The 57,671-nt window shown below is 54.8% G+C and carries 53 protein-coding genes (1 of these 53 running past the window's edge); 17 read left to right on the plus strand and 36 right to left on the minus strand.

The annotated features are described in order from the left end of the window. Positions 1 to 286: 286 nt before the first annotated feature. Positions 287 to 850 (minus strand): D-glycero-beta-D-manno-heptose 1,7-bisphosphate 7-phosphatase, encoded by a 564-nt coding sequence (gene gmhB, locus HII27_RS19295; RefSeq protein ID WP_185669200.1) that lies wholly within the window; start codon positions 848 to 850, stop codon positions 287 to 289. Between the two features lie 188 nt (positions 851 to 1,038). On the opposite strand from gmhB, the gene metN reads away from it, so the two are divergent. From metN to proS, 6 genes are all read left to right on the plus strand, one after another. Beyond that, positions 1,039 to 2,070 (plus strand): methionine ABC transporter ATP-binding protein MetN, encoded by a 1,032-nt coding sequence (gene metN, locus HII27_RS19300; RefSeq protein ID WP_185669201.1) that lies wholly within the window; start codon positions 1,039 to 1,041, stop codon positions 2,068 to 2,070. Continuing rightward, complete coding sequence (locus tag HII27_RS19305) at positions 2,063 to 2,716, plus strand: methionine ABC transporter permease MetI (RefSeq protein ID WP_185669202.1); 654 nt, start codon at positions 2,063 to 2,065, stop codon at positions 2,714 to 2,716. Before metN ends, HII27_RS19305 begins: the two co-directional genes overlap by 8 nt. A 39-nt stretch (positions 2,717 to 2,755) precedes the next feature. Continuing rightward, entirely contained in the window at positions 2,756 to 3,571 is an 816-nt protein-coding gene (gene metQ / locus HII27_RS19310; protein WP_035891986.1) for a methionine ABC transporter substrate-binding lipoprotein MetQ, read from the plus strand. Between the two features lie 111 nt (positions 3,572 to 3,682). Beyond that, a complete protein-coding gene (rcsF, locus tag HII27_RS19315; protein ID WP_185669203.1) occupies positions 3,683 to 4,087 on the plus strand; it encodes an Rcs stress response system protein RcsF in 405 nt (134 codons plus the stop codon). Beyond that, positions 4,084 to 4,791 (plus strand): tRNA (N6-threonylcarbamoyladenosine(37)-N6)-methyltransferase TrmO, encoded by a 708-nt coding sequence (gene tsaA / locus HII27_RS19320; protein ID WP_185669204.1) that lies wholly within the window; start codon positions 4,084 to 4,086, stop codon positions 4,789 to 4,791. Before rcsF ends, tsaA begins: the two co-directional genes overlap by 4 nt. 113 nt (positions 4,792 to 4,904) lie before the next feature. Continuing rightward, complete coding sequence (gene proS, locus HII27_RS19325; protein ID WP_185669205.1) at positions 4,905 to 6,623, plus strand: proline--tRNA ligase; 1,719 nt, start codon at positions 4,905 to 4,907, stop codon at positions 6,621 to 6,623. Between the two features lie 108 nt (positions 6,624 to 6,731). On the opposite strand, the gene nlpE is transcribed toward proS, so the two are convergent. The 3 genes from nlpE to HII27_RS19340 are packed head-to-tail and all read right to left on the minus strand — an operon-like array spanning position 6,732 to position 8,425. Then, on the minus strand, positions 6,732 to 7,433 hold the full coding sequence (gene nlpE, locus HII27_RS19330; protein WP_185669206.1) for an envelope stress response activation lipoprotein NlpE: 702 nt from the start codon (positions 7,431 to 7,433) through the stop codon (positions 6,732 to 6,734). A gap of 36 nt (positions 7,434 to 7,469) precedes the next feature. Next, positions 7,470 to 7,883 carry an alternative ribosome rescue aminoacyl-tRNA hydrolase ArfB gene (gene arfB, locus HII27_RS19335; RefSeq protein WP_185669207.1) on the minus strand — a complete coding sequence of 138 codons (414 nt, stop codon included), beginning with the start codon at positions 7,881 to 7,883 and terminating at the stop codon, positions 7,470 to 7,472. After that, complete coding sequence (locus HII27_RS19340) at positions 7,880 to 8,425, minus strand: YaeQ family protein (RefSeq protein ID WP_185669208.1); 546 nt, start codon at positions 8,423 to 8,425, stop codon at positions 7,880 to 7,882. The genes arfB and HII27_RS19340 overlap by 4 nt, the downstream gene beginning before the upstream one ends. 176 nt (positions 8,426 to 8,601) lie before the next feature. On the opposite strand from HII27_RS19340, the gene HII27_RS19345 reads away from it, so the two are divergent. Continuing rightward, a complete protein-coding gene (locus HII27_RS19345) occupies positions 8,602 to 8,802 on the plus strand; it encodes a YaeP family protein (RefSeq protein ID WP_035891979.1) in 201 nt (66 codons plus the stop codon). Further along, positions 8,789 to 9,049 (plus strand): Rho-binding antiterminator, encoded by a 261-nt coding sequence (gene rof, locus HII27_RS19350; RefSeq protein ID WP_035891978.1) that lies wholly within the window; start codon positions 8,789 to 8,791, stop codon positions 9,047 to 9,049. The genes HII27_RS19345 and rof overlap by 14 nt, the downstream gene beginning before the upstream one ends. 1 nt (position 9,050) lies before the next feature. Here the strand turns inward: rof and tilS are convergent, their stop codons facing one another. The 20 genes from tilS to rpsB all read right to left on the minus strand — a co-directional run bounded on the left by tilS (position 9,051) and on the right by rpsB (position 32,832). Beyond that, positions 9,051 to 10,367 carry a tRNA lysidine(34) synthetase TilS gene (tilS, locus tag HII27_RS19355; protein ID WP_185669259.1) on the minus strand — a complete coding sequence of 439 codons (1,317 nt, stop codon included), beginning with the start codon at positions 10,365 to 10,367 and terminating at the stop codon, positions 9,051 to 9,053. Between the two features lie 63 nt (positions 10,368 to 10,430). Beyond that, a complete protein-coding gene (locus tag HII27_RS19360; protein WP_185669209.1) occupies positions 10,431 to 10,820 on the minus strand; it encodes a VOC family protein in 390 nt (129 codons plus the stop codon). A 62-nt stretch (positions 10,821 to 10,882) separates the two neighbouring features. Next, positions 10,883 to 13,021 carry a lysine decarboxylase LdcC gene (ldcC, locus tag HII27_RS19365; RefSeq protein ID WP_185669210.1) on the minus strand — a complete coding sequence of 713 codons (2,139 nt, stop codon included), beginning with the start codon at positions 13,019 to 13,021 and terminating at the stop codon, positions 10,883 to 10,885. Positions 13,022 to 13,126: 105 nt separating this feature from the next. Next, positions 13,127 to 14,086 carry an acetyl-CoA carboxylase carboxyl transferase subunit alpha gene (accA, locus tag HII27_RS19370; RefSeq protein ID WP_185669211.1) on the minus strand — a complete coding sequence of 320 codons (960 nt, stop codon included), beginning with the start codon at positions 14,084 to 14,086 and terminating at the stop codon, positions 13,127 to 13,129. Between the two features lie 12 nt (positions 14,087 to 14,098). Beyond that, entirely contained in the window at positions 14,099 to 17,581 is a 3,483-nt protein-coding gene (dnaE, locus tag HII27_RS19375; protein ID WP_185669212.1) for a DNA polymerase III subunit alpha, read from the minus strand. 36 nt (positions 17,582 to 17,617) lie between these two features. Continuing rightward, positions 17,618 to 18,214, minus strand: coding sequence for a ribonuclease HII (rnhB, locus tag HII27_RS19380; protein ID WP_035891972.1), 597 nt, complete (start codon positions 18,212 to 18,214; stop codon positions 17,618 to 17,620). Continuing rightward, entirely contained in the window at positions 18,211 to 19,359 is a 1,149-nt protein-coding gene (gene lpxB, locus HII27_RS19385; protein ID WP_185669213.1) for a lipid-A-disaccharide synthase, read from the minus strand. Before lpxB ends, rnhB begins: the two co-directional genes overlap by 4 nt. Further along, entirely contained in the window at positions 19,359 to 20,147 is a 789-nt protein-coding gene (gene lpxA / locus HII27_RS19390) for an acyl-ACP--UDP-N-acetylglucosamine O-acyltransferase (RefSeq protein ID WP_185669214.1), read from the minus strand. Before lpxA ends, lpxB begins: the two co-directional genes overlap by 1 nt. Before the next feature lie 3 nt (positions 20,148 to 20,150). Continuing rightward, positions 20,151 to 20,606 carry a 3-hydroxyacyl-ACP dehydratase FabZ gene (fabZ, locus tag HII27_RS19395; protein WP_004145858.1) on the minus strand — a complete coding sequence of 152 codons (456 nt, stop codon included), beginning with the start codon at positions 20,604 to 20,606 and terminating at the stop codon, positions 20,151 to 20,153. Between the two features lie 103 nt (positions 20,607 to 20,709). Continuing rightward, positions 20,710 to 21,735, minus strand: coding sequence for a UDP-3-O-(3-hydroxymyristoyl)glucosamine N-acyltransferase (lpxD, locus tag HII27_RS19400; RefSeq protein WP_185669215.1), 1,026 nt, complete (start codon positions 21,733 to 21,735; stop codon positions 20,710 to 20,712). A 3-nt stretch (positions 21,736 to 21,738) separates the two neighbouring features. Continuing rightward, positions 21,739 to 22,224, minus strand: a complete 486-nt coding sequence (gene skp / locus HII27_RS19405) for a molecular chaperone Skp (protein WP_035891968.1) — start codon at positions 22,222 to 22,224, stop codon at positions 21,739 to 21,741. A 126-nt stretch (positions 22,225 to 22,350) separates the two neighbouring features. After that, positions 22,351 to 24,765, minus strand: coding sequence for an outer membrane protein assembly factor BamA (bamA, locus tag HII27_RS19410; RefSeq protein ID WP_185669216.1), 2,415 nt, complete (start codon positions 24,763 to 24,765; stop codon positions 22,351 to 22,353). A gap of 31 nt (positions 24,766 to 24,796) precedes the next feature. Continuing rightward, on the minus strand, positions 24,797 to 26,149 hold the full coding sequence (gene rseP / locus HII27_RS19415; protein WP_185669217.1) for a sigma E protease regulator RseP: 1,353 nt from the start codon (positions 26,147 to 26,149) through the stop codon (positions 24,797 to 24,799). 11 nt (positions 26,150 to 26,160) lie between these two features. Next, positions 26,161 to 27,018, minus strand: a complete 858-nt coding sequence (cdsA, locus tag HII27_RS19420) for a phosphatidate cytidylyltransferase (protein WP_185669218.1) — start codon at positions 27,016 to 27,018, stop codon at positions 26,161 to 26,163. Positions 27,019 to 27,030: 12 nt separating this feature from the next. After that, positions 27,031 to 27,789 (minus strand): (2E,6E)-farnesyl-diphosphate-specific ditrans,polycis-undecaprenyl-diphosphate synthase, encoded by a 759-nt coding sequence (ispU, locus tag HII27_RS19425; protein WP_185669219.1) that lies wholly within the window; start codon positions 27,787 to 27,789, stop codon positions 27,031 to 27,033. Between the two features lie 237 nt (positions 27,790 to 28,026). Further along, the gene (gene ispC / locus HII27_RS19430) at positions 28,027 to 29,223 is read right to left on the minus strand and encodes a 1-deoxy-D-xylulose-5-phosphate reductoisomerase (protein WP_185669220.1); all 1,197 of its coding nucleotides are present in this window, start codon (positions 29,221 to 29,223) and stop codon (positions 28,027 to 28,029) included. 169 nt (positions 29,224 to 29,392) lie between these two features. Beyond that, positions 29,393 to 29,950 carry a ribosome recycling factor gene (gene frr, locus HII27_RS19435; protein WP_035891962.1) on the minus strand — a complete coding sequence of 186 codons (558 nt, stop codon included), beginning with the start codon at positions 29,948 to 29,950 and terminating at the stop codon, positions 29,393 to 29,395. 276 nt (positions 29,951 to 30,226) lie between these two features. Further along, entirely contained in the window at positions 30,227 to 30,952 is a 726-nt protein-coding gene (pyrH, locus tag HII27_RS19440; RefSeq protein ID WP_185669221.1) for a UMP kinase, read from the minus strand. 166 nt (positions 30,953 to 31,118) lie between these two features. Continuing rightward, positions 31,119 to 31,970, minus strand: coding sequence for a translation elongation factor Ts (tsf, locus tag HII27_RS19445; RefSeq protein ID WP_185669222.1), 852 nt, complete (start codon positions 31,968 to 31,970; stop codon positions 31,119 to 31,121). Between the two features lie 136 nt (positions 31,971 to 32,106). Beyond that, positions 32,107 to 32,832 (minus strand): 30S ribosomal protein S2, encoded by a 726-nt coding sequence (rpsB, locus tag HII27_RS19450; protein WP_185669223.1) that lies wholly within the window; start codon positions 32,830 to 32,832, stop codon positions 32,107 to 32,109. A 330-nt stretch (positions 32,833 to 33,162) separates the two neighbouring features. Between rpsB and map the strand changes: the two genes are divergently transcribed. The 4 genes from map (at position 33,163) to HII27_RS19470 (ending at position 38,044) form a co-directional block, all read left to right on the plus strand. Further along, on the plus strand, positions 33,163 to 33,957 hold the full coding sequence (gene map, locus HII27_RS19455) for a type I methionyl aminopeptidase (RefSeq protein ID WP_035891958.1): 795 nt from the start codon (positions 33,163 to 33,165) through the stop codon (positions 33,955 to 33,957). 63 nt (positions 33,958 to 34,020) lie between these two features. Continuing rightward, positions 34,021 to 36,693 (plus strand): bifunctional uridylyltransferase/uridylyl-removing protein GlnD, encoded by a 2,673-nt coding sequence (glnD, locus tag HII27_RS19460; protein WP_223883250.1) that lies wholly within the window; start codon positions 34,021 to 34,023, stop codon positions 36,691 to 36,693. A 34-nt stretch (positions 36,694 to 36,727) separates the two neighbouring features. Beyond that, positions 36,728 to 37,552 (plus strand): 2,3,4,5-tetrahydropyridine-2,6-dicarboxylate N-succinyltransferase, encoded by an 825-nt coding sequence (dapD, locus tag HII27_RS19465; RefSeq protein WP_004872026.1) that lies wholly within the window; start codon positions 36,728 to 36,730, stop codon positions 37,550 to 37,552. 108 nt (positions 37,553 to 37,660) lie between these two features. Next, positions 37,661 to 38,044 carry a DUF3461 family protein gene (locus tag HII27_RS19470; RefSeq protein WP_035891957.1) on the plus strand — a complete coding sequence of 128 codons (384 nt, stop codon included), beginning with the start codon at positions 37,661 to 37,663 and terminating at the stop codon, positions 38,042 to 38,044. A 114-nt stretch (positions 38,045 to 38,158) separates the two neighbouring features. Here HII27_RS19470 and cdaR read toward each other — a convergent pair whose 3' ends face one another. From cdaR to dgt, 3 genes are all read right to left on the minus strand, one after another. Next, positions 38,159 to 39,316 carry a DNA-binding transcriptional regulator CdaR gene (cdaR, locus tag HII27_RS19475; RefSeq protein ID WP_185669224.1) on the minus strand — a complete coding sequence of 386 codons (1,158 nt, stop codon included), beginning with the start codon at positions 39,314 to 39,316 and terminating at the stop codon, positions 38,159 to 38,161. Between the two features lie 158 nt (positions 39,317 to 39,474). Further along, a complete protein-coding gene (gene degP / locus HII27_RS19480; protein WP_185669225.1) occupies positions 39,475 to 40,923 on the minus strand; it encodes a serine endoprotease DegP in 1,449 nt (482 codons plus the stop codon). A gap of 135 nt (positions 40,924 to 41,058) precedes the next feature. After that, the gene (dgt, locus tag HII27_RS19485; protein WP_185669226.1) at positions 41,059 to 42,573 is read right to left on the minus strand and encodes a dGTPase; all 1,515 of its coding nucleotides are present in this window, start codon (positions 42,571 to 42,573) and stop codon (positions 41,059 to 41,061) included. Between the two features lie 97 nt (positions 42,574 to 42,670). Between dgt and mtnN the strand changes: the two genes are divergently transcribed. The 3 genes from mtnN to HII27_RS19500 are packed head-to-tail and all read left to right on the plus strand — an operon-like array spanning position 42,671 to position 44,800. Beyond that, the gene (gene mtnN / locus HII27_RS19490; protein ID WP_185669227.1) at positions 42,671 to 43,369 is read left to right on the plus strand and encodes a 5'-methylthioadenosine/S-adenosylhomocysteine nucleosidase; all 699 of its coding nucleotides are present in this window, start codon (positions 42,671 to 42,673) and stop codon (positions 43,367 to 43,369) included. Next, positions 43,362 to 44,162 carry a vitamin B12 ABC transporter substrate-binding protein BtuF gene (btuF, locus tag HII27_RS19495; RefSeq protein ID WP_185669228.1) on the plus strand — a complete coding sequence of 267 codons (801 nt, stop codon included), beginning with the start codon at positions 43,362 to 43,364 and terminating at the stop codon, positions 44,160 to 44,162. Before mtnN ends, btuF begins: the two co-directional genes overlap by 8 nt. Before the next feature lie 14 nt (positions 44,163 to 44,176). Then, on the plus strand, positions 44,177 to 44,800 hold the full coding sequence (locus tag HII27_RS19500) for a TRIC cation channel family protein (RefSeq protein ID WP_185669229.1): 624 nt from the start codon (positions 44,177 to 44,179) through the stop codon (positions 44,798 to 44,800). A 136-nt stretch (positions 44,801 to 44,936) separates the two neighbouring features. On the opposite strand, the gene erpA is transcribed toward HII27_RS19500, so the two are convergent. From erpA to tkt, 6 genes are all read right to left on the minus strand, one after another. Continuing rightward, positions 44,937 to 45,281 (minus strand): iron-sulfur cluster insertion protein ErpA, encoded by a 345-nt coding sequence (gene erpA / locus HII27_RS19505; RefSeq protein WP_035891950.1) that lies wholly within the window; start codon positions 45,279 to 45,281, stop codon positions 44,937 to 44,939. Between the two features lie 82 nt (positions 45,282 to 45,363). Next, positions 45,364 to 46,782 carry a H(+)/Cl(-) exchange transporter ClcA gene (gene clcA, locus HII27_RS19510; RefSeq protein ID WP_185669230.1) on the minus strand — a complete coding sequence of 473 codons (1,419 nt, stop codon included), beginning with the start codon at positions 46,780 to 46,782 and terminating at the stop codon, positions 45,364 to 45,366. Positions 46,783 to 47,062: 280 nt separating this feature from the next. Next, positions 47,063 to 48,430: a PTS ascorbate transporter subunit IIC gene (locus HII27_RS19515; protein ID WP_185669231.1), complete on the minus strand. Its 1,368-nt coding sequence runs from the start codon at positions 48,428 to 48,430 to the stop codon at positions 47,063 to 47,065. 40 nt (positions 48,431 to 48,470) lie between these two features. After that, positions 48,471 to 48,743 carry a PTS sugar transporter subunit IIB gene (locus HII27_RS19520; RefSeq protein ID WP_185669232.1) on the minus strand — a complete coding sequence of 91 codons (273 nt, stop codon included), beginning with the start codon at positions 48,741 to 48,743 and terminating at the stop codon, positions 48,471 to 48,473. 33 nt (positions 48,744 to 48,776) lie between these two features. Then, positions 48,777 to 49,241 carry a PTS sugar transporter subunit IIA gene (locus HII27_RS19525; protein WP_185669233.1) on the minus strand — a complete coding sequence of 155 codons (465 nt, stop codon included), beginning with the start codon at positions 49,239 to 49,241 and terminating at the stop codon, positions 48,777 to 48,779. 38 nt (positions 49,242 to 49,279) lie between these two features. Further along, positions 49,280 to 51,271 carry a transketolase gene (gene tkt, locus HII27_RS19530; protein ID WP_185669234.1) on the minus strand — a complete coding sequence of 664 codons (1,992 nt, stop codon included), beginning with the start codon at positions 51,269 to 51,271 and terminating at the stop codon, positions 49,280 to 49,282. Between the two features lie 463 nt (positions 51,272 to 51,734). On the opposite strand from tkt, the gene HII27_RS19535 reads away from it, so the two are divergent. Continuing rightward, the gene (locus HII27_RS19535; protein ID WP_106925532.1) at positions 51,735 to 52,469 is read left to right on the plus strand and encodes a GntR family transcriptional regulator; all 735 of its coding nucleotides are present in this window, start codon (positions 51,735 to 51,737) and stop codon (positions 52,467 to 52,469) included. A gap of 162 nt (positions 52,470 to 52,631) precedes the next feature. After that, entirely contained in the window at positions 52,632 to 53,912 is a 1,281-nt protein-coding gene (hemL, locus tag HII27_RS19540; protein WP_185669235.1) for a glutamate-1-semialdehyde 2,1-aminomutase, read from the plus strand. 123 nt (positions 53,913 to 54,035) lie between these two features. Here hemL and fhuB read toward each other — a convergent pair whose 3' ends face one another. The 3 genes in view from fhuB to fhuC are tightly spaced (each overlapping or abutting the next) and all read right to left on the minus strand, a layout consistent with a single transcriptional unit that may run on beyond the window. Continuing rightward, on the minus strand, positions 54,036 to 56,018 hold the full coding sequence (fhuB, locus tag HII27_RS19545; protein WP_185669236.1) for a Fe(3+)-hydroxamate ABC transporter permease FhuB: 1,983 nt from the start codon (positions 56,016 to 56,018) through the stop codon (positions 54,036 to 54,038). Beyond that, positions 56,015 to 56,905 (minus strand): Fe(3+)-hydroxamate ABC transporter substrate-binding protein FhuD, encoded by an 891-nt coding sequence (gene fhuD, locus HII27_RS19550; RefSeq protein WP_185669237.1) that lies wholly within the window; start codon positions 56,903 to 56,905, stop codon positions 56,015 to 56,017. Before fhuD ends, fhuB begins: the two co-directional genes overlap by 4 nt. Beyond that, positions 56,905 to 57,671: the 3' portion of a Fe3+-hydroxamate ABC transporter ATP-binding protein FhuC gene (gene fhuC / locus HII27_RS19555; RefSeq protein ID WP_185669238.1), read on the minus strand. The gene runs 31 nt beyond the window's last position; only the last 767 of its 798 coding nucleotides appear in the window; the start codon falls outside the window, past its right edge; its stop codon occupies positions 56,905 to 56,907. Before fhuC ends, fhuD begins: the two co-directional genes overlap by 1 nt.

Raw genomic sequence — 57,671 nt, forward strand, 5'->3', positions numbered from 1 at the left:
GTATCTTCGAGTGCCCACACAGATTGTCTGATAAATTGTTAAAGAGCAGTGCAACACGGCTTTCGCTCACTGTTGCGAGGTGGCGTATATTACGCCTTCCTCTTTCAGAGTCAAGCGTTTAATTTCGCTTTTCTCTGTCAAGATTCTCAGGAGAATCTCGCTGACCCGGCGGCTTGTTTGCCGTTGTTCCGTCTCAGTGGGGCCGCATTATAGGGAGTTAATTCAGGCTGACAAGAGGAAAAATGCATTTTTCTTTCAACCGCTCACCTTTTCGCCTTTTTGCCGCTTATTTCTGCTTCTTGATAGCTGCAGGCAGGTCTGCAAGGCTATTAATCACCCAATCCGCGGCTTTTTCCGCTTCTTCGGTGACAGGTTTCCCCGTACGCACCAGCACTTTAGTACCCACGTTCGCCGCAGTAGCTGCCTGCATGTCTTCTACTTTGTCACCGACCATATAAGAAGAAGCCATATCAATGTGCAGAAACTCCTGCGCTGATTTGAACATTCCCGGATGCGGTTTACGGCAATCACACACCTGGCGGTACTCTTCTACGGTTCCCTGCGGGTGATGCGGGCAATAGTAGATGCCGTCGAGATCGACACCGCGGTCTGCGAGAGACCAGTCCATCCATTCCGTCAGCGTTTCAAACTGTGCTTCGGTAAACTTCCCGCGAGCAATACCAGACTGGTTAGTGACCAGCACCAGCGCATAGCCCATCTCTTTTAATGCGCGCATGGCGTCGATAACGCCATCAATAAACTCAAATTCATCGATTTCATGAACGTAGCCATGATCGACATTAATCGTGCCATCACGATCGAGAAAAATAGCGGGTACAGACTTTGCCACCGTGTTGCTCCTGAATAAGGCATGTATTCTTAGTATCGCATGTTTCGACAGGCAAGAAAGCGTCGATCGCATAAATCAGATTGATTTAGCCGTCTAGATGCCTTAACATCCGTTTTGTTGACGGTCATCGCCCGTCTCTGGCAGAAGAAAATGCCACGGATAACTCCTAACCGATAATAAATAATCTAATGATTAAACTTTCGAATATCACCAAGGTGTTCCAGCAGGGCCACCGCACCATTCAGGCGCTGAACAACGTTAGCCTGCACGTGCCTGCGGGACAAATTTATGGCGTCATTGGCGCATCCGGTGCAGGTAAAAGTACGCTGATTCGCTGCGTCAACCTGCTTGAACGCCCGACTGAAGGCAGCGTTCAGGTTGGCGGCCAGGAACTTACCGCACTGTCCGAAGCGGCGCTGACCAAAGCGCGTCGCCAGATTGGCATGATCTTCCAGCACTTTAACCTGCTCTCTTCACGCACGGTGTTTGGCAACGTTGCGCTGCCGCTGGAACTCGATAACACGCCTAAAGATGAAGTAAAACGTCGCGTCACTGAGCTGCTGGACCTCGTCGGTCTGGGCGACAAGCATGATAGCTACCCGGCGAACCTGTCCGGTGGGCAAAAACAGCGCGTGGCGATTGCCCGTGCGCTGGCCAGCAACCCGAAGGTTCTGCTGTGTGATGAAGCCACCAGCGCGCTGGATCCGGCAACCACTCGCTCCATCCTCGAGCTGCTGAAAGACATTAACCGTCGCCTGGGCCTGACGATTCTGCTCATCACCCACGAAATGGATGTGGTAAAGCGCATCTGCGACTGTGTAGCGGTTATCAGCAACGGCGAGCTTATTGAGCAGGATACGGTGAGCGAAGTCTTCTCTCATCCGAAGACCCCGCTGGCACAGCAGTTTATTCAGTCCACGCTGCATCTGGATATTCCAGAAGATTACCAGGCGCGTCTGAAAGAAGCGCAGACTGCCGATAGCGTACCGATGCTGCGCATGGAGTTTACCGGCCATTCGGTAGATGCTCCGCTGCTGTCGGAAACCACACGTCGCTTTAACGTGAACAACAACATTATTAGCGCGCAGATGGATTACGCGGGCGGCGTGAAGTTCGGCATTATGCTGACGGAGATGCACGGCACGCCTGAAGATACGCAAGCAGCCATCGCCTGGCTGCAGCAACACCATGTAAAAGTAGAGGTACTGGGTTATGTCTGAGGCCATGATGTGGTTACTGGCGCGCGGCGTCTGGGAAACGCTGGCGATGACATTCGTGTCGGGCTTTTTCGGTTTCGTGATTGGTCTGCCGGTCGGCGTGCTTTTATATACCACGCGTCCGGGGCAAATCATTGAGAATGGCAAGCTCTACCGCATTCTCTCTGCGCTGGTGAATATCTTCCGTTCCATCCCGTTCATTATCCTGCTGGTATGGATGATTCCATTTACCCGCATTATTGTCGGTACCTCTATCGGCCTGCAGGCCGCGATCGTTCCGCTAACGGTCGGTGCGGCACCGTTTATTGCACGTATGGTAGAAAACGCCCTGCTGGAAATCCCGACCGGGCTGATTGAAGCTTCCCGCGCAATGGGCGCCACACCGATGCAGATCGTGCGTAAAGTCCTGCTGCCAGAAGCGCTGCCAGGCCTGGTGAACGCGGCAACCATCACGCTGATTACGCTGGTTGGCTACTCCGCGATGGGCGGTGCCGTCGGTGCCGGCGGTCTGGGCCAGATTGGCTATCAGTATGGCTACATTGGATATAATGCTGTAGTGATGAATACAGTACTGGTATTGCTGGTCGTTCTGGTTTATTTAATTCAAGTATCTGGCGATCGTATCGTTCGGGCAGTCACTCATAAATAGCGTTACACACAACACAACTCAAAGTTTAAGGATATAAGCATGGCGTTCAATTTTAAAACCTTTGCGGCAGTTGGAGCCCTGATTGGTTCTCTGGCACTTGTTGGTTGCGGCCAGGACGAGAAAGATCCAAACCACATTAAAGTCGGCGTGATCGTCGGTGCAGAACAGCAGGTTGCTGAAGTTGCGCAGAAAGTCGCGAAAGAAAAATATGGCCTGGACGTTGAGCTGGTTACCTTCAACGATTACGTTCTGCCAAACGAAGCGCTGAGCAAAGGCGACATCGACGCCAACGCCTTCCAGCACAAACCATACCTGGATCAGCAGATCAAAGACCGTGGCTACAAACTGGTTTCCGTTGGTAATACCTTCGTTTACCCAATTGCAGGCTACTCCAAGAAAATCAAATCTCTGGATGAACTGCAGCCGGGCTCCCAGATTGCAGTGCCAAACGACCCGACTAACCTCGGCCGCTCCCTGCTGCTGCTGCAGCAAGTGGGCCTGATCAAACTGAAAGATGACGTGGGTCTGCTGCCAACCGCGCTGGATATCACTGAGAACCCGAAAAACCTGAAGATTGTTGAGCTGGAAGCACCACAGCTGCCACGTTCCCTGGACGATGCGCAAATTGCTCTGGCCGTTATCAACACCACTTACGCCAGCCAGATCAACCTGACCCCGGCGAAAGACGGTATCTTCGTTGAAGGTAAAGACTCTCCGTACGTGAACCTGATCGTGACCCGCGAAGATAACAAAGACGCTGAAAACGTGAAGAAATTCGTTCAGGCTTACCAGTCTGACGAAGTGTACGAAGCAGCGAACAAAATCTTTAACGGCGGCGCTGTTAAAGGCTGGTAATCGCATTACCGCTAAGCAGTATCTTTCAAGACGGGCGCATGCCCGTCTTGTCATTTATGCAAGCACCTGATTCAATAGCCCCTCTGGTCTACCCTTTATAGAGGAATTACTATGCGTGCTTTACCGGTCTGTTTATTAGCGCTCCTGTTAGGTGGCTGTTCCATGCTAAACAGATCTCCTGTTGAACCTATTCAAAGCACTGCGACCCCCGCAAAAACGGAGACCGCGAAACCTAAAGCGCCCCGCGCTACGCCGGTGAGAATTATCACCAACGCTGAAGATCTGGTCGGTAAACCATTCCGCGATCTGGGCGAAGTCTCCGGTGATTCATGCCAGGCCACTAATCAGGATTCACCACCGAATATTCCAACTGCACGCAAACGCATGCAGATTAACGCCTCTAAAATGAAAGCCAATGCGGTGCTGCTGCACAGCTGCGAAGTCACCAGCGGTGCGCCTGGCTGCTACCGTCAGGCAGTATGCGTCGGTTCAGCCCTTAACGTCAGCGCACAATGAGCCCATTCGTTTTTGAACAAATAGGCGTTATCCGTTCTCCTTATAAAGAGAAGTTTGCCGTACCTCGCCAGCCGGGGCTGGTCAAAAGCTGCAGCGGTGAGCTGCACCTGCTGCCCCCCTACAACCAGGCCGATGCCGTACGCGGCCTGGAAGCGTTCAGCCATCTGTGGGTGCTGTTCGTTTTCCATCAGACGATGGAAGGCGGCTGGCGCCCCACGGTACGACCGCCTCGCCTCGGCGGAAATGCACGGATGGGTGTATTCGCCACCCGCTCAACCTTCCGTCCGAACCCTATCGGAATGTCGCTGGTTGAGCTGCGCGGCGTTCGCTGCCAGAAAGAACACGTGATTCTTGAACTCGGCGGGCTCGATTTAGTGGACGGTACACCGGTAGTCGATATTAAACCCTACCTGCCGTTCGCCGAGTCGCTTCCTGACGCGCGCGCCAGCTACGCTCAGGATGCGCCGCAGGCCGATGTTGAGGTCACTTTCAGCGATGAGATTGCCCAGCAGCTTATCGGTCTGGAAAAACGCTATCCGCATTTACGTCGTTTTATTGCCGAAGTGCTGGCCCAGGACCCGCGTCCGGCCTATCGTAAGAACGAGGAAGAGGGAAAAACCTACGCCGTCTGGCTGCTGGACTTTAACGTCCGCTGGCGCGTAACACCGTCAGGATTTGAGGTCTTTGCCCTGGAAGCCCGGTAATTTCTCCGCGCTCTCTTTTGACATCCCTTTCTCGCTGGTAAACTAAATCACTTTTGTTTTTGTGCCAGGCTCGACTTGAGCCTGTTCGATCGTTCAACTGGAACCGTAACAACATGCGTACTAGCCAATACCTGCTCTCCACTCTGAAGGAGACACCTGCCGACGCCGAGGTTATCAGCCACCAGCTGATGCTGCGCGCCGGGATGATCCGCAAGCTGGCCTCCGGGTTATACACCTGGCTGCCGACCGGCGTGCGCGTCCTGAAAAAAGTCGAAAACATCGTGCGTGAAGAGATGAACAACGCCGGTGCGATCGAGGTGTTAATGCCGGTAGTTCAGCCTTCTGAACTGTGGGAAGAGAGCGGCCGTTGGGAACAGTACGGCCCGGAACTTCTGCGTATTGCAGACCGTGGCGATCGTTCATTCGTACTGGGTCCAACCCACGAAGAAGTTATCACCGACCTGATTCGTAACGAGCTGAGCTCTTACAAACAGCTGCCGCTGAACTTCTATCAGATCCAGACCAAATTCCGTGACGAAGTGCGTCCACGTTTCGGCGTGATGCGTTCCCGCGAGTTCCTGATGAAAGATGCTTACTCTTTCCATACCTCTCAGGAATCCCTGCAGGAAACCTACGACGCGATGTATGCGGCCTACAGCAAGATCTTCAGCCGTATGGGTCTGGATTTCCGTGCAGTACAGGCTGATACCGGTTCTATCGGCGGCAGCGCTTCCCACGAATTCCAGGTGCTGGCGCAGAGCGGCGAAGACGATGTGATCTTCTCTGACTCTTCCGACTTCGCGGCAAACATCGAGTTTGCTGAAGCCGTGGCACCGAAAGAGCCTCGCGCAGCGGCTACCCAGGAAATGACCCTGGTTGATACGCCAAACGCGAAAACCATCGCCGAGCTGGTTGAGCAGTTCAATCTGCCAATCGAGAAAACCGTGAAAACCCTGCTGGTGAAAGCGGTAGAAGGCAGTAAGTCCCCGCTGGTTGCCCTGCTGGTTCGCGGCGATCATGAACTGAACGAAGTGAAAGCGGAAAAACTGCCACAGGTAGCCAGCCCGCTGACCTTCGCCACAGAAGAAGAGATTCGTGCACTGGTGAAAGCCGGTCCTGGCTCTCTCGGCCCAATCAACATGCCAATTCCGGTCATTATCGACCGTACCGTTGCCGTGATGAGCGATTTCGCAGCCGGCGCTAACATCGACGGTAAACACTACTTCGGTATCAACTGGGATCGCGACGTGGCGACGCCAGAAGTGGCTGATATTCGTAACGTGGTTGCCGGTGACCCAAGCCCAGACGGTAAAGGTACGCTGCTGATTAAACGTGGTATCGAAGTGGGCCACATCTTCCAGTTGGGTACCAAGTACTCCGAAGCGATGAAAGCCTCCGTACAGGGCGAAGACGGCCGTAACCAGACCCTGACCATGGGCTGCTACGGTATCGGTGTGACTCGTGTGGTTGCCGCTGCTATTGAGCAGAACTTTGACGACCGCGGCATCGTATGGCCAGACGCCATTGCGCCGTTCCAGGTTGCCATTCTGCCAATGAACATGCACAAGTCCTACCGCGTTCAGGAGCTGGCTGAGAAGCTGTACGCTGAGCTGCGCGCGCAGGGTATCGAAGTGCTGATGGACGACCGTAAAGAGCGTCCAGGCGTGATGTTCGCCGATATGGAGCTGATCGGTATTCCTCATACCATCGTGCTGGGCGACCGTAACCTCGACAACGACGATATCGAATACAAATACCGTCGTAACGGCGAGAAGCAGCTGATTAAAACCGGCGACATCGTGGATTACCTGGTGAAAGCCATTAAGGGCTAATCCGCTCGATGCCTTCCCGGCGTCGGCGTTACCGCCTCGTCCTGGCGACAAAAAAGCCTCGCATTTGCGAGGCTTTTTATTTGTGCTTATCCCGGTCTATAAATACCGTTATTTCGCGCTGGTACAGTCTTTACCCGGGGCAAACGTCCCGGCTTTGTCGGTCGCCAGCGTTTTCACCATCGCACCGGTATCAGGATTCGGTTCAACGGTAAAGTGCCCTTCGACCACCAGCAGAATCGGCTTGCTGTCGCTACCCTGTGCGGCGGCGTAATCACGTTCCAGCTGCGCGTTATTGGCTACCGCCACGCGCTGCCCCGTAGCGCAGTCGGTGAAGGTGGCCGCATCGGCCATATAGAAGTACATTCCGCGCATCGCCATCGGCGTGGTTGGCAGGCTAGCTTTCACCGGTTCCAGCGTGTAGTTAAGCTTTGACTCGATCGGATTACCTTCGCGGTCAAGCATCTCCAGCTTTTCGCCCTTCGCGCGATAGTAAGACTTCTCGCCTTCGCTGTCGGTCAGCACCAGCTTATCGGCGGTGCGCGCCCAGGTACCGTAGGAGCCAAATGATGACGGCTCGCGGCTCACGCCCTGGTAGCGTTCGTTCATCACCCAGGTACCGTCCTTCTCGAGGAACAGCGAGGTTTCAATGCCTTCGCAATCAGCGCAAGGGATCACCCCGCGCCAGCTTTGCTGCATCGGCGTCAACTCTGCCGCCTGAGTCGGTTTCAGGGTCTTCACTTCCGAATGATTGCATCCGAAAAGCCCAAACAGCATCCCCGTAGCCGCAATGGCCAATATCGCTTTTTTCACCCTCAATTCCTTATTCTTATTACATCCACGTCCGGCTTAATAGCGAACTTTACCGCGCAAGTTTTTTACTGAAGACTTTTGCGCTTTCGACGTTAGCCGCCGCTCCTTCGATGCCCGGGTTGGGCGTGTTGGTCGTCGGCTTTTTTGTTCTGCGGTCAGCGTCTGGATAACCGAAACCAGGCGAGCGATCGCCGCTTCACGGTTCATTTCCTGACTGCGGTACTCCTGCGCCTTAATAATAATCACACCATCGGCAGAAATTAAGTGGTGGCTGGCTTCGAGCAGGCGCTCTTTATAATACTCTGGCAGGCTGGAGGCCCGGATGTCAAAACGCAGGTGAATTGCCGTTGAGGTCTTATTCACGTGCTGACCGCCAGCTCCCTGCGCCCGGATGGCGGTAATCGTCAACTCCGTGTCCGGAATACTCACCTGCCGGGAGATAACAATCATGCCGGCAGTTGCCACGGCGTCAGATGAATTTCCAGATTATTCTGAGCGTCAGAAAGCCAGATCGCGCCTTCCTGAATCGTCGCCTGTAGCGTCATAGTACGCTCGGCAAAGGCACTCAGCTTCGCCAGCTGTTCGTCGTCGAGGTACCAGATCGTCAGGTTTTTAAAGCCCGCCATCTTGTTCTGGTTCTGCTGCCACCAGATTTCCGCAGCACGACTATTGTAGGTGAACAACGCCACCTCCTGAGACAAACTGCAGGCTTTTTTAATCCGACGATCGTCCGGCAGACCCAGTTCAATCCACAGATCGATGCCAAGGTGATCGTTACGTAACCACACTTCCGGCTCGTCTTCAGAAGAGAGCCCACGGGTAAACTGCAGACGTTCATTCGCGTACTTAATCCACGCCAGCAGGCGCAGCATCATGCGCTCCTGGGTTTCGGAAGGATGGCGAGCCAGCGTTAACGACGCGTCCAGAAACTGGTTGCGGTCGAGATCCGCGACATTCACCACCGCTTTATAAATTGTTGCTTTCAGCGCCATGACTTCACTCCTGCGAAAAATGGGGGTCATTGTAGCGAAATCAGGGCCAAAAGGCTGTCCTGAATTGCATCCGCCGTCACTCATCCCGCTGATAATGCTTAAATGAGTATGATATAGTCACCTTGCTAAACAGAGATTATCTTCATAGGCTTATTGAAGCGCAGACAGGAGGGCACGTGGGCAACTATTGTGAGTTGATTCGTCAACGCTACGCAGAGATTGCGAGCGGTGATTTGGGGTATATCCCGGATGCGCTAGGTTGTGTACTGAAAGTGTTGAACGATGTTGCGGCGGATAATGCCATTTCCGAATCAATCAGGGAAAAAGCCGCGTATGCGGCGGCAAACTTACTGGTGAGCGATTATGTCGATGAATGATACTTATCAACCCATCAATTGTGATGACTATGACAATCTTGAGCTCGCCTGCCAGCACCACCTCGTCCTGTCACTGGAGCTGAAAGACGGCGAAGTGCTGCAAGCCAAGGCTCATGATCTTTTATCGCGTAAAAACGTGGAATATCTGGTCGTCGATAGCGCGGGTGAACTGCGCGAACTGCGCCTCGACCGTATTACCAGCTTCAGCCACCCCGAAATCGGGACCGTGGTCGTTAGCGAATCATGATTCAATCACGGGCGGCGTCGCTGCCCGTTTTATCCCACCTCAGCGCAATGCCCTCACCTGCTTCACACGCCCCGTCGACCGTCACAAAGCCACCGGCAGCCGCAATAAGCGTTTCACCATAAAACAACAACGGCGTGGTATCGCGCAGCCAGGGCGGCACGCCCAGTTCCTGCCAGATTTTCTTTAGCTTACGGCCGCCATGACGCCCGACAATATGCAGCATCCCAGGCGCTTTAAACCGCACGGAAACCGGTTCATCTGCCTGCGGTGGGCGAATATCGCCTCCGGCGATGCAGTGCAGTTCACCGAGTTCCCCCGGCAGCGCCAGCGGCATTGTTCGGTCAGCCCATTCCAGCACCGATTCCGTTTGCCCCTCAAGCGCCTTCACCCACCACAGCTGCTGCTGATAGCGGCGAATCTCGAAGTTGCCCAGACGCAGGCAAGGCGTCGCGTCTTCCCGCGCCAGCGCTACCTCCTGCCATACCCGCGCGAGCATCTCACGCGAAGGCATCGGCGCACCGTGCCACGCCAGCCAGCGGCGCAAAATCGCCGCCCGTTTTGGCGCGCTCATTGCCATCATCGGTTCGATGGTCAACGTCCCGGCATCCGTACGCAGCCGTGCAAGCTCATCCGCCAGCAGTTCATCAAGCAACTGTTCCTGTTCACCGCAGAGCGCCGCGCTTCTGGCCGCCGCTTCGGCAAAGTGGGGCCAGCGGCCATTGAGTAACGGCAGGACGCGTAGACGCAGGAAATTGCGGTCATAGGCGTCGTCCTGATTGCTCTCGTCTTCAATCCACCTCAGCGCATGCGTCTGCGCCCAGTGCAGCAACGCCGCACGGGTTTCATGTAACAGCGGACGAATTAACTGCGTGTCACCAAACGCGGCATGCGTTGGCATCGCCGAAAGTCCGGCGGGCCCGCTGCCGCGTTTAAGCGCTAACAACAGGGTTTCACTTTGATCGTCCAGATGCTGTGCGGTGACCAACACTTCGCCCGGCATAAGCACCTCACGAAACGCCTGATAGCGCGCGGTTCTGGCTTCCGCTTCCAGGCCAATGCCACTCTGCGCCAGTTTCACCCGCTCCACCAGCAGCGGCACCTGCCATTGCGCGCAGACCTGCTGACAGTGTTTTACCCAGCTATCGGCGTTCTGGCTAATACCGTGGTGAATATGGATCGCGCGCAGCGATACCGTTGGCTCCTGCCGTCGCCAGCAGACCAATTGGTGCAACAGCACCGTTGAGTCGAGGCCACCGCTGAACGCCACCAGAAACTGGCGGTGCGGTGAGAGACGTTGCGCGATCGAAGATGATGTCATGGCGGTGTCGTAATGGGAGATATAGCCCGGCACGTTACCGAGCCGGGCGCTCAGTGGCAAGCCTTACTGCTGGTAGAGCTCCAGCGGCAGACCGTCTGGATCATTGAAAAAGGTAAAACGCTTATCGGTAAACGGGTCGATACGGATCTCTTCACAAGCCACGCCGTGCGCCTCAAGGTGCGCCACCGCCGCATCAATGTCATCGACGCTAAACGCCAGATGACGCAGACCGCAGGCTTCCGGACGGCTTGGACGCGCTGGCGGAAACGGGAAGGAGAACAGCTCAATCACATACTGACCGTTTAGCGCCAGGTCGCCTTTCCATGAATCACGCGCTTCCCGATAGGCTTCGCTTTGCAGCGTAAAGCCCAGAATGTCGCAGTAAAAGGACTTACTCTTAGCGTAATCGGCCGCAATAATGGCAATGTGATGAATCTGTTTTAATCCCAGCATTGTTTGTCTCCGTTAACCGTTTATCAGCACGTTACTCGTGCAGGCCGTTATCACGCAACCCCTCAATGGTTTTTTAGGACTCTCACACGGTAGACGCCATTTTCATCGCGTTTTGCACCGTGAATATCGGTTTCAAAGCCCGGATAATGTCGCCCAACGGAGCAGAGCATCAGCAGGAAATCGAGCACCGAACGGCTCTCTTCGGTGATCATCTCACCCGGCATCAGCAGCGGAACACCCGGCGGGTACGGCAGGATCATATTGGCCGAAATACGCCCGACCAGATCTTCCAGCGCCACCATTTCCACCTCGCCTTTGATCTGTTTCTGCCACGCCCGATGCGGCGTGAGCTTCATCTCCGGCAGCACGTCAAAGGCACGCAGCATCAAGCGCGGGAGATCGTGCTGGCGAATCAGGCGGTGGATCCCCTGCGCCAGATCCTGAATACGCATATTGCGATAGAAGTCCGGATCTTCGGCGTAGAGATCCGGCAGCATATTTTTGACCCGCAGGTTAAGATCGTAGGCGCGCTTAAACTCGGTGAGCCCACGCAGCAGCCCCATCGCGCGAGTTTTATCGATCCCAATGCTAAATAAGAACAGCAGGTTGTACGGCCCGGTTTTTTCCACCACTACGCCGTGCTCATCGAGGTATTTCGCCACCAGCGCGGCGGGGATCCCTTCGTCGCTCATATTGCCTTGTTCATCCATCCCTGGCGTCAGGATCGTCACCTTCACCGGGTCGAGGAACATATGATCGGCGTCAGCATCGCTAAAGCCGTGCCATTCTTCACCAGGTGACACCGGCCAGCATTCTGCTTCGTCGATGGCTTCCGGCTGCCAGATATCAAAGAACCAGCTGTCCGACTCTTCGCGCAGGCGCTGAACCTCTTTACGAAAATGCAGCGCGCGTTCCACCGAGCGGTTGATCAGTCGTTTACCGGGGTTACCGCGCAGCATGGCCGCCGCCGTCTCTATCGAGGCAACGATCGGGTAGCTTGGCGAGGTGGAGGTGTGCATCATGAAGGCTTCGTTGAAGGTGTCTTCGTCGTAGTCACCCTTAATGTGGATTAAAGAAGCCTGCGACAGCGCCGCCAGCATCTTGTGCGTGGACTGGGTTTCGAAGAAAACCTTGCCCGGCACCCGCTCGCCGCTCATGCCGCTTTTGCCCTGATAGATCGGGTGGAAATGGGTATAGGGCACCCAGGCCGAGTCGAAGTGAATCGACGGTACATCCAGCGTCTGTTTAATCCAGTTGGTGTTATACAGCAGGCCGTCGTAGGTGGAGTTAGTGATCACCGCGTGCACCGGCCACTCGGCGCCATCGGTGCTGTTCACCTTCTGCTGCAGGCTGTCGCGGGTAAACTCGCGCTTCGGAATGCCGCCAAGGATCCCCAGCGCATTGCGCGTCGGCTTCAGCCATAGCGGCACAACGTCGTTCATCATCAGCAGATGTGCCAGCGACTTATGGCAGTTGCGGTCAATCAGCAGCGTACTGCCGCTCGGTGCGGCGTACATACCGACGATTTTGTTCGAGGTTGAAGTGCCGTTGGTCACCATGTAGCTCTGCTCGGCGCCAAAGGTGCGGGCGATATACTCTTCGGCTTCAAGGTGCGGCCCGGTGTGATCCAGCAGTGAGCCCAGTTCGGTGACGGAAATCGACACGTCAGCCTTCAGGGTATTGGCACCGAAGAAATCATAGAACAGGCAGCCCACCGGGCTTTTCTGGTAGGCCGTCCCCCCCATATGCCCCGGCGTGCAGAAAGTGTATTTACCTTCCGTGACATAGGTAAACAGCGCTTTGGTGAACGGCGGCGTGATGTTATCGAGGTATTCGTCGGTGTACTGCCGAATGCGCGTGGCGATATCGTCGGCCTGACCCAGCGCATACTCAAAGAACCACAGTGCCATGCGCATGTCGTGCGCACTAACGTCCATCGTCGAGTGGTTATTGATAAAAGCGTAGAGCGGCAGATATTCATTAAGCTGATTAATCTCGCCGCAGAGATCGACGCTGTATTCGTCCCAGTCAAAAATCACCCCGCAGATACGCGGGTTGTGTTCGATAAACTTCAGCAGGTCGGCACTGTTCTGTGGCCAGATAATTTTGAAGCCTTGCGCCAGCAGCGCACCTTCCAGCTCCTTAATCGGTTCGTCTTTGTAGTAGACGCCGTGCGGGCCCATAATGGCGATAATATTCATGCGTTCCTCCTGGAAATCCTTTACCTATCATAGCGCAGGTAGAACGCAGACAATAAAAAAGGGCCACAAACTGTGGCCCTTTTCAGCAAGGTCTTAACGAAATCGTTAGGCGTAGCCGTAGCTCATCAGGCGCTGATAGCGACGGTTCAGCAGATCTTCTTTGCTCAGCACGTCGAGATCCGCAAGGTCAGCCAGCAGCTGTGCCTTCAGGGATGCCGCCATGGCTTCTGGGTTACGGTGTGCGCCACCCAGCGGTTCAGGAACGATAGAGTCGATAAGCTTCAGCTCTTTCAGACGTGGCGCAACGATGCCCATAGCTTCTGCTGCCAGCGGTGCTTTGTCGGCGCTCTTCCACAGAATGGACGCACAGCCTTCCGGAGAGATAACGGAATAGGTGCTGTACTGCAGCATATTCACTTTATCGCCCACACCGATAGCCAGCGCGCCGCCGGAGCCGCCTTCGCCGATAACGGTACAGATAACCGGTACGCTCAGACGAGACATTTCACGCAGGTTGCGTGCGATAGCTTCGGACTGACCGCGCTCTTCCGCGCCCACGCCAGGGTAAGCACCCGGGGTGTCGATGAAGGTGATGATAGGCATGTTGAAGCGCTCTGCCATCTCCATCAGACGCAGGGCTTTACGGTAGCCTTCAGGTGCCGGCATACCGAAGTTACGGCGAATCTTCTCTTTGGTTTCGCGACCTTTCTGATGACCAATGATCATCACCGGACGACCGTCCAGACGTGCGATACCGCCAACGATAGCTTTATCGTCAGCATAGGCGCGATCGCCCGCCAGTTCGTCAAATTCATCAAACGCCAGGCGGACATAATCCAGGGTGTACGGGCGCTGCGGATGGCGCGCCAGTTGGGCTACCTGCCATGCGCCGAGATCGGCAAAGATTTTGCGCGTCAGCTCTACGCTTTTTTCACGCAGACGATGCACTTCTTCGTCGATATTAATATCCAGTTTCTCATCCTGACGGCTAACCGCAGTCAGAGAATCGATTTTCGCTTCCAGCTCTGCAATCGGCTGTTCAAAATCAAGGAAATTCAGACTCATAGTATTCCTGTATTAGTCAAACTCCAGTTCCACCTGCTCCGAACCGATGAGGCCACGCAAATCGTTGAGTAAACGATCGCTCGGAGAGACACGCCAGGTTGCACCGAAACGCAACCGCGCACGTGCATCCGCCCTCTGATAGTAGAGATGTACTGGAATGGTTCCCGAACGATGGGGTTCCAGAGACTGACGGAGTCGGTTTAAAAGCTGGTCATCAATTTGCCTGTCCGTCAGCGAGATAGCAAGCCCGCGAGCGTATTTTTCCCGGGCTTCGTCAATGTCCATCACTTCGCGGGCCATCATTTTAAGGCCGCCGCTGAAGTCATCAAAGCTGACCTGTCCGCTGACGATAAGTATGCGGTCGTTTTCCAGCAGATGCTGGTATTTTTCCAGGGCTTCGGTGAATAACATCACTTCTAGCCGTCCAGATCGGTCATCCAGGGTGCAGATACCGATACGATTGCCTCTCTTGGTGACCATAACCCTTGAAGCAATCACGAGCCCCGCAGCCGTGGTCACTTTACCACGTTCTGTCGGATGCATGTCTTTCAGGCGATAGCCGCCGACATAGCGCTCAATTTCTTTGAGATACTGGTTAATCGGATGACCCGTTAAGTATAAGCCTAACGTTTCCCGCTCACCTTCCAGTACCGTGTGTTCAGGCCAGGGTTGGCAGTTCGCATAGGACTGCTCAATTTGCTCTGGCTCTTCGGCCAACACGCCGAACATATCTGCCTGACCAATAGCTTCCGCTTTCGCGTGCTGGTCAGCTGCTTTTAACGCATCGCCCAGCGAATTCATCAGCGCGGCGCGGTGTGGGCCAAGGCGGTCAAACGCCCCGGACATGATCAATTTTTCCAGCACCCGGCGGTTGAGCTTTTTGGTATCGGTGCGCGCGCAAAGGTCAAACAGCTCGCGGAAGTAGCCGCCGTTATTACGCGCTTCGATGATCGCTTCAATTGGGCCTTCACCCACGCCCTTAATCGCGCCGATACCATACACGATTTCCCCGTCATGATTAACGTGGAAATGATATAAACCGGAATTGATATCCGGCGGAAGGATTTTTAGCCCCATTCGCCAGCATTCATCCACCAGACCAACCACCTTCTCGGTGTTATCCATATCGGCGGTCATTACCGCTGCCATAAACTCAGCGGGATAGTGCGCTTTCAACCACAGCGTCTGATAGGAGACTAAAGCATACGCAGCGGAGTGCGATTTGTTAAACCCGTAACCGGCGAATTTCTCTACCAGGTCGAAGATTTTCATCGCCAGTTCGCCATCAACACCGCGACTTTTCGCCCCTTCTTCAAAGGTGCCGCGCTGCTTGGCCATTTCTTCCGGCTTTTTCTTACCCATTGCACGACGCAGCATATCCGCGCCGCCGAGGGTATAGCCGGAAAGCTCCTGGGCAATCTGCATGACCTGTTCCTGATACAGGATAATGCCATACGTGGGTTCCAGCACCGGCTTCAGGCATTCATGCTGCCACTGTACGTCCGGGTAAGAGATCTCTTCACGCCCGTGCTTACGGTCGATAAAGTTATCTACCATCCCCGACTGCAGCGGACCCGGGCGGAACAGGGCCACCAGTGCGATCATATCTTCGAAGCAGTCAGGCTGCAGACGTTTAATCAGGTCTTTCATGCCGCGGGATTCAAGCTGGAAGACCGCGGTGGTCTCCGAGCGCTGCAGCATATCAAAGCTTTTCTTATCGTCGAGCGGAATGGCCGCGATATCCAGCGGCGGCTCGCCGTTACGCTCACGCCGGGCGTTGATCATCTCCAGCGCCCAGTTGATGATGGTGAGCGTACGCAGGCCGAGGAAGTCGAACTTCACCAGACCGGCATATTCGACATCGTTCTTATCGAACTGGGTAACCGGGTGCAGACCCTGCTCATCGCAGTACAGCGGCGCAAAGTCGGTAATTTTGGTCGGTGCGATCACCACGCCACCGGCGTGTTTACCGGCGTTTCGGGTGACACCTTCAAGCTTACGCGCCATATCAATCAGCGCGCGAACCTCTTCATCCGCCTCGTAAATTTCCGGCAACTGTGGTTCAGCTTCAAAGGCTTTCGCCAGCGTCATTCCCGGGTCGGGCGGCACCAGCTTAGAGATACGGTCAACGAAGCCGTACGGGTGGCCCAGAACGCGGCCTACGTCGCGGATAACCGCTTTCGCTGCCATGGTACCGAAGGTGATGATCTGCGATACCGCATCACGGCCGTACATCTCCGCCACGTGCTCGATAACCTGGTCACGTTTCTCCATGCAGAAGTCGACGTCGAAGTCGGGCATTGAGACACGTTCCGGGTTAAGGAAGCGTTCGAACAGCAGGTCAAACTCCAGCGGATCGAGGTCGGTAATTTTCAGCGCATAGGCCACTAAAGAACCGGCACCGGAACCACGCCCCGGCCCAACCGGCACGCCGTTATCTTTTGACCACTGGATAAACTCCATCACGATCAGGAAGTAGCCGGGGAAGCCCATCTGGTTGATAACTTTAAGTTCTATCTCCAGACGTTCATCGTACGGCGGGCGCTTCTCTTCGCGCACTTTCGGGTCGGGGAACAGAAATGCCAGACGCTCTTCCAGCCCCTCGCGTGATTTGACGACGAGGAAGTCCTCAGTGGTCATATCGCCGGTCGGGAACTGCGGCAGGAAGTACTCGCCCAGACGCACCGTGACGTTACAACGTTTGGCGATTTCAACGGTGTTTTCCAGCGCTTCTGGGATGTCTGAGAACAGCTCGCACATCTCGTCTTCGCTGCGCATATACTGTTGCGCGGAGTAGTTACGCGGACGTTTCGGATCGTCGAGGGTAAAACCATCGTGGATGGCGACGCGGATTTCATGTGCGTCGAAGTCGCCCGGCTCGAGGAAGCGCACATCGTTGGTCGCCACCACCGGCAGGCCGCGCGTTTCCGCCAGCTCTACCGCCGCATGCAGGTAAGATTCTTCATCCTGGCGGCCGGTACGAATCAGCTCGAGGAAATAGCAGTTTGGGAAATGTTCTTCATAAAAATCAACGCACTGATCCACCAGCGCCATATTGCCACGCAGCAGGCTGCGTCCGACGTCGCCCATACGGCCGCCGGAGAGCAAAATCAGCCCCTCTTTCAGCTCAACCAGCCAGTCACGATCGATGATCGGGCCCGCCGCACCGTAGCCGCGCTGGTAGGCTTTGGAGATGAGCAGCGTCAGGTTCTGGTAGCCGGTATTATTGGCCGCCAGCACCGTTAAATGGGTAAGTTCGTCGCCGAACAGTTCGCTCTGAACGTTAAAATCCGCGCCGACGATCGGCTTGATCCCGGCGCCGTGGCCCGCTCCGTAGAACTTCACCAGGCCGCACAGGTTAGTAAAATCGGTGATCGCCAGCGCAGGCATGCCAAGCGCGGCCGCCTTTTTCACCAGCGGCCCGGTTTTTGCCAGCCCATCGATCATGGAGTAGTCGCTATGCACCCGCAGGTGCACGAAACGTGGTTCAGCCATCTTTAGATTCCGGTTTACTTATTCACGACACACGAATCAGGACGCAAGTCCCAGTGCACGTTTGACGGGAGCGAAGCTGCGTCGATGATGCTCGGTAGCGCCATATTGCGCCAGCGCTTCCAGATGGAAGGCGGTTGGATAGCCCTTATGCTGGGCAAAACCGTACTGCGGGAACACTTTATCCAGCTCGGTCATTTCGGCGTCTCGCGTGACTTTAGCGAGAATAGACGCGGCGCTGATTTCTGCCACTCGGCTATCGCCTTTCACTACCGCCATAGACGGCATTGGCAGCGCCGGGCAACGGTTGCCGTCGATCAGCACATATTCCGGCGGGATAGAGAGCCCGGCAACAGCGCGCTGCATCGCCAGCATGGTGGCATGCAGGATATTCAGTTCGTCGATCTCATGCGGCTCCGCACGGCCAAGGCTCCAGCACAGCGCTTTCTCTTTGATTTCATCAAACAGCGCCAGGCGGCGTTTTTCGCTCAGCTTTTTGGAGTCGTTCAGGCCGACAATCGGACGCGCAGGGTCGAGGATGACCGCTGCCGTCACCACCGCGCCAATCAGCGGGCCGCGGCCCACTTCATCCACACCCGCAACTAAATGGGTATGGGGATATTCAAATTCAATCATTGTGCAAGCTCCAGTACCGCATCTGCCGCCTGTTCATCCGCATTGCAGCGAATTTGCAGGTGCAGGTCGCGGAACGTATCGTGCATCGCGTGGCTGGTCTTACCGTTTGCCAGCAGCGGCTGCAGCGCGTCGGCTAACGCCTGCGGCTGGCAGTCGTCCTGCAACAGCTCTTTCACCAGCTCGCGGCCGGCGAGCAGATTTGGCAGAGAGACGTAGTCGGTTTTCACCAGGCGCTGCGCCAGCCAGAAGGTGAACGGCTTCATACGATAGCCGACGACCATCGGGCATTTCGCCAGCATGCACTCTAGCGCCGCCGTCCCGGAGGCCAGCAGCGCGGCATCGCTGGCGATCATCGCTTCACGCGCCATACCATCCAGCATATGGATGGAGAGATCCGGTGCCACTTCGGCCTTGATACGTTCAAACTGTTCGCGACGCTTTGCATTCACCAGCGGGACCACAACCTCAAGGTCAGGATACTGCTGACGCAAAAGCTGCGCGGTTTTTAAAAAGTCAGCGCTGAGCATTTCCACTTCAGCACCGCGGCTACCGGGTAACAGCGCCAGGCAGTGCACGTCGTGGGCAATGCCCAGCGTATCCCGCGCGGCATTTTTATCCGGATCGAGCGGCATGGCATCCGCCATGGTATGACCGATAAAGCGGCACGGGACGTTAAATTTGTCATAAAACGCTTTTTCAAAAGGCAGAAATGCGAGCACCAGGTCGGTGGCTCTGCCAATTTTGAAGACGCGTTTCTGTCGCCAGGCCCAGACGGACGGGCTGACGTAGTGAATGGTTTTGATCCCCTGCTTCTTAAGGTTGCCCTCAAGAGTGATATTGAAATCGGGGGCATCAATGCCGACAAAGACGTCGGGCTTGAGATCGGTAAAGCGTTTGGTCAGATCGGCGCGGATGTGCAGCAGACGACGCAGTCGCCCCAGCACTTCAACGATGCCCATCACCGCCAGCTCTTCCATTTCGTACCAGGCTTCGCAACCTTCAGCCTGCATGCGTGGGCCCGCAACGCCAACAAAACGGGCGTTGGGAACTCGCGCCTTGAGGGCGCGAATCAGCCCTGCACCAAGAATATCGCCGGAGGTTTCTCCGGCGACCAGGGCAATCGTTAGCGGACGCTGCTCAGACATTAACGAATCAGGCCACGCGTAGAGCGGGCGAAGAAATCGCTAAATGGCTGAACTTCCGGATACTGCTTCGCCAGTTCGGCGATTTCCGGTTTCACTTCGTCCAACGTTTTGCCACTGCGGTACAACGCTTTATAGGCGTTGCGGATCGCGGTGATTGCTTCGCGGCTAAAGCCGCGGCGCTTCAGGCCTTCGATGTTGACGCCAAACGGCGTCGCGTGGTTGCCCTGAGCAATAACGTACGGTGGAACGTCCTGAGCAACGCCAGAACAGCCACCAACCATCACGTGCGCACCAATAATGCAGAACTGGTGCACGGCGGTCATGCCGCCGATGATAACGAAATCATCAAGCGAGACGTGGCCCGCGAGCGTGGCGTTATTGGCCAGGATGCAACGGTTACCTACAGTGCAATCGTGCGCCACGTGGGCGTTGATCATCAGCAGGTTATCGCTGCCCACCTTCGTCAATCCACCGCCCTGTACCGTGCCACGGTGAATGGTGACGCTTTCGCGAATGCGGTTGCGATCGCCAATTTCCACGCGAGTTGGTTCACCAGCATATTTCAGGTCCTGGTTAACTTCCCCGATAGAGGCGAACTGATAGATCTCGTTATCACGCCCAATAGTGGTATGGCCGTTAACAACAACGTGAGACTTCAGTACGGTGCCTTCGCCGATAACGACGTTTGGCCCCACAATACAAAACGGGCCAATGTGGGCATTAGCGCCGATAACGGCACCGTCTTCCACAATGGCGGTAGGATGGATAAAGGCGGTTTTATCAATCACGGATCAGGCCTCCCGGCTACGCGCACACATCATCGTCGCTTCACAAACCACTTTACCGTCTACCAGCGCAACGCCTTTAAAGCGAGTCAGGCCACGGCGAGTTTTCTCGAAGGTGACTTCCATAATCATCTGATCGCCAGGCACAACAGGACGCTTGAAGCGCGCTTCGTCGATGCCAGCAAAGTAGTACAGCTCGCCCGGCTCCAGTTTACCAACGCTTTTAAACGCCAGAATACCTGTTGCCTGTGCCATTGCTTCCAGAATCAGCACGCCCGGTAAAATCGGTTTGCCAGGGAAGTGGCCCTGGAAAAACGGCTCATTTACGGAAACATTTTTCACTGCGCGCAGAAAACGACCTTCTTCAAAATCCAGCACGCGGTCTACCAGTAAGAACGGGTAACGGTGCGGCAGAAGTTCTAAAATCTCTTCAATGTGCAGAGTATGAGTGTCAGTTGTCAAAATACTCTTCCTGTCAAAATATACTAAGGGGCAATAATAACACGGCCTGCCGGATTACAAGAATGCCGACAGGCCGGAAAGTATTATGCGATACAGATGAAAATTAGTCTTGATTATCAAGCTTGCGTTCTACTGCTTTGAGACGCTTGCTCATTTCATCAATATTCATCACCAGTGCGGCAGTTTTGCGCCATGCCTTATTAGGCTGGAGCGGAATACCCGACGAGTAAACGCCTGGTTCGGTAATAGGACGCATGACCATGCCCATACCGGTTACTGTCACTTTGTCGCAAATTTCCATATGACCGTTGATGACGCTGGCACCGCCAATCATGCAATAACGACCAATTTTCAGGCTACCGGCCATGATAACACCGCCTGCAACCGCGGTATTGTCGCCAATCACCACGTTGTGCGCAATCTGGCACTGGTTATCAATGATAACACCATTGCCGATCTGCGTGTCATCAAGCGCACCGCGGTCGATCGTCGTACAGGCGCCGATCTCTACGCGATCGCCAATAATGACGCGACCAAGCTGAGGGATCTTCACCCAGTTGCCACGATCGTTGGCATAGCCGAAACCATCCGCACCGATCACGGTGCTGGATTGGATAAGGCAATTCTCACCGATCTCGACTTCGTGGTAAATGGTGACGTTAGCCCACAGACGTGAACCCGCGCCAATTTTCGTTTTTTTACCAACGAAACACCCCGCCCCAATCACAACGTTATCGCCCAGCACAACGTCTGACTCAATCACCGCATTCGCGCCGATGGAGACGTTGTTACCGAGTACCGCAGACGGACTAATGACCGCGCTCGGGGCGATAGCTTGCGCCGGCTGTGGCGTGGTATCTAAAATTTGAGCCATGCGTGCGTAAGTCAGGTAGGGATTCTTCACTACCAGCGCAGCGCCTTTGGCAAAAGGCAGTAAATCTTGCGTCAGGACAATCGCCGACGCTTCGCACGCAGACAGGTGATCACGGTACTTAGGGTTAACCAGAAACGTGATTTGACCCGCTTTAGCGGATTGCATGGACGCGACAGCGGTGATGACGATATCGCCATCACCGTGTAATTCCGCATCCAACTGCTGAGCTAAGTCAGCCAGTCGAATTGAAGGCATTACTTATTTAACCTGTTTCAGTACATCAGCGGTGATGTCTTTCACATCGCTGCTGTTGAATGCAACGGCGTTAGCATCAACAACCAGGTCAATGCTCTGGCTGGCAGCAACGGATTTCACAGCAGTCTGGATACGAGTAACCAGTTTGCCACGTTCTTCGTTGGTGCGACGCTGACGGTCCTGTTCAAAGGACTGTGCTTTCTGGGAGAAAGTCTGACGCTGGGAAGTGATGTCTTTTTCCAGCTTGGTGCGATCGGCACCTGCTTTCATAGACTGCAGACGCTGCATTTTAGACTGCAGGTCACCTTCCATGCGCTGAAGTTCGCCAGCACGGCCTTTGAATTCGTTTTCCAGGGTGCTGGAAACGCCAGTTTTCTGTGCAACTTGCTGGAACAGGCTACCCATATTAACAATTGCAATTTTGTCTGCAGCTTGAGCAGATGCAGCCATTGCTAAACCCAGACCTGCAGCGACTAACCACTTTTTCACAATAATACTCCTTACCATCCCATATGTACCCGAGGGTACTGTTCTTTTGGTGGCCGAAGCCACCTTGACGCTATCGCCTAATGCCAGCAAAACTACACTGAACTTGCATTCCTTTGCAAAGAGCAATTACCAGGTTTTACCAATGTTAAACTGGAACTGCTCGGATTTGTCTCCCTCGTATTTCTTATACGGCTGGGCGTAGGAGAAGACCAACGGCCCTAATGGGGACATCCATTGTAATGCGATACCCGCGGACATACGGATATTGCTCGGATCGCTGTAGTCTGGAACGCCCGCATTTTTCATAGCAGTCGTGTTCTGCCAGTTGGTATCCCAGACGGTACCCGCATCCCAGAAGAATGAAGTACGCACCGAGTTCGCGTATTTATCGCTGATAAACGGCGTTGGGACGATCAGCTCAAGGCTGGCCACACCCATGGCGTTACCACCGACCGCATCGTCAGAGTTACAGTAAGTGCCGCTCTGCTGATCGCAGTTATCCAACCCTGGCCCACCGTTATAGACCGCTTTCGGACCAATGGTGTTGGACTGGAAGCCACGCACGGTACTGGAACCACCGGCATAGAAGTTCTCATAGAACGGTAGTTCTTTACCGCCTAAACCATCACCGTAGCCCCACTTGGTACGACCCAGAACCACCCACTTGTGATCGTCATCCAGCGGGAAGTAGGATGCCGTATCCAGCGTAACTTTATAGAACTCGTTATCGGAGCCCGGGATAGTGACTTTACCGTTCAGGTTGACGCGCGAGCCGTCCGTCGGGAAATACCCGCGGTCGAGTCGGTTATAGGTCCAACCGTAGTTAAAGGTGAAGTCATCTGCCGTAAACCCGTTATTGTCGCTAGTCGTCCCCGGGTTCTGACCGATTGAATTCAGATAACGCCACATCGCCACCTGCGGTTCCATATTGGACAGGTCGTTGTGGACGTAGCCCAGACCCGCACGCAGTGAGTTGTATTCGTTAATCGGGAAGCCCAGCGTACCGTCTACACCATAACTTTTGTTGGTATAGGACGACAGGTCAGCATCATCCGCTTTAAAGTCATTGTAGAAGAGACGGCCACCAAGGCTAACACCATCCACCGTAAAGTACGGGTTGGTCACAGAAAGTTCGGTATAGGTCTGGTAGTCGTTCTTGGTACCGTTGATACCGACAGAGTAACCGGTACCTAACCAGTTATCCTGCTGAACGCCTGCCTGGAAGCTCACGCCGCTTTCCGTACCGTAGCCCACACCGAAGTTGAAGCTACCGGTATTACGCTCTTTCACCTTGTAAACCACATCCACCTGATCCGGGCTGCCCGGCACGCGTTGGGTTTCGGTGTCGACGGTTTCAAAATAGCCCAGACGGTTCAGACGATCTTTACCCTGGTCGACTAAATCGCCGCCCAGCCACGCCCCTTCCATCTGGCGCATTTCGCGACGCAGAACGGAATCTTTCGAGGTGTCGTTGCCTTCAAAGCGAATGTTACGCACGTAGAAACGGTTACCCGCATCAACGTTGATATGCAGCTTAACGGTTTTATCCGTGTCGTTGATTTCAGGCTGAGACTGTACGCGTGGATACGCGTAGCCGTAGCGACCAAGAAGTTTCTTAATGTTATCTTCCATTTTGGTCACTTTCGCGCCGTTATAGAGCTCACCTGGTTCAATCTTGGTCAGGCCTTCAATTTCAGCCGAATGCCCCGCCAGGTTACCCGTCACCTGCACGCCAGACAGTTTGTACTGGTCGCCTTCGGTGATGTTAACGGTGATGTAGATGCCTTTTTTGTCCGGCGTCAGGCTCACCTGCGTGGAATCGATGTTGAAACGGGCGTAACCGCGATCCAGGTAGTAGCTGCGCAGGGTTTCAAGGTCGCCCGCCAGCTTCTGTTTCTGGTATTTACGATCGCCGACCACGTTCCACCACGGCACTTCGTCGCGCAGCTGGAAGGTTGAGATCAGATCTTCGGTACTGAACGCATGGTTACCGACGATGTTGATCTGTTGAATCTGGGCGGAAACCCCTTCCTGGAAGACCAGCTTCAGGTCGACACGGTTACGCGGCAGTGGCGTAACAACCGCCTTCACGCTCGCGCTGTACTTACCGACGCTGTAGTAGAAATCTTCCAGTCCTTTTTCGATATCGGACAGGGTTGTACGGTCGAGAGATTCACCAACACGGACACCTGAAGCCTCAAGGTTCTGCTTCAGCATGTCATCTTTCACCGACTTGTTGCCGGAGAAGGTGATGCTGGCGATCGTTGGGCGTTCTTTGACCTGCACCAGTAACACATCGCCGTCTCTCAGAACGCGAACGTCCTCAAAGTTGCCCGTGGCAAACAGGGCGCGAATAGTGTTACTGATATCATCATCAGAGACGGTATCGCCAGGACGTACTGGCATACTGAGAAGGGCCGCACCAACAGCGACACGCTGCAAGCCTTCGAAATGAATGTCCTTCACTACGAACCCGTCAGCACCGTATACGGTTGCGCTGCTAAACAGCAGCGACGCTATAAGCAACTTTTTCATCGCCATCGTTATTATGCGTTCTTCCTAACTAACTCTCTTACAACCGAGAGAAATCATTGAAAAGTGCAAGCCCCATTAACATCATCAGCAGGATCGAGCCGATGCGGTAACTAAAGTCTTGAACTCGCTCGGATACCGGGCCGCCTTTCAGCTTCTCAATCGCTAAAAACAGCAAGTGTCCCCCATCTAATACAGGGAGCGGGAACAGGTTGATTATGCCTAAATTCACGCTGATGAGTGCAAGAAACATCAGGTAGTAAATCAGCCCATACTCCGCAGACATCCCAGCCCCCTGGGCGATCGAAATCGGCCCACTGAGGTTGTTCAGTTTGACGTCACCGGTGATCAATTTTCCCAGCATACTGACGGTCAGCTTCATCAACTGCCCGGTTTTTTCCGTGGCTTCGACGATAGCGCTGAACGGCCCATACTGGCGCACTGTTTTATATTCCTCAGGCAGCGGGATAACCTTTGGTACTACCCCTGCAAACCCTTCTGTTTTTCCGCTACCGTGTTTTGTATCCGGTATCAGAGTTAAAGACAAGAGACTCCCCTGCCTTTCGATCTCTAGCGGTAATGCCTTGCCTGGATTGTCGCGCACCAGCGTGACAAACGTCATCCACTGCGTCAGCGGTTGACCGTTGACTGTAACGATCCGATCCCCTGCTTGTAAACCGGCTTTACGCGCCGCAGAGTCAGATTGCACTTCCGCCAGCACCGGTTCAATTTGCGCACCACGAGGATGAATACCGAGCGTCGTGACCGGGTCTTGCTTATCCGGCTCGAACGCCCAATGACGCAGATTAAGGATTTTATCCTGCCGCTGGTCGCTGCCGAAAGGGGCAACGGTGAGGGTGGTACTGTCATCACCAATTTTCGCCACTAACGCCATGCGCACAGCATCCCAGTCAGGCGTTTCGATACCGTCGACGGCTTTTAGTTCCGTGCCTGGTGCAATTTGTGCTTCTGCGGCGATGGAGTTGGCGGTTATTTCGCCAACTACCGGACGAACAGCCGGGACGCCGATAATAAACACCAGCCAATAGGCGAAGATAGCAAAGAGGAAGTTGGCGATAGGCCCGGCAGCAATAACGGCAGCACGCTGGCCGACCGTTTTGTGATTAAACGCCATATGGCGCATCTCGGGTGCCACCGCGTCAACACGCTCATCAAGCATTTTGACGTAGCCGCCAAGCGGGATAAGGGCGATAACAAATTCGGTGCCGCGTTTGTCCACGCGGCGCCAGAGCGCTTTACCAAAGCCTATGGAAAAGCGCTCTACACGGATACCACAGCGCCGAGCGACCCAGAAATGACCAAATTCATGTACGGTGATCAATATCCCTAGCGCGATAATAAACGCGGCAAGGTTCCAGAGAATGCTCAGCATAAGTCCATCCGTTAAATCGTCCTGAAAACTAGCAGCAGCAAGCAGGCGAAGACCGGAACCGCCGCCGTCAGGCTGTCAATGCGATCAAGGATGCCACCGTGACCGGGGATCAGATGACCGCTATCTTTGATACCAGCTTCACGTTTGAACATGCTCTCAGTGAGATCGCCCAAAACGGAGGCCAGCGCTGCCACGATGGAACAGGTTAACAGTGTGGATGGGGCGACGTCCAGATTTGCCCACAGGCCATAGGCCCAGGAAATGATTGCCGCCGTGACCAGGCCGCCGAAGAATCCTTGCCAGGTTTTCCCCGGAGAAACTTTCGGTGCCAGCTTATGTTTGCCAAACAGCTTGCCAAACATATAGGCGCCAGAGTCCGCGCCCCAAACCAGAATCATGACGTAAAGCAGCCACAGTGCGCCGCTGTAGTGGTTTTCATCATAATGCCAGGAACGCAGTGCCAGCATGCCCCAGAAGAAAGGAACGATAGTGACGATGCCAAAAATCAGGCGCAGCGCTTTGGATTGGCGCCAGATAGCGGCGGAGCCAGGATAAGAAAGCACCAGCAGTAAGGCCACCACCCACCAAATTAGGGAGGCCCACAGCGAGGTTTCTACCACCGGCTGATGGATATTATGGTGATATTCCGGAATTAAGAAGAGCATCACCGCTAGCAACAGGCCACAGAGTACCGCCAGCCACACGCGTTGTGTCCGCGAGGTGAAACCGCTTAATTGCCCCCATTCCCATGCCGCCAGCATACACACCACCAGCGTGACAATAGCGAAGCCGCCGGGCGGCAGCAGAAATAGGGCTGCAATAACAACCGGTATTAAGATTAATGCAGAAATCAGGCGATACTTCAGCAAAAGCTACCCCCATCAGGCCTTGTCGCCACCAGGCTCGGTGCCACCGAAACGTCGTTCGCGATTGGCGAAAGCATGCAGCGCACCTTCAAAGTCTTGTTCATCGAAATCGGGCCAAAGAACATCAGTAAAGTAAAGTTCAGCATAGGCGATTTGCCAGATAAGAAAATTACTGATTCGATGCTCTCCCCCGGTCCTAATCACTAAATCAACGGGAGCCAGTTCATGCATGCAGATCTGCTGAGACAGCAGCTCTTCACTAATTTGATCGGGGCGGAGCTCCCCTTCCTGAACCTGTTCGGCTAAGCGCTGAACTCCCTGAACAATATCCCATCGGCCGCCATAGTTAGCCGCGATGTTCAATGTTAACCCCGTATTATTTTCCGTCAGCGCTTCGGCTTTGCGGATTCGCTCCTGCAGGCGCGAATTAAACCGACGGGTATCGCCAATGATCCGCAACCGAACGTTATGACGGTGCAGACTTTTCACTTCGCTGTCCAGCGCCCAGACGAACAGCTCCATCAACGCACTCACCTCTTGCTCAGGGCGATTCCAGTTTTCACTGCTGAATGCGTATAGCGTTAATGCTTCTATACCGTTGCTAGCCGCGTAGGATACGGCACGGCGCACGGATTTCGCCCCGGCTTTGTGGCCAAAGGCGCGAATCTTACCTTGCTTTTTCGCCCAGCGACCATTGCCATCCATAATGATCGCCACATGACGGCAACCGTGGGCTGGCTGATTCTCGCTGGTTGGTTGATTAGCAGACAACATAACGCGTTTTTAATCCATGAAAAGGGATGAGCGGTACCCCGGAATACAGCTATACACTTCATCCTCCAGGCAAACCCGGATGATTTTACGTATCTTTGTCTCGCAAAAAAGCCGTGCTAAATCACGGCTCTCCCAACCCCCCGGCGAAAACGCACGGCAATTGGGTGGCGCAGACTATATCACTGAAGCCAGATGCTAACAAATGCCGTGACGGGTTGTATGCTGATTCGGCTCTCATTACCTGACGAAAAGTTTCGTCTGGGTAGCCGCCTCTTCGCGTGCCCTGGCATCAATCGCCAGCACCTCTTCCACACTTTGCGGTTCCCGGTGGTTAAGATGATTGAGCACCGCCAGATTGACGTTGGCAATATCGGTAAAGCGGATTTGGCCGTCAAGGAACGCCGCTACTGAGACTTCGTTCGCCGCGTTCAGCGCCGTTGTTGCCGCCTGCCCCTGCTCGAAAGCCTCCATCGCCAGCTTCAGACAAGGGTAGCGAGCATAATCCGGTTCGGAGAAGCTTAATGCGCCCATCTTGCAGAAATCTAACGGCTTCGCGCCGGAAACGACGCGATGAGGCCACGCCATAGTATTGGCGATCGGCGTCCGCATATCAGGCTCACCCAGTTGCGCCAGTACGCTGCCGTCCTGGTACCGCACCATTGAGTGAATCACCGACTGAGGATGAATCAGTACTTCCATCTGCTTAGCTGAAGCATTAAACAGCCAGCGGGCTTCGATGTATTCCAGACCTTTATTCATCATAGTGGCCGAGTCGACGGAGATTTTACGCCCCATCGACCAGTTCGGATGACGGCAAGCCTGATCCGGCGTCATTGCGCCGAGATCGCTGATTGGCGCCTCACGGAACGGGCCACCTGACCCGGTAAGCAGAATGGATGACACCCCATGCTGCTCAAGGTCAGCGTACCCTAAGTCGGACTGAAAACTTTGCGGTAAACTCTGAAAGATGGCGTTATGCTCGCTATCAACCGGCAGGAGCTGCGCGCGATGCGCTTTTACCGCCTCCAGGAACAGACGTCCACAGGTCACCAGTGACTCTTTGTTCGCCAGCAGGATGGTTTTGCCTGCGCGAATAGCCGAGAGCGTCGGCAGCAGCCCCGCAGCACCAACGATAGCCGCCATCACCTGATCGACCTCATCCAGAGCCGCAACATCACACGCCGCCTGCTGCCCACAAAGCACTTCCGTACGGCTGCCGTGCTCACGCAGCGCCAGTTTCACCGCATCGGCGCTCTTCGCGTCATCCATTACCGCATAGCGAGGGGCAAACTCCAGGCACTGTTCAACCATCCGCTCGACGTTTTTACCTGCCACCAGCGCCGTTACCGCAAAACGTTCACGGTTGTGACGCACCACGTCCAGCGTGTTGCAACCAATAGAGCCCGTTGAGCCCAGGACAGTTAATTGCTTCATGAGATATTCCGGATAGATAGATTTACTCTATGGATTTCAAGCGGTAGGAAGGCGGCAAGTGAGCGCAGCCAACGCACCTGCGGCTTGAAAGACGACGAGTAAAATGCAAAACGCCGCCAGCAAAGCACTAATGCTTCCTGTACGGCGTTCATCGCACAACTTACACAGCTTAGAACTGCATCAGTTCCGCTTCTTTCTCAGCCAGCGCCGCTTCAATTTTCTTGATAGCAACGTCAGTCAGTTTTTGTACGTCTTCCTGAGAACGGCGATCGTCATCTTCGCTGATCTCTTTGTCTTTCAGCAGCGCCTTCACTTTATCGTTCGCATCACGACGAACGTTACGCACAGAAACGCGCGCCTGTTCAGCTTCGCCACGGACAATTTTAGTCAGGTCTTTACGACGCTCTTCGGTCAGCGGAGGCAGCGGAACGCGAATGTCGGTGCCCGCGGAGCTTGGGTTCAGACCGAGGTCAGACGCCATAATCGCTTTCTCAACAGCAGGACCCATAGAGCGGTCGAATACGTTGATTTTCAGGGTACGGGTATCTTCTACGGTGACGCTTGCCAGCTGACGCAGCGGGGTAGCGGTGCCGTAATACTCAACGACAATGCCGTCCAGCAGGCTAGGAGAAGCACGACCCGTGCGAATTTTGCTGATTTGGTTTTTGAATGCTTCTACGCATTTGTCCATGCGTACTTCAGCATCTTTTCTGATATCGCTAATCACGTTACGAATCCTTGAAAACTAGTCTCAGTCGACCAGACAATGACACATTGCAGAGAATGCGCTAAGTATAGTCTCGTTTAAATCATGCCACAGAATATACTCGTCGTCTTTCAAGCTGCGGGGGCGTTGGCTGCATTCGCTCACCCGAATCACTTACTAAAGTAAGCTCATCGGGATTCCCTCACTTGCCGCCTTCCCGCGGCTCGAAATCCATAGAGTATGAATCAATTCTGCCGGATAAACGCGAATCTTACCCGGAAATGGCCGCAACGGAAATTATTCCGTAATTAAAGTGCCTTCTTTTTCGCCCATCACCACACGACGCAGTGCGCCTGGTTTATTCATGTTGAATACGCGAATTGGCAATTTGTGGTCACGAGCCAGCGTAAAGGCCGCCAGATCCATGACTTTCAGTTCTTTATCCAGCACTTCGGTGTAGGTCAGCTGCTCATACATGGTGGCAGACGGATCTTTTGCTGGGTCAGCGGTGAACACGCCGTCAACTTTGGTTGCTTTCAGAACCACGTCGGCTTCGATTTCGATGCCGCGCAGGCAGGCTGCAGAGTCCGTGGTAAAGAACGGGTTGCCGGTACCGGCGGACAGAATCACGACGCGGTTGTTACGCAGCAGGCTGATAGCCTCTGCCCAGCTGTAGTTGTCGCAAACGCCATTCAGCGGAATCGCTGACATCAGGCGGGCGTTCACATAGGCGCGATGCAGTGCGTCACGCATTGCCAGGCCGTTCATTACCGTTGCCAGCATGCCCATGTGGTCGCCCACAACGCGGTTCATACCCGCTTTCGCCAGACCCGCACCGCGGAACAGGTTGCCACCACCAATGACGACACCCACCTGGATGCCCAGCTCAACAAGTTCTTTAATCTCTTGCGCCATGCGGTCAAGAATACTTGCGTCAATACCGAAGCCTTCAGTCCCCTGCAATGCTTCACCGCTAAGCTTGAGCAGAATACGTTTGTAGACAGGTTTTGCGTTGGTAGCCATTTTCTTTCCTGGAGTGTCACGATTGGGATGGTAAAAATTCTGGTGACATCATGCGTTCCTTGCCAGAGCGTCCCTATAGGAGCTGGCTGATTCTCACATGACGATTTTGTGCGTTAACCTTTAGCGCACAAAAGAGAGCCGCCCTCAGGCGGCTCCTTTACAGCAATTAAGACTGCTTGGACATTGCAGCAACTTCTGCTGCGAAGTCAGTCTCAACTTTCTCGATGCCTTCGCCCACTTCGAAGCGGATGAAGCCAGTTACGTCAGCGTTGTGCTCTTTCAGCAGCTGACCAACAGACTTGCTTGGATCCATAACGAATGGCTGGCCAGTCAGAGAAACTTCGCCGGTGAATTTCTTCATGCGGCCTTCAACCATTTTCTCTGCGATTTCTTTTGGCTTACCAGACTGCATCGCGATGTCCAGCTGTACCTGGTATTCTTTCTCTACCACTTCAGCGGATACGTCTTCTGGTTTAACGAATTCTGGCTTGCTTGCAGCAACGTGCATTGCCAGCTGTTTAACCAGCTCTTCGTCAGCGCCTTTAGCCGCAACCAGAACACCGATACGTGCGCCGTGCTGGTAGTTGCCCAGAACTTCGCCTTCCAGGGAAGCAACGCGACGGATGTTGATGTTCTCACCGATTTTAGCAACCAGCGCAACGCGTTCTTCTTCGAACTGTGCTTTCAGAACGTCAACGTCGGTGATGTTACCAGCAACAGCTGCGTCCAGAACTTTGTCAGCAAATGCCTGGAAACCGGAGTCTTTAGCAACGAAGTCAGTCTGGCAGTTAACTTCCAGAATGAAGGCGATGTTGCCATTGATTTTGGTTTTGATCACGCCGTCAGCAGCAACGTTGCCTGCTTTTTTCGCTGCTTTGATAGCACCGGATTTACGCATGTTTTCGATTGCCAGCTCGATGTCGCCATTAGCTTCAGTCAGGGCTTTTTTGCAATCCATCATGCCTGCGCCAGTACGCTCACGCAGCTCTTTTACCAGGGAAGCGGTAATTTCAGCCATTCTAAAATCCTCGGAAGATTTGATCTGCCCGGCGATAAACCGCACAGATTTAAAAGTGAAAAAGGGGGCCATAAACAGGCCCCCTAACCAAACGTGTTACTACCTGGTTTATAAGGGCTCTTTCGAGCGTGCCTTATTACTCAGCTTCTACGAAGCTTTCTTCCGCCTGGGAAGCCAGATCAGAAGAACGGCCTTCACGAACGGTAGCAGCAACTGCGCTCAGGTACAGGGTCACAGCACGGATTGCATCGTCGTTACCAGGGATAACGAAGTCAACGCCATCTGGATCAGAGTTGGTATCAACGATAGAGAATACTGGGATACCCAGGTTGTTCGCTTCTTTGATAGCAATGTGTTCATGGTCAGCATCGATAACGAACAGTGCGTCCGGCAGGCCGCCCATGTCTTTAATACCGCCCAGGCTGTTTTCCAGTTTCGCCAGCTCACGAGTACGCATCAGCGCTTCTTTCTTGGTCAGCTTGTCGAAAGTACCGTCCTGAGACTGAGTTTCCAGATCTTTCAGACGTTTGATGGACTGACGAACGGTTTTCCAGTTAGTCAGCATACCGCCCAGCCAGCGATGGTTCACGAAGAACTGGTCGCAGCTGTTAGCAGCTTCTTTCACAGCTTCGCTTGCAGCGCGCTTAGTACCAACGAAAAGGATTTTACCTTTACGAGCGGAGATCTTGTTCAGTTCAGCCAGAGCTTCGTTGAACATTGGTACAGTTTTCTCAAGGTTGATGATGTGAACTTTGTTACGAGCGCCGAAGATGAAAGGCTTCATTTTCGGGTTCCAGTAACGGGTCTGGTGACCGAAGTGAACACCAGCCTTGAGCATGTCGCGCATGGAAACAGTTGCCATGGTTAAAACCTCTATAGATTAAGTTGGGGTTATGCCTCCACGTATCCCATATTACCGACCCCGAAGGGCACCCCGGAATATGTGCCGATACGTGTGTGTTATTTACACAAAGTGAGATTTGTCGCTTCCGGACAAAACAATGAACGGAAGTTCGGCGCGCTTTATACCATAAAAACGATGCCGACACCAACAGTTGTTATCATTGCGCAGGGCACGAAAGGCGAAGTTCAGAATGATTCTCAATTTGGCACAGGGCACTTCTGGCTGTTAACATTGACATTACTAACACTCAATTATTGTCGAAAAAATCGACACTGATGGACATATTCCATGGCGATTTCTATTAAGACCCCTGAAGATATTGAAAAAATGCGCGTTGCCGGCCGTCTGGCCGCCGAAGTGCTGGAAATGATCGAACCGTACGTGAAGCCTGGCGTGACTACCGGCGAACTGGATCGCATCTGCAATGACTATATCGTCAACGAGCAGAAAGCGGTCTCCGCCTGCCTGAACTACCACGGTTTCCCGAAATCCGTCTGCATCTCCATTAATGAAGTGGTATGTCACGGTATCCCGGATGACGAAAAACACCTGAAAGACGGCGATATCGTCAACATCGACGTCACGGTCATCAAAGACGAATTCCACGGTGACACCTCAAAAATGTTTATCGTCGGTAAACCCACCATTCTGGGCGAGCGTCTGTGCCGCGTGACTCAGGAAAGCCTCTACGTCGCGCTGAAAATGGTGAAACCGGGCGTGAACCTGCGCGAAATCGGCGCCGCTATCCAGAAGTTTGTGGAAGCGGAAGGTTTCTCCGTCGTGCGCGAATACTGCGGTCACGGCATTGGCCGCGGCTTCCATGAAGAGCCGCAGGTACTGCACTACGACTCTCGCGAAACCGACGTGGTGCTGAAGCAGGGCATGACCTTCACCATCGAACCGATGGTGAACGCGGGTAAGAAAGAGATCCGCACCATGAAAGACGGCTGGACGGTAAAAACCAAAGACCGAAGCTTGTCTGCGCAGTACGAGCATACTATTGTGGTGACAGACAACGGCTGCGAAATACTGACGTTACGCAAGGATGACACCATCCCGGCGATAATCTCGCACAACGAATAACGAAGAGCCGGCGAATGCCGGCTTTTTTAATGGGTGATAGTTTTTTCTTATGGGCGGCGCGCGATGAGTAACTCCATACCAGAACTGGCTTGTACAATCCTCCCTGCTCTGCCCGGTCAGCCGGAGAACCCCGTCAGTTGGCCCGAAAGCAGCCTGAACTGCGCCGATATCAAAATGCATCTCGATGAATTCCAGCGCTGGCTGGGGGTCGCTTTTGATGAAGGCATCTCTGCCGAGGTGTTGATTGAAGCGCGTACCGAGTTTATCGACCAACTGCTGCAGCGGCTGTGGCTGCTGTACGGCTTTGGCGAAGTGGATGACGCTGCGCTGGTTGCCGTTGGCGGCTACGGTCGCGGCGAGCTGCACCCGCTTTCCGACGTTGACCTGCTGATTCTGAGCCGTAAAAAGCTGCCCGATGAGCAGGCGCAAAAAATTGGCGAACTGCTGACGCTGCTGTGGGACATCAAGCTGGAAGTGGGCCACAGCGTACGTACGCTGGAAGAGTGCCTGTTGGAAGGCTTATCAGACTTAACTGTCGCCACCAACCTGATTGAATCACGCCTGCTGATTGGCGACGTGGCGCTGTTCCTTGAGCTGCAGAAACATATCTTCAGCGAGGGCTTCTGGCCGTCAGAGAACTTTTTCCCGGCCAAAGTCGCCGAGCAGGAAACGCGCCACCAGCGCTATCACGGCACCAGTTACAACCTCGAACCGGACATTAAAAGCAGCCCCGGCGGCCTACGCGACATCCACACCATTCAGTGGGTCGCCCGCCGTCACTTTGGCGCCACCTCGCTCGACGAAATGGTGAGCTTTGGCTTCCTGACCGAAGCGGAGCGTAATGAGCTGAACGAGTGCTTGCACCTGCTATGGCGCATCCGTTTCGCCCTGCATCTTGAACTCAACCGCTATGATAACCGTCTGCTGTTCGACCGCCAGCTTAGCGTGGCCCACCGTCTGAAGTACGAAGGCGAAGGCAACCAGCCAATCGAACACATGATGAAGGACTTCTATCGCGTCACTCGCCGCGTCGGCGAGCTGAATCACATGTTGCTACAGCTGTTCGATGAGGCGATCCTCGCGCTCACCGAAGATGAAAAGCCGCGGGCGATTGACGATGACTTCCAGCTGCGCGGCACGCTTATCGATCTGCGCGACGATACCCTGTTCATCCGCGAGCCGCAGGCCATTCTGCGCATGTTCCACATCATGGTGCGTAACAGCAGCATTACCGGTATTTACTCGACCACGCTACGCCATCTACGTCATGCGCGTCGCCACCTCAGCCAGCCACTGTGCTATATCCCGGAAGCGCGTGAGCTGTTCCTGAGCATGCTTCGCCACCAGGGCGCCGTCAGCCGTGGCCTGCTGCCGATGCACCGTCACAGCGTGCTGTGGGCCTATATGCCACAGTGGTCCTATATCGTCGGTCAGATGCAGTTTGACCTGTTCCATGCCTACACCGTGGATGAACATACGATTCGCGTGATGCTGAAGCTTGAGAGCTTTGCCCACGAAGAGACGCGACCGCGCCATCCGCTGTGCGTCGACCTCTGGCCGCGGCTGAATCATCCGGAACTTATCCTGATTGCCGCCCTGTTCCACGATATCGCCAAAGGGCGCGGCGGCGACCACTCCATTCTCGGTGCACAGGATGTCCTGAAGTTCGCCGAGCTGCACGGCCTGAACTCGCGGGAAACCCAACTGGTCGCCTGGCTGGTACGTCAGCATCTGTTGATGTCGGTCACCGCACAGCGCCGCGATATTCAGGACCCAGAAGTCATTAAACAGTTTGCCGAAGAGGTGCAGACCGAGCATCGCCTGCGCTTCCTGGTGTGCCTGACGGTTGCCGATATCTGCGCCACCAACGAAACCCTGTGGAATAGTTGGAAGCAGAGCCTGCTGCGCGAACTCTACTTCGCCACCGAGAAACAGTTGCGTCGTGGGATGCAGAACACGCCGGATATGCGCGAGCGCGTTCGTCACCATCAGATGCAGGCGCTGGCGCTGCTGCGCATGGACAACATCAACGAAGAAGCGCTGCACCAAATCTGGAACCGCTGCCGCGCCAACTACTTTGTGCGCCATACGCCGAACCAGCTTGCGTGGCATGCCCGCCATTTGCTCAAGCACGACCTGACGCAACCGATGATCCTGCTCAGCCCGCAGGCCACCCGCGGCGGTACGGAGATCTTTATCTGGAGCCCGGACCGCCCCTACCTGTTCGCCGCCGTGTGCGCCGAGCTTGACCGCCGCAACCTCAGCGTCCATGACGCACAGATTTTCACCACCCGCGACGGCATGGCGATGGACTCGTTTATCGTCCTTGAGCCAGACGGCAGCCCGCTCTCCGGCGACCGCCACGAAGCCATCCGCTTTGGGCTGGAGCAGGCGATCACCCAGCGCAGCTGGCAGCCACCGCAGCCACGTCGTCAGGCAGCAAAACTGCGCCACTTCTCGGTCGATACCGAGGTCAATTTCCTGCCGACCCACACCGACCGGAAATCGTTCCTCGAGCTTATCGCGCTCGACCAACCCGGCCTGCTTGCTCGCGTCGGCCAGGTGTTTGCCGACCTCGGGATCTCGCTCCACGGGGCGAGAATTACGACAATTGGTGAACGAGTAGAAGATTTATTTATAATCGCCACCGCCGACCGGCGTGCACTTAATAATGTGCTCCAGCAAGAAGTGCAACAACGGTTGACAGCAGCCCTCAATCCAAACGATAAAGGGTGACGTATTTTTTTTAAGTAAATGGAAAGAGTAAACAATGCAGCAATTACAGAACGTTATTGAGTCCGCTTTTGAGCGTCGCGCCGACATCACGCCGGCAAATGTGGATACCGTAACCCGCGAAGCGGTTAACCAGGTGATTTCCCTGCTGGATTCCGGCGCGCTGCGTGTCGCTGAAAAGATTGACGGTCAGTGGGTGACTCACCAATGGCTGAAGAAAGCGGTTCTGCTCTCTTTCCGTATTAACGATAACCAGGTTATCGACGGTGCGGAAAGCCGCTACTTCGATAAAGTACCAATGAAATTCGCTGACTACGACGAAGCGCGTTTCCAGAAAGAAGGTTTCCGCGTGGTGCCACCGGCAGCCGTTCGTCAGGGCGCATTCATCGCTCGCAACACCGTGCTGATGCCATCCTACGTGAACATCGGTGCTTACGTTGACGAAGGCTCTATGGTAGATACCTGGGCGACCGTGGGTTCTTGCGCGCAGATCGGTAAAAACGTTCACCTGTCCGGCGGCGTCGGCATCGGTGGCGTACTGGAGCCGCTGCAGGCGAACCCAACCATCATCGAAGACAACTGCTTCATCGGCGCACGCTCCGAAGTGGTTGAAGGCGTTATCGTGGAAGAAGGCTCTGTTATCTCCATGGGCGTATACCTGGGCCAGAGCACCAAAATCTACGACCGCGAAACCGGTGAAGTATTCTATGGCCGCGTACCGGCAGGCTCCGTTGTCGTTTCCGGCAACCTGCCATCCAAAGATGGCAAGTACAGCCTGTACTGTGCGGTGATTGTGAAAAAAGTAGACGCCAAAACCCGTGGTAAAGTGGGCATCAACGAGCTACTGCGTACTATCGATTAATAAGATGCGAAAAAGCGGGGGCAACCCCGCTTTTTTTTATTCGTAAGCTGGCGGAAATAGATTTTTTCGTTAATTATTCAATAGTTAATTTAGATCAGGGGTACCGCTATGTACGATAATTTGAAAAGCCTGGGGATCACCAATCCCGATGAAATCGATCGTTACAGCCTCCGGCAGGAAGCCAACAACGATATCCTGAAAATCTATTTCCAGAAGGATAAGGGTGAGTTTTTCGCCAAGAGCGTGAAGTTCAAATACCCACGCCAGCGTAAAACGATTGCCGGCGATGGTCAGGGCTTCAAAGAAGTGCAGGAGATCAGCCCAAACCTGCGCTACGTGATTGATGAGCTGGACCAGATTTGCCAGCGCGATCGCACCGAAGTCGATCTTAAGCGTAAGATCCTCGACGATCTGCGCCATCTCGAAAGCGTCGTGACCAACAAGATCAGCGAGATTGAAGCCGATCTGGAGAAGTTAACGCGCAATAAGTAGATTTTGTGCGGTTTGTCTTCCCGGTGCGGCCTGATGCCCTCACCCGGGCCCTCTCCCACAGGAGAGGGAGCAAACCCTAAAAACGGCAACTTAACGTTGCCGTTTTGCTTTTACCTACCGTTGTTCATCCAACTGCAACGCAATATACAGCAGTAAACGATCGTCAAAATTGCCCAAATCCAGCCCGGTCAATTCTGAGATTCGATTGAGCCGATACTCCAGCGTATTGCGGTGAATAAACAGCGCCTTTGAGGTTGCCAGTGGCTGCACGTTATGGCGAAACCAGGCCGTCAACGTACGACGCAGCAGGCCGTTGTTATCCATCGCCTTCAGACGCATCAGCGGACGCGACAGCTCATTGGCCTGCCAGCCACCGCGCAGGCTGTCGAGCAGCACCGGCAGCATCAAATCCTGGTAAAAATAGCTGCGGCTCTCCGGCATACGCTGCTTACCCACCATCATGGTGGTGCGCGCCGTACGGTAGGAACGGGCGATGCTGCCCGGCCCGGTAAAATAGTTGCCCAGCGCCACGCGAAAACGCAGATGCCCGTTCTCTTTCATGCGGGAGATCAGCTGTTCCACGCGCTTCTGGTGATCTTCCGCGTCCCAACGGCCAAACTGATTGAGCGCCGGTTTCAGCACTACCATCTCGGTCAGCGAGACTATCGCAATCAGGTTGTTACGCTCCGGCGTCGTCAGCGCATTTTGCAGCTGCTGAAGCTCCGCCATCGCACTATCAACGCCCAGTTGTCCGCTGTCGACCTCCACCACCGCCGCGACGCGTGGCTGATTAAGGTCAATGCCCAGTCGCTGCGCCCATTCAGTCAGCGCCGGCGTGTTCTCCTCGGCCTGAATCAGGTTCATCACCAGCTCTTCACGCAGTCGGCTATCCTGCGCCAACAGATGCATCAGGCGCGATTGCTCAAGCATCATCTCTGCGGTCATGCACACCAGTTCGCCATATTTGCGCAGCGTTTCCGGTTCACCGGTCAGACCGATAACACCAACGATCTCACCTTCCAGGCGCAATGGCAGGTTGATCCCCTGACGCACACCGTGCAGATGACGGGCAACGGCATCATCGATATCCACCACGCGCCCTTGTGAGAGTACCAGCAGCGCGCCTTCGTGCAATTCCCCAATACGTTCACGATCGCCGCTGCCGATAATGCGCCCGCGGGCATCCATTACGTTGATATTGGTATCGATAATGCGCATCGTGCGCGCCACGATATCCTGCGCCATTTTAGTATCAAGATGCCAGCTAGCCATGAACCCCTCCTGTGAGCAGGTTACATGATAGGAAAGATGCAAAATCGCCGCACTGTGCAAATGCACAAAGCACGGTTGAGATCTATGGAGTTGTGGGGTGCTTCACATTACGAAGGGAAAAACCCTTTCCCCGGGCGGGGAAAGGGTTGAGGTCTCGATTACTGCATCAGCAGATAGATGGAGCTATCGCCACGCTGGATATTCAGCGCCAGTACCGAAGGTTTGCTATCGAGGATTTTACGCAGCTCAGCGATGTTTTTAACCGCCTGCTGGTTGGCGCCGACGATAATATCCCCTTTCTTCAGGCCAATCTGCGCCGCCGGAGAACCCGCTTTTACGGTATTCACCACGACACCTTTGTCCTGACCTTTGTTGCTCATTTCAGCCCCTTCGATACCGCTGAAGATTGAGCTGGAGTCAACCTGAGTCTGGCTGCTCTGCTGCAGTTCCAGATCCACCGTTACCGGCTTACCGTCACGCAGCAGGCCGAGGCTGATTTTGCTGCCTACCGGCATGGTGCCAACCTGCGCACGCAGCGCGGCGAAGCTGCTGATTGCCTTGCCGTTCAGTGAGGTGATCACGTCACCGGCTTTGATCCCGGCTTTCGCCGCCGAAGAGTTCGGCATCACCTGGCTTACGAAGGCACCGCGCTGGGCGTCGACTTTCATCGCTTTCGCCAGTTCGGAGTTCAGCTCGGTACCCATGATACCCAGCTCACCGCGTTTCACCTGGCCGAATTTCACCATCTGGTCGGTCAGGTTTTTCACCATGTTGCTCGGGATGGCGAAACCGATACCGATGTTACCGCCGTCCGGTGCGAGGATCGCGGTATTAATACCGATAAGCTCACCGTTCAGGTTCACCAGCGCGCCGCCGGAGTTACCGCGGTTAATTGCCGCATCGGTCTGGATAAAGTTTTCGTAGTTTTCAACGTTCAGGCCGCTACGACCCAGCGCGGAGACGATACCGGAGGTCACGGTTTCACCCAGGCCGAACGGGTTACCGATAGCCACGGTGTAGTCGCCGACGCGCAGGGCGTCAGAGTCCGCCAGCTTAATCGCCGTCAGGTTTTTCGGATCCTGAATCTGAATCAGCGCAATGTCAGAACGCGGGTCTTTACCAACCACTTTCGCGTCAAACTTACGGCCGTCGCTCAGCTGAACCTTAATGGTATTGGCATTATCCACCACATGGTTGTTGGTCACGACGTAACCTTTCGCCGCGTCAATCACCACCCCGGAGCCGAGGGCCATAAATTTCTGCTGCTGCTGTGGCTGATTGCCACCGTTACCGCCATCCGGGCCTGCACCGCCCTGGCAGAACGGAGAGCTCTGGAACGGAGAACCGTCCTGGCAGAACGGCGAGTTGTCGCCAAAGAACTGCTGGAAGTTACGTCCCATACGCGGCGTGTTTACCGTTGTGCTGCCCTCAACATTAATGCTGACGACAGACGGCATAACCTTTTCCAGCATCGGTGCCAGACTTGGCATTGGCTGTGCGGCGGATGCGGAAGAAGATGCCGTCTCGGCCGCGCTAGCGGACAACGGAGACAGAGCCAGACTTAAACTAAGAGCCAGTGCACTCATTGCTAACGTGGTTTTTTTCATGTGTTTCAATCTCAATATCAGATTACGCAAAATTGCTGTGTTCGTGACTATCAGATTCACTTTATGGCACTAAGTTCCGTACAACTGCATCTGCTAAAAGTAAAAATTTATTGAGCGTCTTTACAAAACTTCTGATTATTCCACCGCCATCAACCGCCGATATTCATCCCAGGCGTAGAGGTCGGTCATCCCGCTGATATAATCCTGCAGCAGGCGGCAACGATAATAATATTCCATCACCGGAAACTCAACGGAATCACGGGAGAGTTTATTTACTGCCTCAACGTAAGCTAAACGATGACGCGTTGAGAGTTTACAAAACAACCGTGATTCGATAGGCAAGTGACGCACGCGTTCTTGCTCAACTAATTCGCTGAAGTCGCTTAAGGATAATTTAAGCAAAGGCGCGTAAATATCTAATAACCCGCCAATCACCCGATAGCCTTGTAATTCTAACTGTTCGACTTCAGGATGACTAAAGACATGTTTTCTAGCCACATTTTTATATAGCTTCAACAACTGGCTATAGCTACTGTCATCTTCCAGTAGTGCATGATTAAAATCACCCTGGTAGATCTGTGGCAGATTTTCAATAAATCGCTGCGCCGCGTAGGGCACCAGCTTATTTAAAGTATTCACCCGCAAATACATAAAGAACTGATCTTCCGTACTGCGGCTTAATGAATTCGCCCGGGATTTATCCCAGGCATTTTCCACCACCTGAGCAAACAACGAGCCTTTGGTGTGTTCAGGCCAGGCATCATATAAATGCTGGTACAGCTGCTCAACGCTGAAGATCCTTTTTTCTACCGCATCTTCGAGGTCAGCCACGCAATAAGAGATATCATCAGCGGCTTCCATAATCCACGTTAATGGGAATCGATTGTAAGGCGCTAAATCCAGTTCTTTACGTAAGCGTTCAATATAGTGCTCTTCCGCCAGGTAGTAGCCCGGTTTTTTCATTAAATAGCTGTGCGTCGCCGGGGTCTCCGTCGACCACCACGCCGGGCGTGTATATTTTAAAATACAGCCAACCTGCGCCCAGGTCAGGTTCATACGCATCAGGGTATGCACCAGGCGAATCCCCTGCGCATTGCCTTCAAAATGACAAAGATCCTGACGCACTTTGCTGCGCAGCGTATTGAGCGTCTCTTCGCCTTCACGGAGTCGAAGGTCGATAACCTCGCAGCGGTCGTGGCTCAGCGGTTGACGAAGCGCGTCTTTTGGCGCCAGCCGCTGGCTGAACCAATCGTTGATTGCCGCTTCACCAAAATGACCAAACGGCGGGTTGCCGATATCGTGCATCAGGCAGGCCATCTCAACGATGCTTTCAAACGGCCCGGTCAGTTCGTCCAGGCCATAGGCCACCAGCAGATGTTTTTCCTTTAAGCGGCTTAACACCTCTTTGGCGATATAGCGCCCCACCTGCTGTACTTCCATCGAGTGCGTCAGGCGGGTTCGCACCGCGGCGTTGCGCTCCAGCGGGAATACCTGCGTTTTTTGCTGCAGGCGGCGGATGGCCGGTGAGTTGATAATGCGCCCGCGATCGCTTTCAAAAATACGCAGAATCTCATGCTCGGAGCTGACACCCTGCGGCGAGCGATAGCGCCGACGCCAGTTAATTTTGTTGCGAAAATCAATCTTAGCCATAGCCTCTCCGTCGCGAGCTTCCTATTACAAGAAATGCGCTTCCCCTGAACCACATGATAAACTATGCCTTTAAACCTGGCACATCGCGAGTAAATCTATGAAAATCGGCATTATTGGCGCAATGGAAGAAGAAGTTACGCTGCTGCGTGACAAAATCGAAAATCGTCAGACTATCACCATCGGCGGTAGCGAAATCTACACCGGCCAGCTGAACGGCGTGGATGTGGCGTTACTGAAATCCGGGATTGGCAAAGTGGCCGCCGCAATGGGCGCCACGCTGCTGCTGGAGCGCTGCCAGCCGGACGTGATTATCAACACCGGTTCCGCGGGTGGCCTGGCGCCAACGCTGAAAGTGGGCGATATCGTGGTTTCTGACGAAGCGCGCTACCACGATGCCGACGTCACTGCATTTGGCTATGAAATTGGCCAGATGGCAGGTTGCCCGGCGGCGTTCAAAGCCGACGACAAACTGGTTGCCGCCGCTGAAGCGTGCATCAAATCCCTCGACCTGAATGCCGTACGCGGCCTGATTGTCAGCGGCGATGCCTTTATTAACGGTTCCGAAGCGCTGGCAAAAATCCGCACCAACTTCCCGCAGGCGATTGCGGTAGAGATGGAAGCGACAGCGATTGCCCACGTTTGCCACAGCTTTGCCGTGCCGTTCGTGGTCGTCCGCGCGATTTCCGACGTGGCCGACCAGCAGTCTCACCTGAGCTTCGAAGAGTTCCTGGCCGTTGCTGCGAAGCAGTCGACCCTGATGGTCGAAACGCTGGTGCAGAAACTGGCGCGTGGCTAAGCGACTCCTGACAGGGCTGCTCGCCCTGCTGCTTAGCGCCCCGGCGTGGCTTGTCGCCGCGCCGCGGGTCATCACCCTCTCCCCCGCCAATACCGAACTGGCTTTTGCCGCCGGCATCACCCCCGTTGGCGTCAGCGCATGGTCTGATTATCCCGCTGCGGCAAAAGAGATCGAACAGGTTGCCTCCTGGCAGGGCATTAACCTCGAGCGTATTGTCGCCCTGCACCCGGACGTCGTGCTGGCGTGGAAAGAAGGTAACGCCGAGCGTCAGGTGAACCAGCTGCGTTCACTGGGCATTACCGTGCTGTGGGTCGATTCGCACAGCATTGAAGAGATCGCCGCAACGCTTCGCCAGTTGGCGAAATGGAGCCCGCAGCCCGAAAAAGCCGAACAGGCCGCTGCCACACTGCTGCATGACTATGCGCAGCTAAAGGAGCAGTATGCAAAAGCACCGAAAAAAAGGGTGTTTATGCAGTTCGGCTTTAACCCCATTTTCACCAGCAACAAAAGCGCCATCCAGAACCAGATACTGGAAGTGTGCGGTGGCCAAAATATCTTTGCCGACAGCCGCGTGGCCTGGCCTCAGGTCAGCCGTGAACAGGTGCTGATGCGCCAGCCGCAGGTGATTGTTGCCGCGGGCGATGCGGGTCAGATTCCGAAAATTCAGCACTACTGGGCTAGTCAGCTCACAATCCCCATTATTCCCCTTAATAGTGACTGGTTTGAACGCGCAAGCCCACGTATTATCCTCGCCGCAAAACAACTCTGTACTGCACTATCGCAGGTTAATTAATCAGGTAATAGGTCATGCTTGTCTACTGGCTGGATATTGTTGGCACCATCGTCTTCGCTGTCTCCGGCGTCTTGCTGGCAGGGAAACTGCGTATGGACCCCTTTGGCGTTCTGGTACTTGGCGTGGTGACCGCCGTGGGTGGCGGAACCATTCGTGATATGGCGCTCGCCAACGGCCCGGTCTTCTGGGTGAAAGACCCTACTGACCTGGTCGTAGCGATGGTCACCTCAATGCTGACTATCGTGCTGGTTCGTCAACCACGACGCTTGCCAAAATGGGTGCTGCCGGTGCTGGATGCCGTGGGGCTGGCGGTGTTCGTGGGGATTGGCGTGAACAAGGCGTTTATCGCCCACTCCGGGCCGCTGGTTGCCGTCTGTATGGGTGTCGTTACCGGCGTCGGCGGCGGGATAATTCGCGACGTACTGGCGCGCGAAGTGCCGATGATCCTGCGAACCGAAATCTACGCCACGGCCTGTATTATCGGCGGGATTGTGCACGCGACGGCCTATTACACCTTCCAGATACCGCTGGAGAACGCCAGTATGATGGGGATGGTGGTGACGCTAGCTATTCGCCTGGCGGCGATTCGCTGGCATCTGAAGCTGCCGACTTTTGCGCTGGATGATAACGGTCGTTAAACCTGCGTAGCCCGGCCAAGCGCAGCGCCGCCGGGGATGCCCCGGAGTCGGCGCTAGCGCACCTCGTCCGGGCTACAAAAGATGCACACAAAAAAACCACCTTTCGGTGGTTTTTTTATCTATCTGGTCAGCAAGCTTAGATGCTGAAGGAAGAACCGCAGCCGCAGGTGCTGGTTGCGTTCGGGTTGGTCACGATAAAGCGCGAACCTTCCAGACCTTCGGTATAGTCCACCGAACCGCCGACCAGATACTGCAGGCTCATCGGATCAACCACCAGGCCTACGCCCTGTTTTTCGATGGTCATGTCGCCTTCGTTGATCTGGTCATCAAAGGTAAAGCCATACTGGAAGCCGCTGCAGCCGCCGCCTGTGATATACACGCGCAGCTTCAGGTTTGGATTCTCTTCATCCGCAATCAGGACTTTTACTTTTTTGGCTGCGGCGTCGGTAAACTCCAGCGGCAGCACTACGTCATCACTCATTTTTTGCTCCCATTAATACAGCGGGTCTGGGCAAATAATAACCCGACTCTTTTGGTCATTATCTAATACCCTGGTAAATCGTTCAAGTATTCTCCGGGGCCGACTGCCTGGCCTTAGCCTCTTGCTCGGCCTCCTGTTTCGCCAGGGTTCGCGCCAGAATCGTGGCGTAGAGCGGCTGCCCGCCGAGGAACTGCGCCAATAGCGTGGCACCGAGACCGGTAATAATCATTGGCAAAATGAGCTGATAATTGTCGGTCATCTCCAGCACCAGCACAATGCCGGTGAGCGGAGCGCGGACAGAAGCCGCCAGCAGCGCGCCCATTCCGGCAATCGCGAAGGTCCCCGCCTCCAGATTGTAGGCCGGGAACAGATGCATCGCCGCCATACCGAAGGCCGTTCCCAGCAGCGTGCCCAGCGCCAGCATTGGCGCAAAAATCCCGCCCGGTGCGCCGGAGGAGAAGCACAGCAGCGTGGTGATAACGCGGGCGACAAACAGGAACAGCAGCGAACCGACGGTAAAGTTCCCCGCCGCCGCAATCGGGATCAGGTTAAACCCGCCGCCCGCCGCTGCTGATTGAAACAGCCCCAGCACGCCGCAGCCGCCGCCAATCAGGCCGCCAATCAGCACCCATTTTGTCGTGTTACCGCCGTGGATACGGAAAAACATATCCTGGGTTTTCAGCACCAGAGTATTAAACAGCGGACCAACACAGCCGAAAATCACACCCAGCACCAGATACAGCCACAGCGTGTTGACCGGCGCGTTGGTCAGCTTACCCACTTCAATCACCGGCGTTTCGCCGTTGAAGATGCGGAACATGATGCTCGACATGATAACGCCGGTGAATACCGCTTTAATCGAGATCAGGCTGTAGCGGAACTGCGGACGCATCTCTTCGATGATAAACAGGATGCCCGCCAGCGGCGCATTAAACGCCGCCGACAGACCCGCCGCCGCGCCGGTTGCCAGCAGCGTGTGCCGCGACTCTTCGTCACGCTGACGGAAAATATCGCCGACCATACGGCCGATATTGCCGCCGATTTGCACCGTCGGCCCTTCACGACCAAGCACCATGCCCGAACCCAGCGTGCCCATCCCACCGAAGAATTTCACCGGCAGCACGCGCCACCAGCGGACCGGGCGCAGGTCTTCCAGCGCACCTTCAATCTCCGGGATCCCCGAACCGCCCGCTTCCGGCGCAAAGCGCCGCATCAGCCAGTAGCCAAACATCGCCAGCAGCGCCGACAGCACAAACGCCAGCGGCCAGACCAGATACCAGCGGTCAGCAACCTGCGCCAGCGTGCCAATACGCAGGTTCAGCACCCAGTTCACCGCATGCTCAAACGCTACGCCGACCAGCCCCACAAGCGAGCCAACGATGGCGGACATCAGCAGCACCATCAGCGGGGTTTTATCGCGATTCAATAATTTACGCACTACGTCGCGGCGGCGTAAACGCACCATCCGCTGTGCCTCTAAAGGGGGTATTTCTGCTCTCATACCGTCATCACTAATTGGTAATACAAATACGAAGGGAAGGCATTTTACCCAGTCATATGCGCGACGTCGCGAAAAAATTGCGCGGCGAATGCTTTGTTACAGCAGGGTAAAGACGTAGTTCATCACAGGTTAGTATGAATAGAGAGAAAGTGGCGCAGAAGATCGTTTGAACGGACCTGACCGGTTGACGTCCCTGGTGTTGGGATCTCTGCGCCTGATAAGAAAGGGCTATCGTCAACATGCCTCCAGGCGGAGGCATGTTTTTAGGTTGTGTAATACCTTACTCTTCTACTGGCTCAGGCTTCTTTTTCGCCAACAGGTTGTAAGCCACCAGCAGAGCGAAAATACCGGTAATCGTCATGGTGATGGTGCCCGGCGTCATAAAGCGCGCCATGTTGCCAAGAATAATCCCCACTACGCCGAAGTCGGTATCGGAGAAGGTGGTGTTGGTTAAGCCCAGCGCACCCAGTACCGGAATCAGCGCCACCGGTAAGAAGGTAATCAGAATACCGTGAGCGAAGGCACCGAGAATCGCACCGCGTTTACCGCCGGTCGCATTACCGAATACCCCTGCCGTTGCCCCACAGAAGAAGTGAGGTACGACGCCCGGCAGAATCAGTACCCACTTGAGCTGCCCAAGGATGAACAGACCCACCAGACCACCGACAAAGCTTGAGATAAAGCCGACTAACACCGCGTTCGGCGCATACGGGAAGACGATTGGGCAGTCCAGCGCTGGACGTGCGTTAGGCACCAGGCGCTCGGAGAAACCGGTAAATGCCGGAACGATCTCCGCCAGAATTAAACGCACACCCTGCAGGATAATAAATACCCCAGCCGCAAAGGTGATGGCCTGGATAAAGGAGTAGACCAGGTAGTTCTGACCGTGGCTAAAGTGACTCTCGACGTACTCTTTACCTGCGGAAATCGACAGGACCAGATAAATGATCATCATTGTCAGAGAGATAGAGATCGTGCTATCGCGCAGGAAGCTCAGGTTCTTCGGCATGTTCATCTCTTCGGTAGATTTAGAACCTTTACCGACGACAGAACCGATCCACCCAGAAAGCACGTAGCCAACCGTACCGGTATGCGCCAGAGCTACCTGGTCATTACCGATAATTTTACGCATATAAGGTTGTGCAATGGCTGGGAAGAAGCCCATTAACATGCCGAGCGCCAGTGAACCGGTATAAATAAGCTGAACGCCTTCGAAGCCGGCTACCGACAGAATAATGGCCACCATACAGGCCATGTAGAAGGTCACATGCCCGGACAGGTAGATATATTTTAAACGAGTGAATCTCGCCACCACGATATTCGCGACCATACCGAACGCCATGATAAGCGTGGTTGGTGCGCCATATTTTTCCAGCGCAATAGAGACCATCGCCTCATTGTTCGGAATAATACCCTGCACATCAAAGGCCTGCTTGAAGATATCACCTAACGGCGATAGCGAGCCGACCAGAACTAAAGCCCCTCCGGATAACACCAGGAAGCCCAGTATCGTTTTAACGGTCCCTTTAATGACGTCAGGGAAGGATTTTTTTTGTGCCACCAGGCCGAATAGCGCCACCAGTCCGACAAGGATTGATGGCACCTTCAGGATATCAACAATAAGCTGTAAAACGTTTTGAACAAACATATTAACCTCTGTCGCAGGGTATTTTTCTTGCCCGACTTAATTATTGCTGGTCAAAGTAGTCTTTTATTTTTTGTTCAACTTCGTTCAGGTCGATAATGTTATTAATCACAATAACTTTATCTGCCGGTAAGTTAGCGCTGAAGGCGATATCTTTCGCCATCACGAAAACATCGGCCACATCGGGCGTGACGGAACCCAAGTCAGAGTGTTCAACGTCCGCGGTGATATTAATTTTTTTGAGCACCTTTTTGATGTTCATTTCCATCATAAAGCTGCTACCCAGACCTGAACCACATACCGCCATAATTTTCATAGTAGACCTCATATTTTTACGATTGGGGTGTCATTAACAAGACGCCGACGTTTCACCGAGTAAAATCGCCTGCAATTCTTCAGTACTTTGCGTATCAAAAATCTGCTGCATCACCTCATCATCTGACAGCACTTCAGCGAGCTGCGAAATCATTTCAATGTGGCTATTGCTGTCCGGGGCGGAGAACATAAAAATCGCGTCCACCGGATCGTTCTCTTCTGAATTGAACTCAACCGCCTGGCCCAGTTTGACGATAGAGAGCCCCAGCGCCATTGCGCCCTGCTCGGGTCGCGTATGCGGCATCGCGATGCGCGGAGCAATCACGAAATAGGGACCGATCTCTTCTTTCTGTTTGATAATCGAATCGATATAGGCCGGTGAAATCGCTCCTTCATCCAGCAGCGGGCGGCCTGCAATCTGAATCGCCTCTTTCCAGTCACTTACCGATTGAACATACTGAACTTTGTTTTTATTCAGCCAGTTGGATAATGTTGGCATGGAGATTACCTATCGTTCTTAATGATAAAAATGGGTGACTACAGCATGCGACGGGCCGTTTCCGTCACATTCTCTTTCGTAAAGCCAAAGTATTTAAACAGGACGCTCGCTGGCGCAGATTCCCCAAAGGAGTCCATGCCGATAACCTTCCCATCCAGCCCGGTATAGCGCTGCCAGAACCCTTCAATACTGGCTTCTATCGCCAGACGGTTACGCACACTCTTCGGCAATACGAACTCTTTGTAAGCCTCATCCTGCTTATCAAAGCGCTCGGTGCACGGCATGGAAACGACGCGAATCTGGTGGCCTTCCTGTTGCAGCGTACGGGCGGCGGCAACCGCCAGCGCCACCTCAGAACCTGCGGATATCAGGATCAGCTCAGGTTCACCGTCGCAGTCGACCAGCACATAACCGCCACGCGCAATATTGTTAAGCTGTTCCGCGCTGCGAGCCTGCTGTTCAAGCGGCTGGCGGGTCAGCACTAAGGCCGAAGGCCCGTCCTGACGTTCAATTGCCTGCTGCCAGGAGACCGCCACTTCCACCTGATCGCATCCGCGCCAGGTTTCCATATTCGGCGTCAGGCGCAGCGAGGCCAGTTGCTCAACCGGCTGGTGCGTCGGGCCATCTTCGCCCAAACCAATGGTGTCGTGGGTATAGACAAAGATGGCGCGAATTTTCATCAGCGCCGCCATGCGCAGCGCATTGCGGGCATATTCCATAAACATCAGGAAGGTGCCGCCGTAAGGGATAAACCCGCCGTGCAGCGCCAGACCATTCATGATGGCGGACATGCCAAATTCACGAACGCCATAAGAAAGGTAGTTCCCCGCCCCGTGCTCGGCGGTAAAATCGACGGACTTCTGATGCCTGGTCAGGTTAGACGGCGAAAGATCCGCAGACCCACCCATCAACTCAGGCATCATATCGGCGAAAAAATTTAAGCAGTTCTGGCTCACCTGACGCGTGGCCAGCGATGCCGGGTTGGCCTGCAAATCATCAATATAGTGCTGGATATTCCCTGCCCACTGCGCAGGCAGTTCGCCCTTCATACGGCGTACAAACTCGGCGGCCAGTTCAGGCCATTGCAGCGCATAGTCGGCAAACAGTGCCTCCCATGCCTGCTCGTCCTGCGCCCCTTTTTCGGTCGCATCCCAGGCGGCATAGATATCGGCAGGAATTTCAAACGGCGGATACGGCCATTCAAGGCGTTCACGTACCAGGGCAACTTCATCGGCCCCCAGCGCAGAGCCGTGGCATTCATGGCTGTCCGCTTTATTCGGCGAGCCGAAACCGATAATGGTTTTACAACACAGCAGGCTCGGTTTATCGCTGACCAGTTTGGCTTCGCGAACGGCAGCGTCAATCGCCTGCGGGTCGTGACCATCAATACCTTCAATCACGTGCCAGCCATAGGCGCGGAAGCGGGCGGCGGTATCTTCAGCAAACCAGCCTTCAACGTGCCCATCGATAGAGATGCCATTATCGTCCCAGACGGCAATCAGGTTCCCCAACCCTAAAGTTCCGGCCAGGCTGCATGCTTCATGGGAGATGCCTTCCATCAGGCAGCCATCGCCCAGGAAAAGCCAGGTGTGGTGATCGACGACATCAAACCCAGGTTTATTGAATTCAGCGGCCAGCGCTTTTTCGGCAATGGCCATGCCGACGGCGTTCGCTACCCCTTGCCCCAACGGGCCGGTGGTGGTCTCAACGCCCGGCGTATAGCCATACTCCGGGTGACCAGGCGTACGCGAGTGAAGCTGACGGAATTCACGGATGTCATTCATGCTCAGGTCATAACCCGTGAGGTGCAACAGAGAATAAAGCAGCATCGAGCCATGACCATTCGACTGCACATAGCGATCGCGGTTAAACCACTGCGGATTTTTAGGGTTATGGCGAAGGTGATGACGCCAGACAACCTCGGCAATATCAGCCATACCCATCGGTGCGCCCGGATGGCCGGAGTTGGCTTTCTGAATCGCGTCGACGCTCAGAATTCGAATGGCATTCGCTAATTTTCTGTTGCTCATACGTCTCTCTTTTTACCTGGATTTTACGTTCAACAATAACGTTTGCGGGGTTTTCCCCACGCCAGCATGAATAGACATGTCGAAAGAAACCTTAGTTTTTATCGTTGTATCACGCCGCCATACGGTTCAACGCGGCTTGAATTCTCTTTCGGCAACCAGCAATAAAATAAACATTAAAATACAATGAATTACTTTATATTCTTACGATATTACTGCATCCTTACGCCTTTCAATATACGTCTATACATGTTTCACTTGTCTAGTCATCTTGATGATGCACATAGACGTGTCCAGATACAATATGCAAAAATGCATTTTATCGCGATGCGGCGTTTGTTCACTCAAATTCGTTAACTTGCTCACAATATGACGTTAACGGTCTGGTCGACAGAAAACAAAGTCAGGCATACATGTAAACAGGATCCAGCGGCGTTATCGCCCACATTGGTTAGGAAGAAAGTCGATGGTTGATGGCATTACAGAGAAGCAAAAAGAGGTGGTCGATTACATTCTCAGGAAGATAAAGACCGATGGTCTTTTGCCAGGGGATAAACTGGACACAGAGATTGCTATTGCCAAAAATATCGGCATCACGCGAGCCACGGTGCGCGAGGCCACGCGCCTGTTGATCGAGCAACAGCGAATTTACCGCGTGAAAGGCTCCGGTTTGTTCGTTGGCGCCATCGGCAAAAGCAACCATTCCGGCAGATTCCACGCCCTGTCACCTTTTGATTTCCAGGCGCAGAAGAGTGGTCATAAAGGCGTCAGAAAAGTCATTAAATTCAGCATTATGAAAGTGCCATCGCCGGAAATCGCTCAGTCATTACGGATAAAAAATAGCGATCAGATCTATAAAATTTTACGACTGATGTGTTTTGACGATATTCCCGTCGCCCTTGAGCATATCCATCTGCCGGTCAATATGTTTACCAGCATGGAATTAAGCCAGCTCGAAATATCAAAATATAGCTATATCGAAAGCATCACCGGTAAAAAGGTCCAGCGCCGCGATCAGAATTTAACCGCGATCAACCTGGTTGACGAAGATATCCTTAATTTATTGAATCTTAAAGAGAACGACTCCGTTCTCGAACTTGATGAAACCGTTTATCTCGATGACGGCACCCCCTGCGAAGTCAATATCGCCATCATCAACACGCGTATTTTCCCCCTGAGACAAAACTCAACCCGCTCATAAGGCGGGTCATTTTCAGCCAGACCTCGCCGCTGCTGATAACAAGGCAGCCACTATCATTTCTGTTGCCCAACATTCACGCCACAATGGTCAAAAATTTCATAACCTCTATGGAATAATTTAGAATAGCGGGCAAAACATTTTCCACGAACCAGGATCCTGGCAATGAGCAAATCTGAAAACCTGTATAGCGCTGCGCGTGAACTTATCCCAGGCGGGGTGAACTCGCCGGTACGTGCCTTCACCGGCGTGGGCGGTACGCCGCTGTTTATCGAGCGTGCGGACGGCGCGTATCTGTACGACGTGGATGGCAAAGCCTATATCGACTATGTCGGTTCCTGGGGGCCGATGGTACTGGGCCATAACCACCCTGCTATTCGTAATGCGGTGATTGAAGCGGCCGAGCGTGGTCTGAGCTTCGGTGCGCCGACCGAGATGGAAGTCACTATGGCTAAGCTGGTTACTGAACTGGTGCCAACCATGGACATGGTGCGTATGGTGAACTCCGGTACCGAAGCAACCATGAGCGCCATTCGCCTGGCGCGCGGCTTTACTGGCCGTGACAAAATCATCAAATTCGAAGGCTGCTACCACGGCCACGCCGACTGCCTGCTGGTTAAAGCAGGCTCCGGCGCGCTGACCCTCGGCCAGCCAAACTCACCGGGTGTACCGGCCGATTTCGCTAAGCACACCCTCACCTGCACCTATAACGATCTCGCGTCCGTACGCGCGGCGTTCGAGCAGTTCCCGCAGGATATTGCCTGCATCATCGTTGAACCGGTTGCCGGCAACATGAACTGCATTCCACCGCAGGCTGATTTCCTGCCGGGCCTGCGCGCGCTGTGTGACGAGTTCGGCGCGCTGTTGATTATCGATGAAGTGATGACCGGCTTCCGCGTGGCGCTGGCTGGGGCGCAGTCCTACTACGACGTGGTGCCGGATCTGACCTGCCTTGGCAAAATCATCGGCGGCGGTATGCCGGTAGGCGCCTTCGGCGGTCGTCGCGACGTGATGGATGCGCTGGCGCCAACCGGCCCGGTGTATCAGGCGGGTACCCTCTCCGGTAACCCAATTGCCATGGCAGCGGGCTTCGCCTGTCTGACCGAAGTGGCACAGCCTGGCGTTCACGAAACCCTGACCGACCTGACCAACCAACTGGCGCAAGGTCTGCTGGATGCCGCGCAGGAAACCGGTATTCCACTGGTGGTGAACAACGTGGGCGGCATGTTCGGGATCTTCTTCACCGATGCCAAAGAAGTAACCTGCTATCAGGACGTGCTGAAGTGCGACGTTGAGCGCTTTAAACGTTTCTTCCATCTGATGCTGGATGAAGGCGTGTATCTGGCGCCGTCGGCGTTTGAAGCAGGCTTTATGTCTATCGCCCACAGCGAAGACGATATCAACAACACCGTTGATGCGGCGCGTCGGGTGTTTGCGCAGCTGTAAGTCTGGCGTATCCCCGGCGGCGCTGCGCTTGGCCGGGCTACATACTGCGAGCAATAAAAAATGGCCATGCAAATAGGCATGGCCATTTTTGTAGCCCGGTCGAGCGCAGCGACGCCGGGAAACCTAACGGCTTTGCTTTCTCAACAAATAGATAAAATACGGCGCACCGATAAAGGTCGACAGCAGCCCTGCTGGCACCTGATACGGGAACATCAGCATGCGCCCACACCAGTCAGCAAACACCAGTATCAGCCCACCTATCAGTGCCGACATCACGATATGCGGCATCGTCCGGCGGAAGCCCATCATGCGCGCAATATGCGGCGCCATCAGCCCGACAAAGCTTAGCGGCCCGATGGTCAGCGTCGCCGCCGCCGTTAAGCACGCCGCCAGCAGCAGCAGGCTGATACGCGCCGGTGATAGCGCCATACCGATAGAGCGCGCCGTTTCGCCACCCAGCGGCAGGATGGTTAACCAGCGGCGGCAAAGCGGCACCAGCAACAGGAAAATCACCATGGCAGTAGCCGACTGCGCCACCTGCTTGCCGGTCGCGTTATAGGTTGAACCGGCAATCCACGTCAGGATCTGCGCCATGCGCGGGTCACCGCTCGCCTGCAGCATCATCAGCAGCATGGTGAACGCGGTACTCAGCGCCATCCCCGCCAACAGCATACGATGCGGCGAAAATCCGCCGCGCCCGGCGGCAATCAGGATAACCAGCAGCGTGACCGCCGCGCCCAGGCTGCCCGCCGGCAGCAGCCAGACAAACGCGTTGCCCGGCACCACAAACAGCATCAGTACCACGCCAAACGCCGCGCCGGAGCTGATCCCCAGCACTTCCGGGCTCGCCATCGGGTTGCCGGTTAAGCGCTGAATAATACAGCCCGCCACCGCCAGCATCACCCCGGCAATCAGCGCCGAGGCGATACGCGGCCAGCGCCACTGAATCAGTTCGTCGAGCAGGGTACCGCTCGCCCAGTGCCAGCTGTGCGCATCGCGGCCCAGCGACAGCGCAGCAAACATTGCCGCTAACAGAATCACCAGTCCGCCCAGCGCAAACCACTGCACGTGCTGACGTTCATTCGCCACACTGTCGTTAGCGTTCATCGACGGTGCGCTCATGCTGCGCAGGCGCGGCAGCAGCCAAAGCAGCAGCGGTGCACCAATCAGTGCGGTCACGGAGCCGGTGGAGACTTCCATCCACACCCGGGTAAGCCAGAGGATTATCTGATCGGAGAGCCACAGAATCAGCGCGCCAATCAGCGGGGCCAGCATCAGGCGGGAGAGCAAACGTCGTGCACCCAGCATCTTCGCCAGCAGCGGGGCAAACAGGCCGATAAAGCCGATAATCCCCACCGCGTTGACGAGGAAGGCACTGATAACGATAGCCAGCGTTAACGCGCCCAGACGCGCCAGCGATAGCGCCAGACCCAGGTTGCGGGCCACGCCGTCATCCAGCCCCATCAGCGTTAACGGGCGCAGCAGCAGCAGCGTGAGCATCACGCCGCCGAGCAACTGCGGCCACAGACGTTGCACGATGCTCCAGTCGGTCTGGGTCAGCGTCCCGGTGCTCCACAGGAACATACTTTGCAGCTGGTCGTGATGGAAAATCACCATCAACTGGTTAATCGCGCCGCAGTACAGACTCACCACCAGCCCGGCCAGAATCAGCGTCACCGGCGAGAGGCGTTTACCCCACGCCACGCCGAAGACCAGCGCACCGACGATGCAGGCCCCCGCCAGCGCAGCAAACTGCGAGGCCAGCACGCCTGGAATGGCCCACAGTGCGGTAATGGTCATCCCCAACTGCGCGCCGGTCGCCACGCCAAGCGTGGTTGGCTCAGCCAATGGGTTACGCAGCACCTGCTGGAACAGCACGCCCACCAGCCCCAGTCCGGCGCCGACCAGCAGTGAGATAGTCAGGCGAGGCAGCAGGCTGTAGTGGAACAGCATCTGATCGATGGCGTTAATATCCGGCTGGCGTATTGCCTGGAACCAGAGCGTGTGAGGCAGCGCAATGTTGAAGTTAAACCAGGTCAGCGCCAGCCCGACAATAAACAGCGCCAGCAGTAACAGCGTGGCAAAAGGAGAGCGGGTCGTTTTCACGCTTTGCCTCCCAGTGCGTTATCAAGAATGCGAGCGAAGTTCATCGCCGACAGCGTCGCGCCGTAGAACCAGACCGCCGGAACGTTCTGCACCCGGTTCGCGCGGACAAACGGCATCGCCTGCCATAACGGCGTGGCGGCCAGTTGGCGCATATCAGCGGCATTACCGTGGTCAAAGCAGAGCACATCGACGTCTTTGTAGGCCGCCAGGCGGTCGATACCGACCACCGTGCTCCCCCAGAAGTTTGTCTCCCCCTGCCAGGCGTTCTTCACGCCCAGACGATCGAGGATCTCCTGGAAGAGGCAGTTCGGGCCAAACACCAGCATATGGCGAGGGTCGAGCAGCGACATGATCAGCACCGGGCGTTCGCCACGCGAGACAAAGCGTGGCTTGAGGCTGTCGATGTAGGCATCAAATTTCGCCAGATGGCGATGAGCGACGTCCTGCTTATTGAGCAGTTCCGCCATCTCCAGCAGCGAGCGCCGCGCTTGCTCCAGCGGCTGTTTACCATCGCTGAAGGCAAAGCTGCGCCCCGGCGCAATACGCGCGAGGATCTTTGGTGAAGGGCCATAGCCCGCAGACCAGACCAGCATCGAGGGCTTCATCTGGGTCAGCAGTTCAAGATTGGGCTCAGTACGCAGCCCCACGTCAATCACCGAGTCCGGCAGCACCGGTTCGTTGACCCACATGCGATAGTTGGGGATATCCGCCACGCCGTAAGGGGTGACGCCCAGCGCCAGCATTAGTTCGACGGGCAGCCACTCCAGCGCCACGATACGTTCAGCGTTCACCGGCGCGGCCTGGGCTTTTTGCATCTGCCAGAGCAGCGGCGAGAGCGCCATCGCCGCCAGAAAACGGCGGCGGTTTATCAAATTCGAATCAGTCATCAATAGACAAAACTTACCGGTGCGGCACCGGCTGGATGCGGAAGAATACCCATTGGGATGCCGTAAATCTGCTCCAGCGTGTCGCTGCGCATCAGTTCGTCCGGCGAGCCCTGGGCAATCATTTCGCCGCCGCGAAGCGCCACCAGATAGTCGCAGTAGCGCGCCGCCATGTTGATATCGTGCAGAACGGCAACCACCGTCAGGCCACGCTGCTGGCTTAAGCGGTGCACCAGCGCCAGCACGTCGACCTGATGGGCAATATCGAGCGCCGAGGTTGGCTCGTCGAGCAGCAGGCAGCGGCTATCCTGCGCCACCAGCATGGCAATCCACGCGCGCTGACGTTCGCCGCCGGAGAGGCTATCGACCAGGCGATGCGCCAGCGGTTTAAGCCCCACGAGGGAAATCGCTTCCTCGACCTTTTCACGATCGGCCACGCCGAAACGGCCCAACGCGCCGTGCCACGGGTAGCGACCAATGGCGACGAGTTCACGCACGGTCATCCCTTCTGCAGGCGGCAGCTGCTGCGGCAGATAGGCAACCTTACGGGCAAAAGCTTTGCTGTTCCAGCTCGCCAGCGGCTGACCGTCCAGTAGGATCTCACCTTCCGACGGAGCCTGATGACGGCCAAGCATTTTCAGCAGCGTGGATTTACCGGAGCCGTTATGGCCGATAAGGCCGGTCACTTTGCCCGCGGGAAAAGTTAGGGAGAGAGGATGAAGAAGCGTACGGCCTGGAACGCGAAAAACGACCTGTTCCAGAGAAAAGG

The organism is Kluyvera sichuanensis, from assembly GCF_014218705.1.
Taxonomy (GTDB): Bacteria; Pseudomonadota; Gammaproteobacteria; order Enterobacterales; family Enterobacteriaceae; genus Kluyvera; species Kluyvera sichuanensis.

Excerpts from the sequence above, each read along its gene's own strand:
- metN (WP_185669201.1), top strand. The coding sequence starts at position 1,039 with ATGATTAAACTTTCGAATATCACCAAGGTGTTCCAGCAGGGCCACCGC.
- HII27_RS19305 (WP_185669202.1), top strand. The coding sequence starts at position 2,063 with ATGTCTGAGGCCATGATGTGGTTACTGGCGCGCGGCGTCTGGGAAACG.
- metQ (WP_035891986.1), top strand. The coding sequence starts at position 2,756 with ATGGCGTTCAATTTTAAAACCTTTGCGGCAGTTGGAGCCCTGATTGGT.
- rcsF (WP_185669203.1), top strand. The coding sequence starts at position 3,683 with ATGCGTGCTTTACCGGTCTGTTTATTAGCGCTCCTGTTAGGTGGCTGT.
- tsaA (WP_185669204.1), top strand. The coding sequence starts at position 4,084 with ATGAGCCCATTCGTTTTTGAACAAATAGGCGTTATCCGTTCTCCTTAT.
- proS (WP_185669205.1), top strand. The coding sequence starts at position 4,905 with ATGCGTACTAGCCAATACCTGCTCTCCACTCTGAAGGAGACACCTGCC.
- arfB (WP_185669207.1), bottom strand. The coding sequence starts at position 7,883 with ATGATTGTTATCTCCCGGCAGGTGAGTATTCCGGACACGGAGTTGACG.
- HII27_RS19340 (WP_185669208.1), bottom strand. The coding sequence starts at position 8,425 with ATGGCGCTGAAAGCAACAATTTATAAAGCGGTGGTGAATGTCGCGGAT.
- rof (WP_035891978.1), top strand. The coding sequence starts at position 8,789 with ATGTCGATGAATGATACTTATCAACCCATCAATTGTGATGACTATGAC.
- tilS (WP_185669259.1), bottom strand. The coding sequence starts at position 10,367 with ATGACATCATCTTCGATCGCGCAACGTCTCTCACCGCACCGCCAGTTT.
- HII27_RS19360 (WP_185669209.1), bottom strand. The coding sequence starts at position 10,820 with ATGCTGGGATTAAAACAGATTCATCACATTGCCATTATTGCGGCCGAT.
- ldcC (WP_185669210.1), bottom strand. The coding sequence starts at position 13,021 with ATGAATATTATCGCCATTATGGGCCCGCACGGCGTCTACTACAAAGAC.
- accA (WP_185669211.1), bottom strand. The coding sequence starts at position 14,086 with ATGAGTCTGAATTTCCTTGATTTTGAACAGCCGATTGCAGAGCTGGAA.
- dnaE (WP_185669212.1), bottom strand. The coding sequence starts at position 17,581 with ATGGCTGAACCACGTTTCGTGCACCTGCGGGTGCATAGCGACTACTCC.
- rnhB (WP_035891972.1), bottom strand. The coding sequence starts at position 18,214 with ATGATTGAATTTGAATATCCCCATACCCATTTAGTTGCGGGTGTGGAT.
- lpxB (WP_185669213.1), bottom strand. The coding sequence starts at position 19,359 with ATGTCTGAGCAGCGTCCGCTAACGATTGCCCTGGTCGCCGGAGAAACC.
- lpxD (WP_185669215.1), bottom strand. The coding sequence starts at position 21,735 with ATGCCTTCAATTCGACTGGCTGACTTAGCTCAGCAGTTGGATGCGGAA.
- bamA (WP_185669216.1), bottom strand. The coding sequence starts at position 24,765 with ATGGCGATGAAAAAGTTGCTTATAGCGTCGCTGCTGTTTAGCAGCGCA.
- rseP (WP_185669217.1), bottom strand. The coding sequence starts at position 26,149 with ATGCTGAGCATTCTCTGGAACCTTGCCGCGTTTATTATCGCGCTAGGG.
- ispU (WP_185669219.1), bottom strand. The coding sequence starts at position 27,789 with ATGTTGTCTGCTAATCAACCAACCAGCGAGAATCAGCCAGCCCACGGT.
- ispC (WP_185669220.1), bottom strand. The coding sequence starts at position 29,223 with ATGAAGCAATTAACTGTCCTGGGCTCAACGGGCTCTATTGGTTGCAAC.
- pyrH (WP_185669221.1), bottom strand. The coding sequence starts at position 30,952 with ATGGCTACCAACGCAAAACCTGTCTACAAACGTATTCTGCTCAAGCTT.
- tsf (WP_185669222.1), bottom strand. The coding sequence starts at position 31,970 with ATGGCTGAAATTACCGCTTCCCTGGTAAAAGAGCTGCGTGAGCGTACT.
- rpsB (WP_185669223.1), bottom strand. The coding sequence starts at position 32,832 with ATGGCAACTGTTTCCATGCGCGACATGCTCAAGGCTGGTGTTCACTTC.
- map (WP_035891958.1), top strand. The coding sequence starts at position 33,163 with ATGGCGATTTCTATTAAGACCCCTGAAGATATTGAAAAAATGCGCGTT.
- glnD (WP_223883250.1), top strand. The coding sequence starts at position 34,021 with ATGAGTAACTCCATACCAGAACTGGCTTGTACAATCCTCCCTGCTCTG.
- dapD (WP_004872026.1), top strand. The coding sequence starts at position 36,728 with ATGCAGCAATTACAGAACGTTATTGAGTCCGCTTTTGAGCGTCGCGCC.
- HII27_RS19470 (WP_035891957.1), top strand. The coding sequence starts at position 37,661 with ATGTACGATAATTTGAAAAGCCTGGGGATCACCAATCCCGATGAAATC.
- cdaR (WP_185669224.1), bottom strand. The coding sequence starts at position 39,316 with ATGGCTAGCTGGCATCTTGATACTAAAATGGCGCAGGATATCGTGGCG.
- degP (WP_185669225.1), bottom strand. The coding sequence starts at position 40,923 with ATGAAAAAAACCACGTTAGCAATGAGTGCACTGGCTCTTAGTTTAAGT.
- dgt (WP_185669226.1), bottom strand. The coding sequence starts at position 42,573 with ATGGCTAAGATTGATTTTCGCAACAAAATTAACTGGCGTCGGCGCTAT.
- mtnN (WP_185669227.1), top strand. The coding sequence starts at position 42,671 with ATGAAAATCGGCATTATTGGCGCAATGGAAGAAGAAGTTACGCTGCTG.
- HII27_RS19500 (WP_185669229.1), top strand. The coding sequence starts at position 44,177 with ATGCTTGTCTACTGGCTGGATATTGTTGGCACCATCGTCTTCGCTGTC.
- erpA (WP_035891950.1), bottom strand. The coding sequence starts at position 45,281 with ATGAGTGATGACGTAGTGCTGCCGCTGGAGTTTACCGACGCCGCAGCC.
- clcA (WP_185669230.1), bottom strand. The coding sequence starts at position 46,782 with ATGAGAGCAGAAATACCCCCTTTAGAGGCACAGCGGATGGTGCGTTTA.
- HII27_RS19515 (WP_185669231.1), bottom strand. The coding sequence starts at position 48,430 with ATGTTTGTTCAAAACGTTTTACAGCTTATTGTTGATATCCTGAAGGTG.
- HII27_RS19520 (WP_185669232.1), bottom strand. The coding sequence starts at position 48,743 with ATGAAAATTATGGCGGTATGTGGTTCAGGTCTGGGTAGCAGCTTTATG.
- HII27_RS19525 (WP_185669233.1), bottom strand. The coding sequence starts at position 49,241 with ATGCCAACATTATCCAACTGGCTGAATAAAAACAAAGTTCAGTATGTT.
- tkt (WP_185669234.1), bottom strand. The coding sequence starts at position 51,271 with ATGAGCAACAGAAAATTAGCGAATGCCATTCGAATTCTGAGCGTCGAC.
- HII27_RS19535 (WP_106925532.1), top strand. The coding sequence starts at position 51,735 with ATGGTTGATGGCATTACAGAGAAGCAAAAAGAGGTGGTCGATTACATT.
- hemL (WP_185669235.1), top strand. The coding sequence starts at position 52,632 with ATGAGCAAATCTGAAAACCTGTATAGCGCTGCGCGTGAACTTATCCCA.
- fhuD (WP_185669237.1), bottom strand. The coding sequence starts at position 56,905 with ATGACTGATTCGAATTTGATAAACCGCCGCCGTTTTCTGGCGGCGATG.